Genomic DNA, 57,671 nt, shown 5'->3' with positions numbered 1-57,671 from the left:
GCTCAAGTCATGACCGATATGTTCTTCTGGCGGTCATCGCTGCAATATGCTGCGGCACAGCAGAAGTATGCCCCGGTGTGGATGTATCGATTTGATTGGGTCATGCCGGAACATCCCCTGTTGAAAAGAGCAATTCACAGCATCGAAATGTTCTTTGTGTTCAATACACTGCATGTCCTTAAATTCATGAATGCGGAGCCCGACGAAGCTGCGTCGGCACTTGCTCTAAAGGTACAGGATGCATGGATTTCCTTTGCCAAAAATGGAAAACCTGAGGTTGCAGGTGTGAACTGGCCTGAATATGAGCAGGATCGTGCGACACTGATCTTCAACCATGAGATTGAAGTTGTGCATGATCCTGAAGCATCCAAGCGAGAGCTATTGGGTCTGTAGTTCAAAAAGAAGGCGACTCCATTATGTATAAGTGGAAGTCGCCTTTTTCTGATGCTAGTTTACGGAAGCTTAGCGCTTAGCAGACATGTTAACTATTTACGAGAGGCCCGCGTGCGGGATACCTCATCGAAGTAGAAGGAACGTTTTCCACGGGAGAACAGCACAATGAAGACATGAATGAAGAGCACGGCATAGACCAACATATAGACACCGAATGTTCCAAGGGAAAGCAATATTTGATAAGGCTGGAGCATAACATCCTGATTACTGGTGAAGGCATAATCATTGACCCAGCGGATGATTGTAACCACGAACCAAGGCGTGTAAAGTGCGAGCAGTCTTTTAAATAACGATTCGATGGTCGGTGAGCCGCTCTGGCGATTCACATATCGGAAGCGCAGAATAGCTGAGCCTGGTGTTGTTCCGCTCCGTACCCATGGAATGAAGAACAGTACGATGACCATCGCGATGGATGTATTCAGTGCTTCTTGAATGACATCGGACGGGGTGAAGATGGACAACACATTGGTAATCAGCACGACTACCGCACCGTCGATAAGCAATGCAAGCAGTTGTGGTACGGGATACACGCGATTTTGCTCCACGATCTGCTCACTTTTCGCCTGGATACTTGCTTGGGATGGAAACAAAGCGAGTAGAATGGGAGCTGTGACAAATCCAAGCACTGTTCCTGAAGTGTTCAATAACAGATCATCTACATCAAACAAGCGATAGGGACAGTTGTAATATCCGTAGAATCCAGTAATTTGAGTGATCTCGAAGAATAAGGAAAGCCCAAATCCACCCAGTAGAGCATATTTCCAGAACGATCTCTTTTGAAAAAAATAACGGATATATACACCCAGCGGCATGAGAAGCAGGACGTTAAATAGAACTTGCAGAAAGGCTCTGCCCTGAATCATGCTGAGATAGCTGGAAGGCTGAGACCATACAACGGGTGTTTCCTTCATGATGTCTTTGACAAAAGTGAATGGAATCAGATTGTAATAGATCGTGTCAGCAGCTTGCTGTGAACAGGTATCTCGCGTAGTTGGAAACGGAAGAATGACGAGGCAATAGGCAGCCAGAATATAAAAGATAAAGGAAAAGCTGACGCCAAACCGCGACCAGCTAAAGAAGCCGTCTTTACGATAACCATAGATCAACCACGGCACCAGCAAAAACATGGCCGCGACGACAAATATAGCAAATGCCGCTTGCACCGGAAAAACATATGAAGACATGAGTAGGCACTCCTTTGATATCAAAAAATATAGTAAATTTCATCTAAATTCATGTATTTGTAGTGTGTATCTAATAGTTACATCATAAGTAGTTACCCTTAAAGTCAGGGAGGCATAAACCTTAAATTTGGTTTAAATCCATTCATGCAGTGAGCAAGCGTATGGAACATACCGCCGAATTCCCGTATACTTGCGGGAAAGCCAATCGTAGAATGGAGAGTTTAATACATATGTCTAATTTGCCTAACTGCCCGAAATGTAATTCTGAGTACACGTACGAGGATGGTAACCTGCTGGTTTGCCCGGAGTGTGCGTATGAATGGTCTATGGAAGCAGACAATGAGAACGCAGAGGATACGAAGGTAATCCGTGATGCAAACGGAAATGTGCTAAGTGATGGTGATACCGTTACGGTCATTAAAGATCTGAAGGTAAAAGGTAGCTCACTTGTGGTCAAACAGGGTACGAAAGTGAAGAATATCCGCCTGATTGATGGGGATCATGATATTGATTGCAAGATTGACAGTTTGGGTGCGATGAAGCTGAAATCCGAATTTGTGAAAAAGATATAAGATAAGATTGAGAAACGTTCAGTTCCGTATCCAAGGGAATTGAACGTTTTTTGTTTGACAGGAAATATTTAGTAGATATATACTGGTTGGAATTTAATTTTTTAACATGCTTGGGTGGTCTACATATAAGAAAAGGCAGGTGCCAAAGCGATGAAGAGAGATCATATTATTGAATATTATTCCGGGTTTGATGAGTGGGGGAGACTGGAGCGGGAACCGATTGAATTCATCATTAACATGCATTACATCAGAGCGTATCTTCCTGCCAACGGTCATATTTTGGATAATGGCGCTGGGCCGGGGAAATATGCCATGGAGCTGGCAAAGATGGGGTACCAAGTCACTTTATCCGATCTGACACCATCCTCCGTGGATACTGCACGGCAAAAGGCTCAGGAGTTCGGTTTAATGCAGCAATTCAATGGATTCCATGTTCTCGATGCGACTTCGCTCTCCGGTATTGCCGATGAGACGTATGATGCGTCCCTCATGCTGGGGCCTTTGTATCACCTGCAGACAGATGAGGAGCGTGTGGCTGCTGTGCAGGAGTTGTATCGTGTGACCAAGCCGGGGGGCATGGTGTATATAGCGATGCAGAGCCGGATGCGCATGAGTATCAATTCGTTACAATCTCCACAGCATTGGAAGCCAAATGACCATATGGGTGCAATCCGTTCTTTTGTGGAAAAGGGTATATTCGATCATCAGGATCAAGGACGATTTACGGGAGCATACTATTTCAATATTCAGGACGTTACGCCCTTCATGGAACAGCACAACTTCGAAACTGTCGATTTGATTGGTTCATCGAGCCTTAGAGCGATGCTCACGGACGATCAACAGCAATACTGGCAAGAACGTGCCGAGTATGATGAACTCATGCAATATATGATTGAGGCGGCCAAAGATCCTTCCATATTGGGAATCTCGTCGCACCTGCTGTACATTGGGAGAAAGAAATAATCATAAAAGAGCCCTCTGGAAACAGAGGGTACTTGTGTTTTTCATTAAAATAGTTCAATATTAAGATACATAACAAAAGGTGATCTACTTACAATAGGTTAGATGGACAACGGATCGCTTCATACCAGGGAGGAACAGACAATGGAAATCGGAATTAGTACATTTGTGGAGACGAATCCGGATGTAAAAACGGGAGAGCTTATCAGTCATGCGCAGCGCATTCGCGATGTCGTTGAAGAGATTGTTTTGGCAGATCAGGTGGGTCTGGATGTATACGGCGTGGGGGAACATCATCGTGCTGACTACGCCGCTTCATCACCAGCTGTCATTCTGGCGGCCGCAGCTTCACAGACCAAGAATATTCGCCTTACGAGCGCTGTAACGGTGCTGTCATCGCAGGATCCGGTACGGGTATTTCAAGATTTTGCGACACTGGACGGCATTTCGAATGGGCGTGCAGAGATTATGGCAGGGCGGGGATCATTTATCGAATCGTTTCCACTATTTGGCTATGACCTGAACGATTATGATGAACTATTCGACGAGAAACTGGATTTGCTGCTCAAACTGCGTGATTCCGAAAAAGTAACCTGGGAAGGCAAACATCGCCCTTCCTTTAACAATCTGGGCATCTATCCACGCCCGGTACAGGAAAAACTTCCGGTATGGATTGGTAGTGGCGGTAATCAGGAGTCCGTTGTTCGTGCAGGATTGCTCGGTTTGCCACTGGTACTTGCCATTATCGGTGGCCGTCCGGTACAATTCGCACCATTGGTGGAACTGTACAAGAAAGCAGCTGCACATGCGGGACATGATGCTTCCAAGCTGACCGTTGCTTCTCACTCTCACGGCTTCATTGCCGATACAACAGACGAAGCCGTGGAGAAATTCTTCCCGCCAGCTCAAGCGGTTATGAACATACTCGGCCGTGAACGTGGCTGGGGACACTATAGCCGTGCGACATTTGATGCGGCGCGCAGCCTTGAAGGTGCTTTGTACGTGGGTGATGTGGAGACGGTAGCTCAGAAAATTATTTACCTGCGCAAAGAAGTCGGTATTACCCGCTTCATGTTACACACCCCCCTCGGCACCATGCCGCACAACGAGGTGATGAGAGCAATTGAGCTGCTTGGTAAAGAGGTCGCTCCAATCGTACGCAAGGAAATTGCACGTTGGGAAGCCGAGAACCAAGAGAAACTTTAATCGGCTGTGAGTCGATATGGTTATAGAGTAAACAAAGAAAAGGAGCATGTCCTAGGCGCATTATGCCAATGGATCTGCTCCTTTTCCGTTTAACTTCTAAAAGCTTTTAAAGTGTACAGATTTCATGCTTATTCATTTGCAGATGTACTCAAAAGGGAGTGTATGACCATCGATACCGTATGATCATAGAGGGTTCTGGCAGCTTCTTCGCTCTCAATATGGCCTCCCAGGTACAGATGAATAACACCGTGTAAGGGTGCCCAGATCATTCGTACCGCAAGCAGGGGATCTTGTACCTGAATCATTCCCTGTTCAATGGCTATCTCCACCAGGGCAGATACTTGCTTCAATGCAGTCGCTGTTCCCTGCAATGTCTCTCCATCCGGTTTGAATTCGGAAAAAGAACCTCCAAACATCAGCTGATAGAAGCTGGATTGTGAAATGCCGAAGTCCCAGTAGACGTAGGCCAGATCACGGAAATATTGTTCGAACGACGCTTGTCGGGGTATAGCTTCAAAATACTGGGCCATGAGGGAACATCCCTCTAAATATAGATGTTTGGCTAACCCTTCTTTTTTGCCGAACAGGTTATATATGATCTTGGTGGAGCACTCCATGCGTTCAGCTACACGGCGTACCGTGACGGCCTCTGGTCCATGCTCTTGCAGTAAAGCAGCAGCAGCATGCACAATATTTTGCCGCAGATTATCCGAGTGCTGGAGTCTGGCTTGCTGAAAGGTCGTTACGGTATGTGCAGATTCCGTGGAACCTGAATTATGATCCTTCATTGATTTCATCCTCGTAACCGTATTGTTGTTCAACAGAAACTACGTTTCCGTTTCTTAAGGTCATTCTACTGTTTTACGCGGGCTAACGTCAATTTAAACCGAATTTAGAAAAGAAGCACCATGTTCTAAATTCAAATTTAACAATTATGATTTGACAGGATCGTGGATTGTGGTTACGATGGTTTTATACAGAAACAACGTTTCTTGGTGAAAACGTGAATTCCGATTATAATTAGAGGATGGATGAAAAATGAAAAAGGATCAACATCAATGGGTACTTATTACAGGTGCTTCTTCAGGTATCGGGGAGATTTTTGCACTCGAAATGGCTTCCAAGGGTAAAAATATCGTGCTTGTGGCCAGAACGGAGTCCAAACTGAATCAATTGGCAGAACGAATAGAGCGTACATATCAAGTGAGGGCTGAGGTAATCGTATCGGATCTCTCCGAGGCAGAGGCACCACGGAACGTATATGAGGAGTGCCAGAATCGGGGCATACAGATCGATATATTGATTAACAATGCTGGCTTTGCTACTCATGGGTTATTTGAACAAGTGGATGGTTCCAGGCAGCAGGATGAGATTATGTTGAACGTGTTGGCCGTGACCAATATGACACATCTTTTCCTGCCAGGCATGTTGCAGAAGAAGCATGGTGCTGTCATTAATGTGTCTTCGACTGCCGCCTTTCAACCTGATCCGTATATGGCTGTGTATGGAGCAACGAAGGCATATGTACTTTCTTTTACAGAGGCGTTATATGAAGAAAACAGGAAGCGTGGCGTTCAGTTCTTGGCTCTATGTCCGGGTTCAACCGAGACTTCGTTCTTTGATGTAGTGGGCGCTGAAGAAGCCTCCGTGGGCAAACGTGATACACCTGAGCATGTCGTGGCCGTGGCCATGAGGGCGCTGGAGTCAGGCAAACCTTATGCTGTGCCTGGGGCCCAAAACTATTGGACAGCGCAGCTCTCCCGCCTCATGCCACGCAAGTCCATGTTGCGAATCGTAGGAAGTATGCTAAGGCCACGTTCCAAGGGTGGTAAAGCAGAGAAAGTGCAAGCCTGAATAACTTATATGGGATGAGGGCTTTAGGCCAAAATGCCTTTGGCCCGAGCTTCCTTCATCCAGTCTGGAAATTCAGTAAGTAGACGATCATACAATTTTTCATCACTGATCTTGGAGATGTCGTCCAGTGCAAAAAAGTCAGCATTATCGATGAAACGTCCAGTCATGTCATCGAGATTCTCCAAAATACCGTAATTGGCTTGTCCCAGGCCAACGAATTGCCAGAACAGATTTTTGGTTGAACTTTCGGTTATAAGCCGCATGATTTTCCCTTTTTGACTGACCCCACCATCGCTAAAAAAGATAATATACGTTGGGATCTTCACATTGGGTTCTTCGATCGTGTATTTGCGAATGACATCTTGCATCACAGGAGGTTCATTGTTGGTGCCGCCTTTGCTTCCCAGCGTGTATGTGCGTTCAATATAATTCTCGAAGTCCCTGGCGGTGACGCTAGGGGCACGCAAGAAGTCTTTGGCAAAGAACCAGACGTCCAACTCTCCGTTATCATCAAATGCTGATGCAATCGCCAGTATACGCTCGAAGGCTTCTTGCACGATGCCTTTGCGATACAGATGGTACATGGAGCCTGATGCATCGAATACGACGGCAACACGTGCCTGTATAGGTTCAATATTTTTCTTTTGCAGAGACAGGGTTACTTTACGCTTGAGGAGATCGATCTTGGTTAGGTTCAACGGTGCATGATTTGTGGTCGGTGCAGCAACAGGTGCCGGGGCTTCAGGAGAGGTCGCTGCAACTTCAGCACGTGCCGTGAGAATGACCTGTTCAGCTTCCGAGGTGTCGTTACTCTCAATCTCAACACCAAATGACTCTGCCAGCGGCTGCAACCCACCAAAGAAACCTCGTCCAATTGCACGAACTTTGAATCCGTCACGATACTTATAGACTTCAATGAAAATAAGTGCTGTTTCCGCAGTGACCTGCGTGATCTCATAGGTAATCTGCTGGGAGCCAGCTTGTACAACTGCCTGACATGTCTGAACATCGGCGAATGTCCCTCCCGCATCCAGAGTAGCCGTAAACACACATTTTTCTACAGGAGCCTGCCGTAATTGATTCGTATCCAGTACAAAAGAGGATTGCAGTTCCTCTGCCTGTTGCAGAAGTACACTGTGGTGCGGATTAGCCTTCTGATTATAAAATACAAAATAGTCGTCAGATGGGACTTTCCCCTCTTCGTTCACCATAAAGCAGCTAACATCCAAGGGAGAAGGGGTTGATGTACACTGAATGGTTACCTGAATTTGCTCGCATTCATTGATGCTGATATTTTGTCCTGAGTTTAATTGAATGAACGAATCGGTCATGACCGGATGCCTCTCTTCTCCAATATAATGGTTGAAAATGAACAGTAACAAGATAGATTCTGAGACAAATGTTTCCATAAGTCAATCATTTACCCGATGCTCCTCCTTCGAATATTTGCGTCCTCCTTTGTGATTCGTATATCGTCTGCCTCTGTATAGCCCATCTGGAGAAATTTGCGAGCCATATCCATACCAACGAAATCTCCCTTTTTCTTATACTCCAAAAATAGCTCATAGATCTTCTCCGATGACTCTGTCGCAATCTCGGGTGTTTTGAACCGCCAGTGTGGCAAAATCTCGCCTTTGTAAGGCTCTACCATGAGAACACCCTGCTCTCCCCGGCCTACGGTGTACAGCTCGGGATGTTTGCGCAGATCTAGCTCTTCATAAATTGAGGCTGAAATCAAATTTTTTCATCCGTTTGGTTCCTCCTTGAGATGATATGTGTTGCCGTCAACAATTGGTAATCTGTACTATCGTTTACCCGGTCTTATTGAAGATGGAAATAAGTGATTAAGCGTTGTTGACATATAATATGTCTCCTGTATAATGACATATTATATGTCAAGTTGATAAAATAAATTTTTGAAGGAAGTGTTGTACATGAATCAAGTTTCATTGCCCTCGATGACGGTATTGCAGTACTTGGCTCATATTCACCAGTTATCGTACACTCAGGTGTGCAAGGAGGTAGGACTCACTCCACAGCAATTTAATGACTGGGTCAAGAAACGACGGCCAATTCCCAAGGATAGATTGCAACAACTGGCTGATTATTTTCATGTGGAACATGAGGTACTGATTGATGGACAACATTATTTGCGTGATCTCACACCTGAAAATACAGTGAATATACAAATCCTTTTTATTGAACAGAAGTTGGAGAGGGAAGGGGAAGAAGAGAAGCAAGAAGCCTACAGGCTGAAGCTTGTACAGTTAATGCATGAAAAACACAAGCAGGTTTTGATTGCAAGGTTTGCAGCGATCATTGAACTGGGAGATGAGGAAACGCTCAAACAATCTGAAGAGTGGCTTAGTAAAGCTGAGTTCATGGCAAGTGCATCTGCACAATTCTCTCATCAGGAGGGGGAATAATGAGCACAGCATTCGCAGCGAAATTTCAAGAGAACTTTTGGGTCTGCAAAAATCAGGATGTGATCTATGATGGAGCATATCTGTTCACAAATCAGCGTGGTCTGCACAAAACTGCCTTGATCATGCCTCCATCTCTTCCCGCATCATGGACTTCTATCTATGGGAGTCTAACCGTTTCTCAGGTAGGGAAGGAGAATCCCAATGGAGGAATGAATGAAGCAGGGCTTGTGATTGAACAGACCACGTTATGGTCGACCCAGTATCCAGCTGAGGGTGGCCTTCCAGTTGTAAGCGAGCTTCAGTGGATGCAATATCTTTTGGATACATGCAGTACTGTAGATGAAGCATTGGAGGCAGCGGGGAAAATCGGAATAAGTCAGAGCACTTCCCAGTTGCACTATCTGATTGCAGATCGTACCGGAAATTATGTAATTGTGGAGTTTCTGCAGGGTCAAATGTGTGTGCATTCCGCGCCTTTGGAGGCGCCAGTAATTACGAATACCACCTATAGTGATGCAATACGTGAACTGGAATCAGGGCAGGGTGTATGGTCACAATGGGATGATTATGAGAAAAATTCAATGGATCGGTTTTCATGTGTTGCTGACATGTACACTCATTCCGGGACATGTCTTGATAATCCAGACGCATTCTTCAAGGTATTAGCCTCTGCCAAACGCGAAGATACGGTATTTTCCTTGATCTATGATCTGCAGCGAATGGAAGTACATGTAACAACGTCAAAGTATGAAAAACCTGTTGTTATTCGTATGATTGACTTCGTCTTTGAACCGTCTTCGATTGCACAGGTGGCAAATTTGCAGTCTCGGTCAGGGGAGCGAGAAGAACTCCTGTTTGAAGATTATTCAGCGAACATAAATAAGGAAGCGGTTCGATCCTTTTTTCGTGATCCTCTACTGACTAGTGTGTTCAATTGGGTTATTCCTGATGAGTTAATTCACTATATGGCACACTACCCCGATTCTTTTACATCAAGCACGGTTAATGGGGAACAACAGAACGAATTACACAGGAGGGATAACGGTATGGGAATGTCCGGCAGATATCTTGTGGTTACGAAGGAGCTCATTGAATCCATCAAGTCAGGCGAGGTTAGTGTGCATGATTGTGCAGTTGATCTGGATATCGATAAAGCATGGCAGATGCTGCAGTTCACCCTGAACGGTAACCTGGTACAGGGGGAACCACCCCTCGGTTATGTGGTACCTCTCGCAGGTGAGCAGTACTTGGGAAACTATTCGGACATGGATCTGTTCTTGCTTAGTCATGAGCAGGTGCTGGAAGCCTACATGGCGTTGGAGCAGCTCACACCGGAAGAATTAAAGCAGCGGTATAGTCTGGACCAGATGATCGCTGAAGGCGTCTACCCTGTCATGGAAGATTGGGATGCGGAAGAGACATTTCAGGAGATCGTTCAGACCGTGGATGATATTCAGGCCTTGTTTCAGGCAACGGCTGCAAGCGGAAACGGGATCGTCTTTTATGTTTTCTAAATGAGCACTGAAATTATGATGGAAAATGGTTGGCCGACGCTGAGACAGGTTTAAACTGCGCATATTCGGGTTATTGATAGACACAAGGCTCAGGCCTTGAGTGACATGACAATCCGGTAGAAGAGAGGGAATGCGATATGACACAGGAACAGAACGAAGAGAACAAAGCGATTCAAGAGGACGAGCCGGATCAATTCGAGACCCTCGTAACTGCGGAAGATGAAGAAACTGATAAGAAACTCGCAGAAGATCAGGAGCAAGACTAATTCCCAGCGTTGCATAATGAAGCAGGACGTATTATCGAAATTTACGAATGCTGAAATATAGATAGACCAGAGGTCGGACATGTTCCGGCCATTTGGTTTATTTTTTGCGTATCCATTTACAATAATTCCCTGTACCTTCATAATGAGAATGAACCATATTTTCTAAGGAGGAGATCATATCACGAATCGAAAGTTAGTCCAATGGATGGCAGTGCCACTCGTATTATTAATGGTTGTTCTTACAGGATGTCAGGCTGTGGGTGGAGTAGATGTTGGCAAAGCCATGGCTAATGGCGCGAGTATCAAGTCCGGTGAATCCAGACAATCCATGAATATAAACATAGAACCGGCTACGGAATTTGCCACAGAGAAAGACCTTGAAATGATTGAACTCATTAATTCCATATCCCTGGATATTGATCAAGCCAAAATGAAAGATGCTAACACCGCATCAGTGAAAGGCACATTCAGCATGGAGGGAACAAAGCTACCTTTCCACCTGTCCATGAATGAGTCCCAATTGGTCATTGATCTGGACGGAGCCCAGAAACCTCTGTACATATCTTTGGATACGTTCCAGGATGCAGAAGCTCTTCCGATGGTAGATACGAAGGCTCTGGAGAAGCAACTCGAGGAACTTTCCCCGAAACTGTTCTCTTTTGTCTTGAAGCATCTGTCCAATCCGAAGAACATTTCCGTGACTCCGGTGCAGGAATCCGTAAATGGCGAAGCGCTTAGTCTCTCCAAGCTGCACATGGAGATTAGTGGTGAAGAGATGCTTGCCATGGTCAAACCATTCCTGACGAGTATTTCGAAGGATGAGCAAGGACTGAAAGATCTGATTGGAGATCTGTATGATGTGTTCTACCCTGTACTTGAAGCCGTTAATGAGGTAGAAGGTGGGGGAGACGACACGCTGAATTCAATCGTTCCTGAATCGAAAGATGAAGCTGTTGCATCACTGTATGCCATGATCAAAGTGGGACTGGACAGTATGCTGGTCAATTATGATCAGGAACTGAACAACCTGTTGAATGAGACCCCTGAATTCAAAACGGTATTTGGTACAGAAACCAAACTGAAATTGGACTTCTATCTGGACAGCAAGCTGGATGTTCGCAAGCAAAACTTTGAACTAAAAGTGGCGCTGCCTGCTTCCGAAGATCTGCCGCTGAAATCCGTAACCGTAAGTGGAGACAGTGAACAGTGGAATATCGGTGGGACAGTTGCAGTCGATGAAGTGGATGTATCGGGCGGCGTTATGGATCTGATGAAGGATAATATTACGCCTGGTCAGATGCTGCGCAATTTCGATTCCAATTCACTGGCATATCAATTGCTGAAAGATGAAGCGGGGATCACGAGTAAAAGTGTAGTGCTCTTCCCGGATGATGAATACGCTGGGGCGATCACCGTTAAGAATACAACATTTGTTCCGCTTCGCTATGTATCCGAAGAATTGGATGCTGAAGTGAAATGGACCAAAGGCTCGAACCAAATCGTTGTCATTGATGACATCACTGGTGATGAGATTGTCCTGACTGTAGGTTCCAAGAAGGCAACGGTTGCTGGTAAAGAAGTGACCTTGGTGGAATCCGCCTATGTAGGCAAGGACGGCAAGACATATGTGCCGCTGCGCTTTGTGGCTGAATCCCTTGGGGCTACTGTAGATAAAGAACAAGAAACAGGCTGGATTTACATTGACCGTCCTTAAGTGAGAGTCATAAGTAAGCCTTAGTATGAGAGGGGATTTCAGAATATGCCAGATTTCTCGTAATGATCGTGAAAAGAACACCGCAAAAATTCCGTTAGACCATGAACGGGATACGTGTGTCCTTTTGACCCATTACGAGGAGCTTCGGCGTTTCTGAAATGAGGAAACGGATCGAGGAGTACCTCTATTGGAGGTGCTCCTCTTTGTTGTGTCATCCTAAATAAATCCCCAGAGGTGTTTTATATGAAAAGTCAATTATTCATCCATTCAAACTCGATTACGTTGCGTCCATTTACGCTGGAAGATCAGGCTGCCGTGCATGCATTAATCCAACAACCCGAAATCACGGATATCCTGCCGGATTGGAAAATGACCGAGGAGCAGTTGCACGAATTTTTACAATTTGTCGTAAGCAGTTACGAGCAGTTCAACCCGGAAGATGTACGCATCCTACTTGCCGTTGTACACAATGAAGATCAGCGCATCATCGGTTGGTGCGGGGTGTTTCCGAATGACATGCTGGATCATGGAGACCGGGAAGTGGCCTACGCCATCTCCCGGGATTATCGGAATAAAGGATACGTCACAGACGCGGTTCAAGCCCTAACATCATATTTATTTGAGCATACCTTGCTGAATCGAATCGTGGGCATTGTGAAACCGTTCAACCAGCCGTCATGCAAAGTTCTGGAGCATACGGGTTTTCGTTATGTCTCTCGTAGAAAGCTAGTGGACCAGGAGAACTACGATTATTTTGAACTGCTCAAAATAAAGTCCGAACCAGTGCAACCGAAGCAGGTACATTCTGCAATTCGTATACGACGAGCACAGCAGGAAGATGCTGTTGTACTTACAGAGATGTGCAGTCGCGCTTTTGATCATGCCATAAAAGTCTGGTCGGACGGTGAGAAGGAAATCGATAGCAATCTATGCCCACCTGGTTATTCTTCTATCCGAATGCATCGTTTCCTGATTCGTGAATGGGACTATTATATTGTGGAGTCAGACGGATGTGCCATTGGAGGGGTGAGTGTTAACGTGCTTGGACGAAAACATGCCAGGATCGATAAGATCTATATTGATCCCGTATGCCAAGGACGTGGTGTGGGATCTCAAGTCATGAAACTTATTGAGACTGAATTTCCGCAGATTGAAAATTGGAAGCTGGAGACCTCAGGTCTGCAGCTGGATAATCATCATTTTTACGAAAAAATGGGATATATTCGTGTCTATGCATCTGAGGAAGAGTTTGGATATGAGAAGAACATGTCAGTTGATTCTTTTGATCCAATATGTGATGAGACATTATCCAAGGACTCGGGTGAGTCAGTGGTTGAGTTTGTTCAAGCTAATCTTGACTCAGTTCGGTACAGTACCAGTAATCTGACCAATAGTCGGATCACCGACTGTAACCTGAGTGGAAGCAAATTCACCAATCTAAATATGACCAATATATTGCTAGCCGATTTACGGCTAACCGACAGCAAGATTGAATTCTGTGCTTTGGATGGCGTTCAATTCCAGGATACACATCTTGGATCTGACCGTGTACCCATGCAGTGGGCGCATTGTGATCTTGGAGGAAGTCGTTTTATCGATTGTGATCTATCTGGGGTTCAGTTGGAGCAGTGTCAAGTGGCTGGGATGAAGATCAACGGAGTAGAGGTAGAGAAACTGTTTGCGGCTTATGAAGCTATGAAATCCTGAGAATGAATGGCAGAACAAATATAGAAGCATACTAATCCGGTTGAGATGCTGATTGTAACAGATCCGAGTTTGATTAGAGCAAATGAAGAAACGGGTGCTTCGTGTGGAGGATGTCAAAAATAGCATAGGGAGGTCTATGAATAATGATGACTGAACGATTTGCAGGTAAAGTGGTCCTGATTACAGGCGGTGGCTCCGGCCTCGGCCGGTCGGCAGCTGTAGAAGTTGCACGTGAAGGGGCCAAGCTTGCCCTGGTTGACGTGAACATGAAGGCGCTGGAAGAGACCAAGCGTGTGATCTCAGAAGAGATACAGCATGCCGAGTTTCTGTTAATTGAAGGTGACGTAGCCGACGAAGAAGCCGTGAAGAAGTATGTTAGTGATACGGTCAATGAGTTTGGACGTATCGATGCATTTTTCAACAATGCAGGCATTGAGGGCAAGCAAAACTTGATCGAGAACTATGATACGGAAATGTTCAATAAAGTCATCGACATCAACCTGAAGGGTGTATTTTACGGGTTGAAGCACGTCTTGCCTGTGATGAAAAAACAGGGCGAAGGCTACATTGTGAACACGTCCTCTGTTGGTGGCATCCGTGCCGTGCCGAATCAGATTGCCTATGGAGCGAGTAAACATGCCGTAGCCGGTATGACCAAAGATGCGGCGATTGAATACGCCGAGCACGGGATCAGCATTAATGCAATTGCCCCCGGAGCCATTCTGACAGATATGGTCATCGGTTCGTTCAAACAGATCAACCCCAATGATTGGGAGTCAGCATCCAAAGAGTTCGTGAAGGAAAACCCGGCCAAGCGCTTGGGTGAACCGAAGGAAGTAGGGCGCCTCGTTGCCTTCCTGCTGTCTGGAGAATCACCCTTCATCAATGGAGCCATTATTCCAATTGATGGTGCACAATCAGCCAAATATTGATCCCATAATCAAACCGCGTATCCATGCGACATAGACATATACCGAAGAACGCCCGTTCCGCCAATGTGCGGAGTGGGGCGTTCTTTTTGATGTGAAATTTGGGATAGCGTATCTTTGGCGGGTTAAGTGTGCTGTAGAATCTGCGGCTTTTTGCTGAATCCTGTACTCCCGGCTGTAAAGCCCATCTGGCGATAGAATTCATGTGCAGCTTCACGTTCCGGACGATTGCCACTGTTCAGAGACAGGGAGTCCACATTATGCGTGGCGGCCCATTGCTCGGCTTCAAGAACGAGCTGGCGGCCGATGCCTGAGCCCCTGAACTGGTCGTGTACAACCAATGCCATGATACGGCAGTGTCTTCCGTTCTTTTCATACAGATAAGATGTCTGTAATCCAATCAGTCCAACTACGCGACCGTGTGCTTCAGCAACCACTGTGGTGAAGTTAGCGTCTTCAGCAATGTGGGTATAGCGCTCCTCCATCTCGGCATAAGTGGTTGGATAACCGAGTTGATCCATCAGAATGACCATATCTTGCAGATCCGTAGTAGAGCTATGTCTAATGGTTACATCCAGACTCATAGTCGTATCTCCTCCTTGGGTCTTTCTTTCAACGAAAGTTCAATAATGGTATCCAGCAGATCTGCAAAAGAAATGCCTGCAGCAGCTGCACTTTTGGGCAGCAGACTGTTACGGGTAAGACCCGGCAGCGTGTTAACTTCAAGCACATAAGGCAAGCCTTCGCGAATCATCATATCCACGCGCGCGTAGACGCTGCATTTCAGCACCTGATAGCAGGCAAGTGCCGCGGCTTCCACACGGTGGTGAAGGTCCACAGGCAACTGCACGACCTGCTCATCGGCTCCGTGGTCATCATATTTGGAAGAATAATCGAAAAACTCGGCGTTCGAACGAATGGAGACCACCGGCAGCATTTTTCCATCCAGAATGGCACAGGTGATCTCCTCACCTTCGATATACTGTTCAATCATGACCGTATCATCCCAGACGAGGGCAGCCTCCACAGCAGCGGGCAGGGCGTCAGCCTCCTTCACTACTTGGGTACCGATGCTGGAACCGCCTGAATTGGGTTTGACCACCACAGGGTACGTTAATTGTTGAACAGCAATAGAGGACAGTTCCTCGATATGACTCACCCGCAGCCACTCTCCGGTAAGCACACCTGCATGCTGCATGAGCTGTTTGGACATGTCTTTATCCATGCATACACTGCTCGCAAGCACGCCACAGCCTGTGTAGGGAATACCCAATGATTCCAGTGTGCCTTGAACCGTACCGTCTTCGCCGTACTTGCCATGCAGAGCAAGCAGTGCCACATCGATCCCGGCCGATTTGTCGATCAGATCCCGCTTGGTATTTAGCTCAATGGGCACAACCTCGTATCTATCTTTGTCCAGATGGTTGATCATCTCCTTTCCGGTGAGCAGGGAAATAGCCCGCTCTGAAGATGTACCGCCCATAATCACGCCAACTTTCATGTGAAATCCTCCTTCTTATCTCATTTGAGCTGCTGTCTCGCCAATGATCCGAATGCCCTTGCGTATATTCTCATCGCTGACTCTGGAGAAACCCAGACGCATCGTGTTTACGCCCTGACCGGGTTCCAGATAAAAGGTATCCCCAGGTGTGAACGTTACACCTTTCACCTTACAAGCCGCGAGCAGTTCACGAGTTCTGTATTCAGACGGGAACTGCACGAACAGGTGCAGGCCACCCTCACCGGAGATCCGGCACATCGGCAGATGCTGCTTCAGGCAGCGCACAACCAGTTCATATTTGCGCTTATACTCTGTACGAGCCCGCTTCAGATATTTCTCGAAATTACCGTTGCTCAGATATTGATACAGTAGCGATTGATCCAGCGTTGATGTGTGGATGCTGCGTGCCCGCTTCATACTCTCCAGATAATCGATCAGCGCCGCATCCGCAATAACCCAACCAACCCGCAGTCCTGGGAACAACACCTTGGAGAAGCTGCCTAAATACACGAGCCCATTGCCTTTACCCATACTGGCAATCAGGGGAGAGACATGCGAACCGGAATAGCGTAATTCTTCGTTGAACCCGTCCTCAATGATCGGTACCTGGTATTGGTTCATCAACCGGATAATCTCCGCCCGTTTCGCAGGGGACGTCACAATCCCGGTTGGATTGTGATAAGAGGGAACCAGATAGGCCAGATCATATGGACTCGCCTCAAGCTCATGTTCCAGTTGCTTCAAGTCCAGGCCATCCGGTTCCATATTCACACCAGTCAGGTGAAACTGGTGCAACTTTAGATTCTTGATCGCCGTGTGGTGCGTTGGATTCTCGCAGAGGGCTTTGCCGCTTTTTTTGCGTAACGCCCCAAGAACCAGATCGAAGCCTTCCGTGAATCCGTTGGTGATCAGAATGTCCTTGCCACGGAGGTCGACACCTTTGTTCTCCATATATCGTAATAAATAGTTCATGAGTGGTCTGTATCCTTGCGCATATCCGTAATTCAGCAGTACTTCGCCTTCAAGTGACATACGATCCAGAAAAGCCCGTTTCACGTTGTGCAGATCGAACAGCTTCTCATCCGGTGCTATGCTGGTGAACGAGATCTCGCCGCGCTCTGCTCCGGAGCCATGCTTCATCAGATCGTACTGCTCTGCCTGAATGGCATACTCGCTTACTTCCGTCGTCCAGTCCAGTTGCCAGCTTGCTGTAGCCTCAGGTGTTTCGATGGAGGCACTGACGTAATTGCCCTTGCCTTTGACTGCATAGATCAGTCCCTCATCTTCAAGCTCGGCGTATGCGAGCAGAACCGTGCTGCGACTAACCTTCATGAGTGTACTGAGTTCACGGGTCGAGGGCAGCTTTTGTTTGGCTTGCAGGCCACCTTTGAGCATTAATCGCTTCATATAATCTTTGACTTGTATATATACAGGGCGGTCCTCCGTCAGTTGCAGATCGGAATACATCCCATCACTCCCTCTACTGGTATCTTGCCATATTATAAACCCAGCAGAAAGAACCACGATACCTCTGTTTCCCTGCGGGAGTGGTTGGTTGTTCGCGTAAACGCAAAAAAGCCCAGGCAATATGCCTGAGCCGGGTGGTGAAACTTGATCCATTTTCTATAGTACTGCTGCTATAATTTCTACAGTTGCATTGCATGACTAGTCTCTCTAGGATCGATAGCTATCTGACCTTCTACGTGTGTCTATATAACTTCTGTACGGCTATAATTGCAGGCTTTCTAGGTGATACTTAAAATCTACAGTGAAATCATGAATCTAGTTCTTTCTACGTTTGCTTGCTGCAAGGGTCGAATAGAGGGTAAATCCACAATCTATAAGCTAAGGTTCTTGCTAACTGTACTCTTGTCGTGATCACATAACAGAATTCAGCATGAAAAAGATATTCAATCATAGGGTACAATAGACGGAGGTAGATATAAAGACGTATGTCTCAGTGCCCAATTTCTTCCTCATACCCCTATAGTACCACTTTGAATCAGGGAAGTTAACCTTTTTTTTGAAATATTTGTCGTAATAGTGAAAATTGCGTGAATAGTACTTCTTATAGAATGAAATGGTGTCCCTTTATAATATGTGATAAGATCTAAACCTATAGATAATGAGGAAGTGAGCCTATTGATTAATATTACCGTGCCAACACCAGATGTAACCATCACGAAGCAGGCTGATCCACAGCTTAGCCACATTTATGGATTCACTGATTTTCACCTGATTACCCGGGAACTAGGCGGGATTTTCATGTTTTACAATGCCGCTGGAGAGTTGTTATTTGTCGGGAAAGCACGAAAATTAAGACCCCGTATCAAAAAGCATTTTGAAGACACTGTATCACCAATCAAGAATCACCGCGAGGAAGTAACGAAGATTGAAGTATGCCTGGTTGAAGATCCGGTAGATCGTGAAATTTACGAAACATATATCATTAACACGATGCGAGCGAAATACAATGTAGACAAAGTGTTGTACAAATAAGAAACTTCATCTGGGACATATGTGTGTTATGCCAATGAGAAGGATGTGATCGCAGGATTGCATCCCGTTTCGCTTGGCACAAATGTAGAAATACCAGAGCTCAAGTTAAGTATTATAGAACGTAGAATCACAGATATATCAAATACATATGAAGAGGTGATTGTGTTGATCGGTCGTAGCGGTAACCCCACACTTAAAGACAGCACGTTTGAAAACAAAGGATATGGAGAAGATCGCTATCAAAATTACATGACGATCAACGGCACGGTGAACAAAGCATTTATTACTTTGGTGATCCTGCTGGGCAGTGCGTTTGCAACATGGATGATGTTCTTTAACGGACAACAAGTGATGCCGCTCGCTTATGGCGGACTGATCGTTGGTTTCATTCTGGCACTTGTGATTTCGTTCAAACCTGTATCGGCGCCTTATCTGGTACCCGTCTATGCCGTGGCAGAAGGGCTATTCCTGGGAGCACTCTCCGCAACCTATGAGTCACTGTATAACGGAATTACCTTGCAGGCGGCTCTGTTGACCATGGCTGTATTCATTGCCCTGCTGGTGGCATACAAAACCAGATTGATTAAAGCTACAGAGAACTTCAAGCTGGGTGTCGTGGCTGCAACAGGCGGGATCATGATCATGTATCTGCTGAGCTTTGTACTGGGTTTCTTCGGAATTACGATTCCTTATCTGCATGATAACAGCTTGATCGGCATTGGTATTTCAGTGGTTATCGTCATTGTGGCTGCCCTCAATCTGGTCCTTGACTTTGACTTCATCGAAGGTGGCGCTGAACGTGGTGCTCCCAAGTACATGGAGTGGTATGGCGCATTTGGCTTGATGGTGACGCTGGTATGGCTGTACATTGAGATGATCCGTCTGCTTAGCAAATTACGGAGCCGGAATTAATCTTATCGTTAAAGTTTGAACTTCATGAAAGCTAACGCGTGTTACTCACGTCGTTGGCTTTTTTTGTTATATGTGGATGCAGTCTAGAGGCAACTTTCTGAACAGTAGGAGAGGAAATGATAAGGCACGAGGTGTGTACATATTACCATATTTGGATTGACGGTCTGGAAATGGTTATGGTATTTTATTGATAATGATTATCATTTTCGTTTAAAAGTTACCAAGTCGTTTTCATTCTTTAGCTACATATCAAACCGATCAAGCAGATCGAAAGGAGTGGCCTCATGTTACTGGAAAATGATTCGCAGATTGCTGTGCACCAGCCTCTTACCGGCCGCAGTCCCAAGACGGATCTTGCGAAGGTTAAAACATACATGGATACACATTACGATCAACCTCTATCGATTGCAGACCTTGCCTCCGAGGCGGGTATTAGTCCGAAATATTTCGTGGATTTGTTCAAGAAAACGTACGGACAGAGCGCAATGGAATATCTTACTGATCTGCGCATTAATCGAGCCAAGCGATACCTGAAGGAATCCAGATACAAGCTTCGCGATATTGCTCTGAGAGTGGGATACAGTGACGAGTACTATTTTAGCCGTAAATTCAAAAAGGAAGTTGGCGTATCTCCTTCGGATTATGCGAAAAACGCCAGAAAACGGATTGCCACCTGCTCCTCCAGTGTGATTGGACAGCTTCTGGCGCTCAATGTCATCCCCGTCGCTGCACCCATCGATCCCAAATGGACCGCCTATTATTATAATGCACATCGTACAGAGATTCAGTCTCACCTGAAATTGACGGACCCGTACACGAGCTGGCGATTTGAGGCCAATGTGGAACGGTTGGTTCATATTCGCCCTGATGCCATCGTAGGTACAGATCAGATTAGTGAACAGGATCAGGCCCAATTGGCCGAGATTGCGCCTTGCTGTTTTGTCCCCAAGCATCATTCGGATTGGCGGACACAGCTGCGCATGATTGGATCATTTCTGGAGCGGGAGGAACAGGCGGAGCAATGGATACACATGTACAACCAGCGAGCGGAGAAGGCGCGCGAATCGGTACAGCGGGAAGTGGGCCGGGAGAGAGTGATCGTCGTGCGGATCTACGGGCAGAGTCTGTACCTCTATAGCAATCCGGGTATTGAAGAAGTGTTGTATGGAGCACTGCAACTAGAGACCTTCTCTGATCTTAGTGCCAATAATCCGTTAACGTTGGAGCAGCTAGCCGCAATGAACCCTGATCGAATTCTCGTAATGGTGTGTTCCGAAGCAGCTTCACGGGCGTATTGGCTTAGCTTGCAGCATTCGGTTACATGGCGTCAGCTCAAGGCCATTCGTCAGTACCAGGTCCATCTGATCACAGGTGACCCTTGGTTTGATTATTCGGCTGTAGGCGTGATGCGCATGCTGGATGAAGCGCTACTGATCTTCACGGGATATTGTCCAAACATCTATCTGGATAACGTCCATGGTGATTCCCAGGCGACGTGACATATAATCCTTGTATCTAAATGAGAATGTTTATCAAGGGGGATATCACATGTTTCACTATATCAAAAACACCGGACAACGTTCCGTTGGTAGCAAATCCCGCAGTGCCCGGCTCTCAGCCCTGATCCTACTGCTGTTAATTACAGGGTTGTTGTCTGCCTGTGGCGCAGCGTCCGAGAATGCAGGATCCGCTCAGGGGGAGCAACCCGCAAAGGAAACTTCAACCCCGGCTTCAGCCGAGACGGTTGTGCAGGAAGAGCAAGCGGAAGAGACGACGGGTGAACGCACCGTAAAAGATGACTTGGGACATGATGTAATTATTCCAGCCAGTACAGAGCGAGTGTTTGCACCATATCTGGAAGATTCACTGCTAACCCTTGGTGTTAAGCCAGTAGCTCAATGGGCGAGTGGTACGAAAGGGCATGTCTATCTACAGGATCAACTCAGTGATGTGCCTACACTTGATTTCTCCAGTGGATTGCCTTCGCCAGAAGCACTGATGTCGTATAATCCTGACTTTATTATTTTGCACACGGCCCAATACGCCGAGAATGGGGTATACGAGAGTTATTCGAAGATCGCACCGACCTACGTATTCACGAATGCATCGGGTGACGTAGAGAAGTCTTTGCAGGTCATCGGTGATCTTCTGGGCAAAACGGCTGAAGCCGAAAAAGCCATTGAGACTTACCATGCCAAGGTTGAGTCAGCCAAAGCTGAACTGGCAAAAGTGGCCGAAGGCAAAAAAGCAGCCATTATCCGTTTTGCCCCACGTGGCATTAGCATGATGGGTGGCAATTACTTCAGCGGTTACGTCGTATATGAACAACTGGGACTCGGTAAGCCTGCATTGGTCGAGTCGGAGAACAGCGCCATTGTATCGACAGAGGTATTACCCGAGATTGATGCCGACTTTATTTTCACCGTGGAACAGGGGCCAGGCAGCATGAAGGAAATGACCGAAACGAACGTATGGAACAGTATGCCTGCGGTGAAAGCGGGGCATGTGTACGCTGTCGAGCCAGCTCCTTGGCTGGGTGGTGGACTGATCGCATACGGTCATGTTATCGATGATACGTTAAAGGCGTTAACGCAATAATCTGAATAGTATAGCTCCCTTTGGGGTGCCCGGAATCGGATGGTTAGTCCAGCGTTCCGTACGCCGTGAGGGAGTTTTTTTGTGATTGAAACGTGAACATTATATGACATAAATATGGAAATATGGAGATAATCAAAATGATTTCTGGATATCGTCCATGGGACAGCCGGATTCACTCTTTTATAATTGGTAATGAGAATCAATCTCAAGTGCAGATCAATATATTTAATTAACCATAACCATAACCAATATAAGTTGAGTTTATGAACTACACAGAAACGGAGAAGTCAGAAAAAACCTGGAGATAACAGCGATCGAAAGGTTATTCTGACGGCGTAGTGTATGAGTAGTTCAGTATTCAAACTTATATAAGCAGAACAACGAGGAGGACCCATCCGTAATGACGTTTCAGCCTAATCCAACCGCTCCTGGGAACCTTGAGCATATCGCACGCAGTACCGTTCAGATCCCGCATGCCGAACAATGGACCATGAAATCACGTTCAGGTCATCATGACTATCAGATCATGGTATTCAAGCCTGCCGAACCTCCGCCCCCGTCCGGTTACCCGGTGATCTACCTGCTGGATGCCAATTCCGTATTCGGCACGATGGTGGAAGCTGTTCGTGTGCAGGGACGGAGACCGGAGAAGACAGGTGCACTTCCGGCGATTGTCGTAGGCATTGGATACCCGATTGCGGGTCCCTTTTCCCCTCATCGATACTATGATTTTACTCCAAAAGCCACGACGGAATATACCGCAAAATCCGATGGCACACCTCTGCCCGAACAAGGAGGAGCGGATGAATTCCTGCGGTTTATTGAAGAAGAATTGAAACCGGAGATGGAGCAGCAGTTTCGGATTGATCGGGACAGACAGGCTATATTTGGTCATTCGCTTGGGGGTTTGTTCGTGCTCCATGCGTTGTTCACGAAGCCGGAGGCTTTTCGATATTATATTGCGGGTAGTCCCTCGCTGCACTGGAATCAGAAGGTCATGCAGGCGGAGGAACAGGAATTCATTGCAAGGTTGGATCAGCAACGGGTGAACGTCAAGGTGTGGATTGGCATGGGTGAACAGGAGAAGACACATCCAGCACGCAACAATGACAAGGCAGCGAGTCTTACGGAACGTTTATCCGCATTGAAGCAGTCGGGGCTGGATATCGCCTACACCGAGTTCGAAGAAGAGAACCATGTCTCGGTATTGCCTTTTTTGATTAGTCGCACGATGCGTTTTGCCTGTAGTCCGGAGTCGTAGAAGACCCGGAATGAGGGACGTTTTTGCAGAATCAAACCGACATCGCTCTAACAGGGGAGAACGCGATCCGTTCCAGCTGAGTCTTCCCAGATCAAGACACGCACGAGGTGGCATTTATCCACTGAAATTCTCGGGAGAGGTTGCGGACCCTTCCACATCGTCACTGGAGCGGGTATTGTAGCGGGTTCTACAGCAGAAGCAGAGCTGGCAGAGACTGCTGCCAAGTCCAGAACAATGCTGCTGCCGATCAGATTCGTTAGAGCCTGAACTCAACCGAAACCCCAAGATAAAACGAATAAGCCCCAGCCTCATACTACAATAGCTCCGTATACAGATCCTCCAAGGTTATGATTTCGGGCTGGCTCGGCAGCTCTCCCCCAGCCGAACAGGCTGCCAGCATATGCCCATCGTCCAGTCGCTGACTGTGGAAGCGATATTCCACGGCCTGCTCGCAATGCCACCCTTCCCGCTCATCGGGAAGGATGGCGAAGGAATCCAGTGGAATGGACAGGCCCATACCGACTGCCTTGATATAGCTTTCCTTCAGCGTCCATAGACGGTAGAAGGTCTCCTGCTGCATTCCAGCAGGCTTCGCAGCGAGGAACTGGCTTTCGGATCTAGAGAAGAAGCGCTCTGCAATCTGCATGTCAATGGGTGCTATTTTCTCCACATCCACGCCCAGTTCAACTGTACTGCCAGAGATCAGAGCAATCCAATCCCCAGAATGGGAAACGTTGAATTGCACATTGCAATGGTGATTGAGCGAAGGTTTGCCGTAGGAGTTACGGGTAAAAGAAAGCTCATCAGGTCTCAAGCCGGTTAACTTGCTTAGAGTCACACGAGTCAATATCTCCCCCAGCACGGAGCGATACGCGTCAGCCTGACGCACAAAACGCGAAGCCTGAGCACATCGCTCGGCAGAGACTTGCGACAGAAAGTGGTTCCAGTACGCCTCGGGCAATACTTCTGGAACTTGGAGCACACGAATAGTTATCATCATTTATCACCTGAGGACATAATTCGGCATGGATCAATAACTTTCCTTTATATGGAACGATCCTCAGTGGATCTCTCTAATGATTCTCCAATCAAGCAGGCTATCCGCGCTACATTTTACGGTTTCAAGCTATACATCTTCACGCTTCTTGCGCTCGCTTCCATTCCGTATGGGCAGTCTGTACGCGATCCCACATGTCTTGGCATTCCAGTTCACTGTAATTCACCAATGGCTCATGGAATAGTTCAGTTAACACTTCACGCCACTCTGTGTAGGTCTGAATCTCCTTTTTCCGAATCCCTTTCATATCATGTGTTCGGAGCATACATCCACGTAGTTCATGACTACAGTTCTCATCCCGCTGACGAAGCAAAAATACATTATGCCAAGGTGATTCGGCCGCTCGACTGTAGAATTCATGCTTCGGAATGAACTCTTCCAGGCTGGTGACTGCTTCAGGAGCATAGTCCACGCCTTCGCTTGGTCCGTTTGGTTCATATTCGAGGCGCCACCCGCCAGCAACAACAGATGATGGCATCAATTGATACGTGAATGGTGCCGAACCATAGGTTCCATAACGAAGTGGCAGAGGTTCGAAGGGCATTCCGCCCAGGCCTACATCCACAATCCAGCACTCAACTGTCGGGTCAGCATCCGGCAAAAGGACAGATAGACCGAGATGGAACGAATTCACTCGTGGTTGTTCTCCATGGGGCTGTACTCCGCCGCGATGCCAATCAACCTTGTAACCCAGAGAGTGGAGAAGAACACTAAATGCACCATTTAGATGAAAGCAGTATCCGCTGCGTCGCTGTAATATAAGTTGGATCGACTCTTGAAGACTGATTCCAGCAGGACGACCTGCAAAAATATCGACCGTTTGCCAGGATAGATGTTGCACATGTGCTCGTTGCAGTTCAAATAAGAATTCCAGTGTGGGTTTCTTTATGTCATCAATGCCGATCCGTTTCAGATAGGCCTGTATTTCAGCTGTATTCAATGGTTCACTCATCCAGATCACCTCATGTTATATAGTGGGCTGCAGGCAGATTTATAAACTTCTGCTGCCCTGAGTTCATTGTAAAAGTGAACGTGCGAAATAAACATAATCAGTTGAGTAGATTGTAACGGTACAATTAATGAGTACAGTCTAAAAAATGATCTCAAGAGATTAACATCGTTTTGATGCAATCAAAATACAATATATGGATGGGCTATTTCTTTTTCTTGGGTATGCTAACCCTTTGGAGTGGATATAGGTTAGAATATAGATAGATAGCAGGATTAGGAGATGGAAAAATGGCTAATGATGAAGTGATTTTGACACAGGAAGGCTTGGAAAAGCTGGAGGACGAACTGAGGGAATTGAAGACGGTGAAGCGCAAAGAATTGGCTGAGCGTTTGAAACTCGCGATCAGTTACGGTGACCTGAAGGAAAATAGTGAGTATCATTCAGCCAAAGATGATCAGGCCTTTATGGAGACTCGGATTTTGATTCTGGAGAAGATGCTGACAAAAGCAAGAGTCATCACTTCAGATAATATAGACTCCAACAAAGTGAGCATTGGATCGACGGTGTTTCTTAATGATATTGAGTTCGCCGAGAAGATTGAATATAAAGTGGTTGGCCCTGCCGAGGCTGACGTTGCGGATAATAAAATTTCGTACGAGAGCCCGCTGGGCAAAGAATTGATGGGCAAAGAAGTCGGCAGCGTCATTCATGTAAATGCTCCGATGGGCGTTATCAAATATGAGCTGCTTCAGATTAAAGTGTAATACGGGAACGAGGTGCTTCGCAGTCAGAACGTGGCTGAGGGGACACCTTTTTTTATTATATTGAGCTTGAATGCTTGGGCGATTTACTTCATTTTAACTTCATAGGGTTGGGCGGACGGACTTTGTCACATAATGTTTCTAGGGAACGTACGAGATGAAGATTTCCCTGTGTATTAATATGTAAAAAAATAACATTTCGACAAATTTTGAATTTCGAATGACCTGACAAGGTGAGTAGTATATAATTACGGGAAAACTTTAAAGTGATGGAGTAGATACGATGAATTTTAGTAAGCCTAATCTCGATCAAGACAACGCTGGCAAAGGTGAACGCTTCTCGCGTGCTGGATTCATTCTGGCAGCCATTGGCAGCTCGGTAGGACTGGGTAACATGTGGAAGTTCCCGTATATTACGGGCGAGAACGGAGGAGCTGCGTTTTTCCTGCTCTTCATCGTCTGTTTGCTGTTGATCGGTCTGCCCGTGTTGCTGGCGGAACTTGCGATTGGCCGTAGCGGCAGAGGAAGCGCCGCAACTGCTTTTATCAAAGCAGGCGGACATAAAGGCTGGCTCGCAGCCGGTTTGCTGCAAGTACTGACGCCTTTTATCATCCTTTCTTTTTATGTCATTATTGCAGGCTGGACCTTGCAATATGCGATTACGTCCTTCAGTGGAACATTGTTTAACAATCCAGATTATGCGGGACAATTCAATTCCTTCGTAGGCGGTTATATGCCGATCGTGTGGCAACTGGTCGCGGTACTTGTCGTAGGCTGGATTGTAGCCAAAGGGGTATCCAACGGGATTGAGAAATTTAACAAAGTGTTAATTCCCGCCATGCTGGTGCTGCTCATTATCTTGATGATACGGGCCGTAACATTGCCTGGTGCAGGTGCGGGGGTTTCCTTTTTCCTGAATCCTGATTTCTCGCAACTTACAACGGAATCAGCACTGGTGGCGCTCGGACATGCCTTCTTCTCCCTGTCACTCGGAATGGGTATTCTAATAACCTATGGTTCGTATGTGGACAAAAATCAATCGCTCGGAGCGGCTACCATCGCTGTTGGTGCGGGTGACCTGCTCTATGCGTTCATTGCCGGCCTGATCATCTTCCCAACGACATTCTCATTTGGTATCGCACCGGATCAGGGACCGTCACTCATCTTTATAGCGCTTCCGGCAGCCTTCTCGGCGATGCCACTTGGCTTCCTGTTTGGCGGACTGTTCTTCATCCTTCTGGCTATTGCCGCATTGACTTCGGGAGTATCCTTGCTGGAAGTTCCGGTGAAATATTTCATGGAACGTCTGTCCTGGAGCCGGAATCGTGCGGTATGGGTGATATCACTCGCAGTCTTCATCGTGGGACTTCCTTCGGTATTGTCGCTCGGCTTGCTGCCTGAATGGACCATTGGATCGAAGAGTGTATTCGACTGGATGGACTTTGTAGCGTCCAACATCCTGCTGCCTGTTGGTGGATTGCTTGTGACGATTTTTGCCGGATACTTCTGGAAAACGGCTGCGGAAGCTTCCGGCCTGCGTTCCGGATGGTTCCGGGTGTGGTTGTTCATGCTTCGTTACGTGGCACCGATCCTGGTTCTGTTGGTTCTTCTGCACACATCCGGTATCATTCACTTCTAATTGAAGACCAGATAGGCATAAATGTTGTCTGTTGTGCAGATTTGCCATAGATAAAACCTCTTGGAAGAAATGCTAAAGCCCTTGTTTTCCCGCTTCAAATTTGGGACAATACGGAGTAGAGGTTTTTTGGGTAGGACCGATAAGCCATAGCTTTTTTTGCGAAAAGAGGATTATACAATGAACAAATCATCCATATATGGATTAACATTAGAGCAATTACGTTCCTGGCTACCGGAGCATGGGCAGAAGAAATCCCGTGCATCCCGGATCTGGGAATGGTTATATCAAGAGCGTGTACATGATTTTCCTGCGATGACCGATGTACGTCAGGAGTGTCTGGATGTGCTCTCTGAACATTTCACAATGAATTCGCTGAGTGAACATGTGAAGCAGGAATCGGCAGATGGTACCGTGAAATTTTTGCTTCGGATGCAGGACGGCAACCTGATCGAGACGGTATTGATGCGGCAAAAATACGGACTTACTGTATGTGTGACCACACAAGTCGGCTGTAATATTGGCTGTAGCTTCTGTGCGAGCGGCCTGATCAAGAAAAGTCGTGACCTGACTGCTGGAGAGATTGTGGAACAGATCATGCACGTACAGCGACATCTGGATGCAGCGGGTCAAGACGAGCGGGTAACAAATGTGGTTGTGATGGGTATTGGCGAACCATTCGATAACTTCCAGCACATGAGTGATTTCATCGAAGTCATCAAAGATCGCAAAGGATTGGCGCTGGCAGCCAAACGGATTACAGTATCCACAAGTGGCCTTCCGGACAAGATCAAGGAATTTGCAGACAGCAGTCTGCAGGTTAATCTGGCCATCTCTCTGCATGCACCAAATAATGAACTGCGCACACACATCATGAAGATCAACCGGGCTTTCCCGATTGAGGAATTGATGGATGCGGTGGATTATTATCTGGCTACAACGAACAAACGCATCATGTTTGAGTACATCCTGTTGCGTGATGTTAACGATAAGCGTCAGCATGCTGCGGAACTGGCTGAGCTGTTGTCCAGCCGCAAGAGTATGGTCAGTGTGAATCTGATTCCTTACAACCCGGTGGATGAGCACAGTCAGTATCAACGGAGTACAGAAGAATCGATTCTGGGCTTCTATGATACACTCAAAAAGAACAACATCAACTCAACTGTACGTATGGAACACGGTACCGATATTGATGCCGCCTGCGGACAGTTGCGTAGTAAACAAATGAAGAACAACGCTGCTGAATCCGAGCCAGACCGTCTGGCAATGGGATAAGAATAAGACACAGCACGGAGCTGGTAGATAAGTCAGGATGCGTGGTTGCTATGATCCGTGCCCTTACGTATCATAACCGTTCGATCACGAATGCTTGTCTGAATATAAAGACGCCTCTGTACATCACTGAGAAGTGATGACAGAGGCGTTTTTGGAATGTCATTATTTCAGTTTTTTGATCATCAGCAGATGGGGGATGCCGTCTTCCATAAATACTTCCGACGCCGGTGCATATCCGAGACGTTCGTAGAACCCGGAAGCCTGCACCTGTGCGTGCAGCTTGGCTTTCTCAAGTCCTTCGGCAATAGCCATCTGCTCCAGCTTGTCGATCAGTATACGACCCAGGCCATGTTTGCGGTAATCGAGCATGACGCAGATCCGTTCCAATTTGGCGACCTGTTCCACAACGCGCAGCCTGGAGGAAGCAGCAGGTACACCGTCTACGTAGAGTAGAATGTGGCGTGCCTCCGCGTCTAATGTATCATAAGCGTCGAATTCATCCGCTGCGGGCACGCCTTGTTCTTCGACGAAAATAGCTGTGCGAATGGCAAAGCAGGCATCGAGCAATTCCTGATTATTAACTTCAACAATCGTTGTATTCATGAATGTTTCTCCTTTGGGTGATCGTAATGTTATCCTAACGTGATAAACTGGTACATAACAGGAAAGTAAACGAGTCTCTTTCTTTTACATGATTCAAGCGATTTGGTTAAAATTGAAACCAATTCAACTGTAGTTATACCATCAATTATGTTGCGAATGCAACAATTTTATAGGGGCGTGAATGTGTTGACTGAAAAGAAAGAAGTGCTGCGTGAAATTGGTATGATCGCCCGTTGTCTGGATTCAATCAGTAACGTGGAGTTTCAGCATTTGAACCTCTCCCGGGGACAGTATCTATATCTGTATCGAATCTGTGAGAATCCGGGGATTATCCCGAATCAGCTCGCTGAACTGATCAAAGTAGATCGCACGACTGCGGCAAGGGCTATTAGCAAACTCGAATCGGATGGATTCATTATTAAACAGCCAGCAATGGGTAATAGGAAGAATAAAGTGTTATATCCCACCGAAGCTGGGCTTGAGGCATGGGAATTTATTCGTAAAGAGGGCGTGCATTCAGATCAGGTAACGCTGGACGGTCTGACGGAGGAAGAGATCGAGACAGCGATTCACCTTCTCAGGCGCATGCGTCATAACATTGAAGTGGACTGGAAATTTGTTAAAAAGGGTGGACGACGGCCCTACATGGATCACCTGGAATAGACAACAGCCTTTTTGGTATAGCCAGGTACATCCACATTCTGTATACTCTTACAAGCTGTAAGTATGAAGCATGCTTATCCGAAATGGAGGGTCACGGAATGCAGGGCAGAGGATCAGACTTTTACGATAATGAGGCGAATTTCGAAAAGTACATGGAACGTCGCAAGTGGCAGGAGAACGCCAATGATACATTGGAGAAGCCGGTAATGCTGGAGTTGATCGGAGACGTTGCTGGCAAAAATATTCTGGACCTCGGTTGTGGAGATGCAAGGTTCGCGGCAGAATTGCTGAGTATGGATCATCCAGGTACAACGTATACGGGGATTGAAGGTTCTGTGAATATGATTCAGGCAGCCAACGAGTCGGTAAACGGATTGAATGCCCGGATTGAGCAAGCGTTCATGGAGGATTGGACCTACCCGGCCAGAGTGTATGATCTGGTTATATCGAGACTGGCTATTCACTATATTGAGGATGTGGACAGCCTGTTCCGCAACATATACGATACGTTGAAAGAGAATGGTACATTTGTATTTTCAGTAGAACATCCTGTGATCACGTCTACGCTGCAACCTTCCGGTACTCGAACGGATTGGGTAGTTGATCAATATTTTGTGGAAGGATATCGTGAGCAGCAGTGGCTTGGCGGTTCTGTGAAAAAGATGCATCGATCCATTGAATCGTACTATATGGCGTTGCAACGTGTAGGGTTCCATGTGGAGCATTTGCGCGAGTCAGCACCACAGCGTGCTCATTTTGTAAACGAGGAAACCTATCTGCGCAGAAAGCGCATTCCGCTGTTTCTGTTTTTAGGTGCCCGGAAGTAGATCGTGATAAAGCGTATAGATAAATAGATGAAACCGTAAAGTTATACTCATAAAGTAGAAAGTTCTACACAGAAAACGGTGGATAACACTAGATATAGGAGTAAAAGGCGCAAAATCTATCCACATGTGGATAAGATATTGCGCTTTTACTGTTATGTTTCGATACCTTTGATACGTTTACTGTGTATAACCCTCGATTATGAATCCCCTGCAGCTCTGACATAGACACGTTCTCCATGCCGATCGACTTCAACAGGTGCCTCGAAGAAGTTGCTCAGCACTTCCGTGTTCATCAGATCACCTGTTAATCCGCTACTGACGACTTCGCCCCGGCGCAGCAAGAGGCTGTGACTGAATACGGGCAATATTTCCTCCGTGTGATGGGTGACATAGATGAGTGAAGGGGTATCCGGACGCTGGGACAATTCACGGATGCTCTCCAGCAGTCGCTCTCGTGAGAACAGATCCAGTCCATTACAAGGCTCGTCCAGAATAAGTACGCGCGGATTGGCCATTAGTGCTCGGGCAATGAGAAGTTTCTGTTTCTCACCTTGAGAACAGGTGCGATATTCGCGATCCCACAGGTGCTGACAGCCCAGCGTTTGCATCAATTCTTGTGCCTGATCCAGATCATCATCTGACAGCTTGTCATACAGGCCAATGGTGGCGTGTTTACCGCTGATCACCACATACTGTGTGCGGTCTGTACCGTGCAATTTCTCTTGCAGAGATGAACTGACCCAGCCGATGGATTTGCGAAGCTGCCTCAGATCCACATCACCATATTCATGGCCTAACACGGATATCTTGCCTTCGGTCGGCCAGAGATATCCGGTGATCATGTTCAGGAGTGTTGTTTTGCCAGAGCCATTCAGGCCAAGCAACGCCCAGTGTTCACCGTCATTGACCTGCCAATTGACATCGTTCAGCAGGGTGTGAGGGCCCCTTTTCCAAGTGACATGTTGTACATCAATAATCATGCGTTATTCCTTCCTTCTGTTATCCTCAATTGTCCTAGGTGTATTGTAGTCACAAAACCAAAGAGGTTTCAACGGTCATCACGCTGTCCTTGGTCGATCCCTGCGCAGAAATACAGCACACACACCAAGCAGTGGCAAAAACGAACATAACTTGATAACAAATGCAATGCTGGTCACGTCAATTAAAGAACCTAGCACAACCGAGCCAAGTCCAGCCATGCCGAATGACAGGCCGAAAAACAACCCGGATACGGTTCCAATATGACGAGGAAGCAATTCCTGTGCATAGACAATGATCACGCTGAAGCCAGACATCAGGATTAGTCCGATCATGCCGCACAATACCATGGACAAGACGGGTCCAGCGTAAGGTAGCAACAGTGAAGACGGTGCAGTACCTGCAATGGAGAACCAGATCATCGGTTTACGTCCATAGCGGTCAGCGAGCGGGCCGCCGAGCAAGGTTCCGACCATGCCTGCAAATTGCAGAATAAACAGACAGATCTGTGCCTGGGAGAGAGGCAAGTGATATGCATCGGCGTAATAAAAGGCGTAGTACCCGGTCATGCCAGCAATATATACGAATTTGGAGAACAGCAGCAGGATGAGAATTCCCATTGTAAAAGCGATGAATCCCCGGCTTACAGGCCGAGCTGCTGGCTCTGCGCCGCTTGATTGTAGAGGCTGCTGCTGATGAATACGAGTTTCGGCAAGCTTGTCTCTGTACCAGCGACTGACCAAAGACTGAATGAAGATACCGATCAGGGCAAAGCCCATCAGCCATAGAAAACTAAGCTGCCCATGTGGCAGCAAGATGAAGGCGACCAGTAGTGGAGCAATGGCCTGCCCCGTGTTGCCTCCCACCTGGAAGATCGACTGTGCCATTCCACGTCCACGTCCGGCTGCCATATGGGCCACGCGTGAGGATTCGGGATGGAGGATGGATGAGCCTATACCAATCAGTGCTGCCGAAACAAGCAGCATCCATAACTCGGAAGACAAGGCTAAGCCGAGAATACCGATCAGGGAGAATAACATGCCTCCGGGAAGCAGAAGGGGCATTGGTTTGCGATCCGACATATAACCCACCAGTGGCTGAAGAACGGATGCGGTAATATTCAGGGCGAAGGCAATCCAGCCCATCTGGGCGAAACTGAGCTGCATCGTTTGCTGGAATAGCGGAAAAGCAGACGGAACAACCGTCTGCATCGCATCATTCAGCAGATGGGCGAAGCTGACTCCGGCGAGTGCCCAATTGGCGGAGGAGTTGATTTGCATTTTGCTTAAAGTGGCCTGAGCCATGTGAGATCACCTCGATTTATTTTTTTCAATGATAAGAGATATGGTCGGGTATTGTCTTTGTGAAAAGTGCTTGGAAAGTGAGCACGATTTGCTATAATGTCAGCAGGTGAGGAAACGATGGAATTAAACATGACGCTAAATGGGTTGGAATTATGGAAAGCTACCGGAGGATTCGCGAATGAGCCGCATGTACATGACGACTGGTACCAGCTAACGCTGCCGGTCAGAGGTCAATGTCATCTGGTACAGGAACGGCATGCATACCCGCTAAAAGCAGGCATAGGAATTATTGCTCATCCCCAGACCGAACATTATTTTGAAATAGGGTCAGATTCGGCGGTCATTGTGATCAAGTTCCGTAAACCGCCATTAGGCAGTTTCGAAGGTGCAGAGTCAAGTGGGGACCGAGCTGAGTTTCGGCCTACCCAGACCTTTGATCCGGCGGAGATCAGCAGTCTGTTTCGAGGCTGGAATTCCATTTTGTTAGATGACATGCCAGATTTGCTGCAAGTACAGGAAGCAGAGCTGGCGGTCGAGACGTATCTAAGACGCATGTTGATGGGGCAGGAAAATGGAAAAGGGATTGTAGATAACGGTACAGTTATTGACCCTCATCTTCGCCGAGTGTTGGAGTACATTCACAGTGCCTACACGAGCCCGATGGATATTGATTCAATGGCGATGGTTGCACATCAGAGCCGGTATCATTTCATGCGTTCTTTCAAGGCTCTTACGGGATCAACACCATATCAATATCTGCTGAGTTTGCGTGTAGAAGAGGCATCCAGGAGGCTTCGCCTTACGATTGATTCAGTGACCACAATCAGTTATGAGCTGGGATTTTCCAGCGTCAGTCAGTTTTACAGGGCCTTTCAGCGAGTGTATGGTATGACCCCGATGGAATATCGGAATCAGGTGTAGATTTCAATAGCCAGTCTCGCGTATGCGAGACTGCATTCAGAACATTCCAGCAGGACACTGATTTTTGTTGTTGCCAAACGATGGAGACTTTGCTAAGATGGGAAAAAGTTAATGTAAGCGTATACATTTAGGTTAAAATTACAACGTTGTAATTATGGTTAACCATTAGAACAGTTGAAGCATTTTTTAGCAAGATTGATGAAAAAAATAGCAATTTATCAATGGTAATAGAATTGTTATATGGATAATTATAATCTGTATATCAATTATGAAGAATATTCTCGTCTTAAAATTCAAACGTTGTAATTATGAAATGAAGGGAAGTGATTTAAGGTGAAGAGACGTATGTCCACGTTGTTCAGCTTGATCAGACGGGATAAGTATTTGCTGCTGATGTTCTCGCCTATCTTTCTGTATTACCTCATTTTTATGTACCTTCCGATGCCTGGCGTGTTACTCGCATTTCGTAATTTCTTGCCTGGGCAAGGCATGTTCAGTGGGGAATGGGTAGGCCTGCGCTGGTTTGAACAGTTCGTGAATTCCATCTATTTTTGGCGACTGCTGCGCAATACGTTTTTGCTTGCCTTTCTGCCGCTCCTGTTTGGCTTCTCCATCCCCATTCTGTTCGCGGTCTGCATCGTAGAGATCAAGAACCGGACATTCAAGCGATTTGCCCAGACCGTTACGTATCTTCCCCACTTCATCTCCACCGTCGTTGTAGCCGGCATGATTATCAACTTCCTGTCACCAACAGACGGTATCGTGAACACGCTAATCGCCAAGCTCGGCATGGACAAAGTGAACTTCATGATGGAGGCTGGCTGGTTCCGGACCATCTTCACCAGTTCAGACATCTGGCAGAGCTTCGGCTTCAGCTCCATCATCTACATTGCAGCCATTATGGGCATTGATCCCGAGATGTACGATTCCGGCAAAATTGACGGGGTCAACAAGTTTCAGGAGCTCTGGCACCTGACCCTTCCCAGCATCAAACCAACGATCGTCATTCTCCTGCTTCTATCGCTTGGCGGAATTATGAGCGTAGGCTTCGAGAAAGTATATCTGCTCTACAACGGAGCTACCTACGAAACTGCCGATGTATTGTCTACCTACGTCTACCGGATGGGGATTGAGGGACAGAACTATGGCTTCGCCACAGCAGTGGGTTTGTTCAACTCCATTATCACCTTTGTGCTTGTCTTTGCAGCCAATTCCATGACCCGACGCATGACCAAGATGTCACTCTGGTAACACCATAATCGAACCCAAAGGAGATCCTGTATGCAAAAATCGAGTAGTGATCGGTTGTTCTACGGATGTGTCTACCTGCTGACCATACTGGCGGTTGTGATTACATTGTATCCCTTCCTGTATGTAATCAGTATTTCATTCAGCTCGGTGGATGCCATCGACAAACAAAAAGTCGTGCTGTGGCCCGTCGGGTTCACCCTGTCAGGTTACCAAATGGTTCTGCAATACAAGGAGTTGTGGGTTTCATTCTACAACACCGTCTGGTACACCGTGGTTGGCACACTGTTGAACATCGTGGCAACATGCCTCGCTGCCTTCCCGTTATCGAGACAGCAATTTTTTCTGCGTAGAAAACTGAATTTTTTTATCGCCTTCACCATGTATTTCTCGGGGGGACTCATTCCGGTCTACATGCTCATTACATCACTTGGGCTATACAATACCCGCTGGGTTATGGTGCTGCCTGTACTGGTCATTACGTTTAACGTCATGATCTGCCGATCGGCTTTTGAAGGCATTCCGAATGAGATCTTCGAGAGTGCGAGTATAGATGGAGCCAACGAGCTGACGATGCTGTATCGTCTGGCGGTTCCGATCATCAAGCCAACACTGGCTGTCCTTACCCTGTACTATGCGGTATTCCACTGGAACAACTTCTTCTCGGCCCTATTATATCTGGGCAAGCAGGATATGCAGCCCTTACAGATGTTCCTGCGAAGGGTGTTGATCATGGCATCCCCTGAAGTGATGCAAAAGATGGGAGGTACGATGACTTCGGGTGCACTGGCGGTCTCCTCCCTTCAGGTTCGTTATGTATCCATTGTGGTCAGCATTCTGCCTATTGTTACAATTTACCCGTTTATCCAACGGTACTTCGTTAAGGGAATCACCCTCGGAGCCGTGAAAGGATAGCCTTTTTACCCGAGCATCAGGATTGACCAAGGTTGTTCAGGACTGTTCATACCTAAGGAGGAATGATGGATGAGATTCAAAGGGGCAGGAAGAAAAAGTGTAATGGCAGCGATACTGGCAATCAGCCTTGCGGGTTGTAGCGGTGGAACAGGGGCAGGGACTGATGCGGGAAGTACTCCAACCAGCTCGGAACCTGCATTTAATTACACCGGTGCAGGACCAGTAACGGATCAGCCGGATGCCAAATTATCGGTTCTTGGAACCAACGCATGGACGACCAATGTGGATCTGTCTACCGCCGCAATTGTGAAGAAAATCGAGAGCAATGCCGGTGTTGAGGTCGATTGGGATCTGATTCCACCACAGAATTACGCGGATGCTGTGAATCCGAGGCTGGCTGCGGGTACGGGATTGCCGGATATCGTCTACTTGCCGGATCAGGATCAGCTCATGAAATACATCAACAGTGGTTTGTTTATCCCGATTAACGAACTGGTGGATAAGTACGGCGTGAATCTCAAAAAAATATATGAAAAGTCCCCTTCGGTTAAAGCCAGTTTAACGACGCCAGATGGTAAAATGTATTATATCCCGCAGCAGACGCTCACCCGAAACTATATGCCTGTGTTTATGATCAATCAGCGCTGGCTGAAGAAGTTGGGATTGAACGAACCGACCACACTGGATGAGTTCACAGCGATGCTGCGCAAATTCAAGACGGATGACCCGAATGGCAACGGGCAGGCTGATGAGATTCCGCTGTCCATGGAATCCAAATTTGTGTCGATGGCATTTGGTCCTGTTTTTGGTCTGGATCTGTCCAATCAGTTCTATGCGGACGATCAGGGCAAGGTGCATTTCAGCTATTATGAGCCTGCCTACAAGGAATATCTGGCTTACTTGAACGGCTTGTACAAGGAAGGTCTGCTTGGCGTGGATTATGCCAGCACCACAAGTGATCAGGTGACCTCGCGCATTTCTCAGGATGTGACGGGAGCGACGTTTAATTTTAGCTGGTACATGTCGATGGTCTATAGCCCGCTCTTCAAGGATTATGATCCGGCAGAGCCCATCTTCAAAGGCATTCTGCCACTGAAAGGACCGCATGGGGATCAGTTCTATGTAGGACGTACACCGGTAAGTGGTATCTTTGGCATTACGCGTGATAGCAAAAATCCGGAGCTTGCTTTCCGTTTCCTGGACTATGCCGTAAGTGAGGAAGCACAGACGTATTATACATGGGGCATCAAGGACGATACGTATACGGAAGAGAATGGCGTGAAGACATTTACGGACAAAGGCAAAGACAATGAATACATTCAGAAGCTCGGGATCGGACCTGTCAATCTGCCTAACATTCAATCCACCGACTCTGCCGATTCAGTCGTAGCCGAATGGCATGCCAAGCTCGACAAGGAGCTGGAGCCGTACATCCGTGAACCGTTCCCGTTTGTCTACGCGCTGCCGGATGAGGCAAGTGTAGAGAGCATGGCGATGCCTGACATCACGACATATGTGGAAGAGATGAACTTCAAATTCATTAGCGGAGATGCCAGTCTGGATCAGTTCGACAGTTATATTGAAACATTGAAAAAGATGAATATTGAGCAGGTTATTGCTGGCAGACAGGCACAGTATGATCGGTATAAAGCTGCACAGCAATAAGTTTCCCAAGGTATGAAGGGTGTTGATTGATTTTGATAACCATTAAAGACATTGCCAAATTGGCGGGGGTGAGCTATAGCACGGTATCCAAGGCCCTTAACGATGATCCTCGAATCAAACCTGCGACGAAACAGAAGGTGCTCGCCGTTGCGGAGAAACACCAGTATCGGAAAAATATGTTGGCTCGGCAGCTCTCCACGGGCAGAAGCAATATCATCGGTTTTGTGCTGGATGAGCTGAGTAATCCGCTGTTCTCGAACATATCAGGTAATCTGCACGCGGAGCTGAAGAAACGGGGATACCAGATGATTCTGGTCGTCGCCGATGACGGGGTAGATGTCTTCAGCCAGCTGCGTGTGGACGGGTGTATCCTGTGGGACTATGCCTTGGACAATCGGGATGTATTCTGGAAAAAGTTCGCGACACTCAACATGCCATGTTTCGTGCTGGGTACAGATGAGACGCCCAACTCTCCATACATTAAGATTGATCGCAAAGAGGGCATATTCAAAGCAGTTGAGCACCTGCAATCATTGGGTCATACCCGAATCGGTTTTATCGGTAACTCGCAGAATATCAAACTGGAAGGATACAGGGAAGCGATGCAGCGCACAGGCTTAATGTTCAACGAAGACCATGTACTGCCAGCACATTCCTCTTGGGAAGATGGATATTTTGCCATACGTAATCATACATTTGGCCCGGAGTCACCCACGGCTTTTATCGGATTGAACAACCTGGTGACCCGGGGAGCGCTACGGGCCTTGCTCGAAGCGGGTTACAGTGTCCCACGGGATATCTCATTGATCGGTTACGATGATCTGCCAGATATGCAATATGCCGAGGTCGCACTGACAACGATTGGACCACCGCTGGATGAACTGGCTGCGCAGGCCGCAGAGCTGATTGTATCGTTGATCCGTGATGAACAGGTGGACTATCCGGTGGTAATTCAGCCGAAGTTGAATCATCGCAATTCAACGGCAATATGCCAGTAACCAAGAACAAGAATGATTAGACGCACATGTGCACGTTAAGGATGGTACAACATTCAAGGAGGGGTCCGTTATGCAGGTACAGACGCAATTATCCTGGTCTGAGCGAATAGCAGAGACGATTATCCAGCAATGTGACGGGGACGGCTATCATGCGTTTCCTTCTGAACGATGGGCTTATGTTCAGGGTATGACACTAATGGCAATGGCGCGCACGGGTAAACAGTACGGCAAGGACGAGTACATTGCTTTTATGAAGAGACATATGGATATGTATGTGCAGCAAGATGGTTCCATTGCGACGTATTCACTTGAAGAATACAACCTGGATCAGATCAATCAGGGCAAAAACCTGTTTGGATTGATGGATACTACCGGAGATCAGCGATACACGGAAGCAGCACATCTACTGGCGGCGCAACTCGCAGGGCAGCCCCGAACATTCGAAGGCGGCTTTTGGCACAAAAAGATCTATCCATTCCAGATGTGGCTGGATGGGTTGTATATGTCGTCTCCTTTTCTGGCTCAGTATGCGAAGCAGTTCAATCGCCCGGAATTATGGGATGAGGTAGCTCATCAGATCTTGCTGATTGAACGCAAAACACGAGATCCACGCACCGGGCTGCTATACCATGGCTGGGATGAATCCAAAGAACAGGTCTGGGCCAATGCATTGACCGGATGCTCCGCACACTTCTGGAGTCGTGCGATGGGCTGGTATGCGATGGCTATTGTAGACAGTGTGGAGCATTTCCCTGTGCATCATCCGAAGCGTGGAACGATTATTGGTATCTTCGAACGGATGTGTCATGCATTGGTTCGCGTGCAGGAGCAGAAGAGTGGGCTGTGGTTCCAAGTACTCGATCAGGGTTTCCGCAAGGGCAATTATCTGGAAGCTTCCGGCTCAAGCATGTTCGTGTATGCACTTGCGAAGGGTGTACGGTTGCGTTATCTGGAGCCACATTTCAGAGAGGCAGCGGAGAAAGGCTGGAACGGACTGACCTCCAGATTGGTGAATGAAACGGCCGACGGGGTGAAACTCAATGGTATCTGCCACGGGGCAGGACTCAGTCTGGACAGGGATGGCTCTTACAGCTACTATGTAGGCGAAGCAATTGTAAGCGATTCCTTTATGGGCCTGGCTCCGTTATTGCTGGCTGCGCTGGAAATGGAGCGATTGTCATGAGTAAGCAGGTGTCACCGTATTCGGATCAGGATCAAAAGACACGATATTATATCGTTGCTTCGGATGGGACAGGTGATTATGCTACCATACAAGCCGCCATTGATGCCGTTCCGGATCATGCATCCGGGTGCTTCGAGATCCGAATTAAGTCAGGTGTATATTATGAGAAACTGCATATTGAGAAGCCCATGATACACCTGGTAGGCGAGGGAGCGAAGCAGACCGTCATCACGTATGATGATCATGCACTCAAGAAGTTTCCGGATGGATCACAGTATCACACATTTCATTCGTATACTGCCTTCATCGGAGCTGACGACTTTACAGCCGAGCGACTTTCATTTGTTAATTCTGCTGGGCCAGGTAAGGTGGTAGGTCAGGCGTTGGCTATTTATGTGGATGGAGATCGGGCTGCATTCCGTGATTGTCGCTTTATCGGCCATCAGGATACGATCTTTACCGGGCCATTGCCGGAGCAGCCACTGGATCGCAGCTACTTTGGCGGGCCACGAGATGGTGCCGAGCGGCGAAAGCTGCGTCAATATTATGAGGACTGTTACATTGAGGGCGACATCGATTTTATTTTCGGCTCGGCTACGGCTGTGTTCAAGGGTTGTGAGATCTTTGCGAAGAACCGTTTGTCTGATGTGGCGGCTGCGAACGGAGAAGTGAACGGCTGGATTACCGCAGCTTCTACACCTGAGGATGTACGTTATGGATATGTATTTATCGATTGTGATCTGACCAGCAACGCACCTCCCCAGTCGGTATACCTTGGTAGACCCTGGCGTAATCATGCCAAAGTCTGTTTCTTGAACTGTTGGATTGGTGCTCATGTGAAGCAGGAGGGCTGGCATAACTGGAACAAAACCGATGCGGAAGCGACGGTTGCGTACGCCGAATATCACAGTGCCGGACCTGGGGCTGGAAATGCGATGGTACGGGTCCCATGGGCGAAAACACTCAGTGAACAGGAAGCGGCCGAATACGCGATACCTCTTATTCTATCCGGAGTGGACGGGTGGCAACCTTTCGGTGGGGAGAAGGGCTAATCAGTGGCAAGTCAACTTTCTACTGTGCGAAATAAAAGGTAAAGGCTCTCTACCAAGGCTCTTAAAGACTTGGTAGAGAGCCTTTTTTGTGCGGTATCTCACATTTTTCGCCCCCCATAGAAGTAATTTATCCCTTATCTGATTTGCATTTTACTGATTAAATACAGGGTGAGGATCTGTAAATTCCCTGTAAAATTTGGATGGTGCCTGTTAAAAAGAGAACGAGAGGGAAGGTCCAATTTGGTAAGGGAAGGGGTGATGAGGCACTTAGCGTCAGACGGTTTGATGAGGCTCGAATCGATCGCGGATTACATGTGAGTGAACCAGTGAAGCTTTGTCTGCAAGGTGAGAATAACCTAGTACAGGAGGGATTTTGCTTGAATAAAGCTGTTCGATTCCGCCCGGTCATTACATTCGCTTTGGCATTTCTTCTGATTATTTCGTGGTTTGCACCAAGAGCTGACGCCGCTGTCCTGTGGCAGGCAGGCACCGCATACAAGAAAGGAGATCTCGTAACATATAAAAATAAAGATTATGAGTGTATTCAGCCCCATACGGCGTTGACTGGTTGGGAGCCTTCCAATGTTCCTGCGTTGTGGAAATACGTCGGTGAAAATACCGGCGGAGGGGGAGAGACTCCGGGTCCTGATACGGCACCCCCTTCTGTGCCGACTGGTCTGACCTCATCCTCCATCACGGACACCTCAGTCAATCTGGCTTGGAATGCATCCACGGATAACGTGGGCGTAACCGGATATGAGGTGTATCGAAACGGTGTTCCCGTGACAAGCACCTCAGGTGCAACGGCTGTCGTAACGGGACTGACAGCTGGCACGACTTATGCTTTTGCGGTAAAAGCAAAAGATGCCGCAGGCAATACATCTGCTGCGAGCACATCCCTCAGTGTAACGACTTCCAACGGATCTTCTCATCCTGGGCCAACCGGCAGCAAATGGCTGATCGGCTACTGGCACAACTTCGACAATGGTTCTACCAATATCAGACTTCGTAACGTATCAACAGCCTATGACGTCATTAATGTCTCCTTTGCCGAACCAATTTCACATGGCAGTGGAACGCTTGCTTTTACTCCGTATAATGCGACGGTAGCCGAATTCAAATCCGATATTGCCTACCTTCAAAGCCAAGGAAAAAAAGTGCTGCTTTCCATGGGGGGAGCCAATGGCACCATTGAACTCACCGATGCGACCAAGAGACAGCAGTTTGAAGAATCGTTAAAATCAATTATTTCCACCTATGGTTTCAATGGTCTGGATATCGATCTGGAAGGAAGCTCCCTGTCTCTTAATGCAGGGGATACCGATTTCCGTAGTCCGACGACACCGAAGATCGTTAATCTCATCAATGGCGTAAAAGCGGTTAAATCCCATTTTGGCGCAAATTTCATCCTGACGGCAGCACCGGAGACGGCCTATGTACAGGGCGGATATCTGAGCTATGGCGGCCCTTGGGGAGCATACCTGCCAGTCATCCATGCCTTGCGTAATGACCTGACCCTGCTTCATGTACAGCACTATAATACAGGCTCCATGGTGGGGTTGGATGGGCGCTCCTACGCCCAAGGAACAGCTGATTTCCATGTGGCCATGGCTGAAATGCTGCTTCAAGGCTTTAATGTAGGCGGAAGCACAGGTCCATTCTTTAGTCCCTTGCGACCGGATCAGATGGCAATCGGTGTACCGGCTTCCCAGCAGGCTGCCGGAGGCGGTTATACGACGCCAGCTGAGCTGCAAAAGGCACTGAATTATTTGATCAAAGGCGTGTCATACGGTGGCTCCTATACCCTTCGCCAACCTGCTGGTTATGCAGGCCTTAAGGGGATTATGACCTGGTCGATTAACTGGGATGCGTATACGAACAACCAGTTCTCAAATGCACATCGTTCATTCCTGAATGGTTTTAGCACGCAAACAACAAAGGAGGTTGTGTACTAAATGCCAAATGTAAATAAACACACGGTTTTGAAGAAAACCGCAACGTTTTTCCTGGGTCTGTCCCTGCTCTTATCTGTTATTATCCCTTCGTTTACACTCCAACCTGCTACGGCAGATGCAGCAGATACTTATAAAATTGTTGGTTATTACCCGTCCTGGGCCGCGTATGGAAGAAACTATAATGTAACCGATATCGATCCGAACAAAGTGACGCATATCAACTATGCTTTTGCTGATATTTGCTGGAACGGCATTCATGGAAATCCGGATCCTTCGGGGCCAAATCCTGTGACCTGGACCTGTCAGAATGAAAAAAGTCAGACGATCAATGTGCCCAACGGAACGATCGTCCTTGGCGATCCTTGGATCGATACGGGTAAGACATTTGCAGGAGATACGTGGGATCAACCCATTGCAGGCAATATCAATCAGCTGAACAAGTTGAAACAGATTAATCCTAATCTGAAGACAATCATCTCCGTGGGAGGATGGACGTGGTCCAACCGCTTCTCCGATGTAGCTGCGACTGCTGCAACCCGAGAGGTATTTGCGAACTCTGCCGTGGACTTTCTGCGGAAGTACAATTTTGACGGGGTGGATCTGGACTGGGAGTACCCGGTATCTGGCGGGCTCGATGGTAACAGCAAACGTCCTGAAGATAAGCAGAATTACACCCTGCTTTTAAGCAAAATCCGTGAAAAGCTGGATGCAGCAGGGGCTGTGGACGGCAAGAAGTATCTGCTTACGATTGCCAGCGGTGCATCTGCGACCTACGCTGCGAATACAGAGCTTGCAAAAATTGCTGCCATCGTCGACTGGATTAACATCATGACATACGATTTTAACGGGGCTTGGCAAAAGATCAGCGCACATAATGCACCATTGAACTATGATCCTGCGGCTTCAGCTGCGGGCGTACCGGATGCCAATACATTTAATGTAGCTGCCGGAGCACAAGGGCATCTGAATGCAGGTGTGCCTGCTGCTAAACTTGTGCTTGGTGTTCCATTCTATGGACGTGGCTGGGATGGATGCGCACAGGCAAATAACGGCCAGTATCAGATGTGCACGGGTGGTTCTTCCGTTGGAACATGGGAAGCAGGCTCCTTTGATTTCTACGATCTGGAGGCCAATTACATCAATAAAAACGGATATACGCGTTACTGGAATGACACGGCCAAAGTGCCATATCTCTATAATGCGTCCAACAAGCGCTTTATCAGTTATGACGATGCGGAGTCTGTTGGATATAAAACGGCTTATATCAAGAGCAAAGGACTCGGTGGAGCGATGTTCTGGGAGCTGAGTGGTGACCGTAACAAAACGCTCCAAAACAAGCTGCAATCGGATCTGTCTAATGGGGGCACCTTGCCACCAGTAGATACGACAGCACCGAGCGTACCCGGAAATGTCCGTTCGACAGGCGTGACGGCAAACTCGGTGTCGCTGGCCTGGAATGCTTCAACAGATAATGTAGGTGTGACCGGTTATAACGTCTATAACGGTGCTAATCTTGCGACCTCCGTCAACGGAACGACCGCAACGATCAGCGGACTTACAGCGGGTACATCATACAGCTTTACGGTAAAAGCAAAAGATGCGGCAGGTAATCTGTCTGGAGCCAGTAATGCTGTAACCGTAAGCACAACGGCTCAGCCGGTAGGAGATACGCAGGCTCCAACTACACCAACGAACCTCGTTTCGACGGGGCAGACATCCTCCAGCATTACACTTAGCTGGACGGCATCGACAGACAATGTAGGTGTAACGGGTTATGATATGTACAACGGGACGGTACTGGCAACAACGGTGACCGGAACGACGGCAACGATCAGCGGGCTTGCAGCGGATACCTCGTACACATTTACGGTGAAAGCAAAGGATGTGGCGGGCAATCTGTCTGCTGCGAGTAGTGCTGTGACTGTAAAAACGGCAACAGGAACGACAAACCCGGGAGTTTCCGCTTGGCAGGCGAACAAAGCCTACACTACAGGAGAGGTGGTCACGTATAGCGGCAAGACGTACAAATGCTTGCAAGCCCACACATCCTTACCTGGGTGGGAGCCATCCAACGTTCCTGCATTGTGGCAGGTTCAATAGTTAAGATATGGATTACACCATTTTTAATTGAAGCGTGCAGTATAAAAAAATAGAAGACCAAAAACCACCGGCTCTCTGAAGTGACCCCGTAAAGTTAGACAGATTATATCTTTAGGCAACTTGTTGGGCATGAATCCGGTACCGTACCGGACTCATGCCTTTTAGTTTTGCCTTAATGCGTTTGTTGTTGTAATAATCGATGTATTTGGATAGCTCTTGTTTAAAATGTGAGACACTTTCAAATTCCTTTAAATATAATAATTCGGATTTCATGATGCCAAAGAAATTCTCCATGACGGCGTTATCGTAGCAGTTACCTTTACGGGACATACTTTGCGTGATGCCACGTTCTTCAAGGGCATGACGATACGGTCTCATCTGGTAGTGCCAACCTTGATCCGAATGAATGAGGGGTTTATCTTTATTTGTTAAACTGCAAAATGCTTGATCTAACATCGTGGAAACAAGCGAGTAGACCGGTCTTGAACCAATCGTATATGTAATGATTTCTCCGTTATACAGATCAAGTATGGGAGATAAATATAGTTTTTCTCCGAACAATTTAAACTCTGTAATGTCCGTAACCCACTTCTCGTTTGGCCTTTCAGCGTAGAAATTGCGTTCTAATAGGTTCGGTGCAATCTTGCCAATAGTCCCTTTATACGAACGATATTTCTTCATACGTACCAAACACTTTAATCCCAATACTTTCATCAAACGCTGTACCTTTTTATGATTCACATGGTGTCCACGATTGATTAACTCGTCGCGAATACGACGATAACCATAGCGTCCCTCATGCTCCTTATAAATCGCTTGTATCATGTCTTTTAGCTCTAAATCCTTGTCTACCGTACCAAACGCTTTTACCACGTAATAATACGTGCTACGAGGGATATCTGCTAGCTGTAGAAGTGCTTTCACCGAAAATTCGTTCCTTAGTTCATAGACTACTTGAGCTTTGTCTTGTTTGGTGATTTTTCCTTGTTTCGAACTAAGGCATTCAACTTTTTTAAATAAGCATTCTCCATTTTCAAACGCTCTACCTCTGCTTGTAAAGCCTCTACAGATCCTTCTACTAGCGTTTGATTCTTCTGTGCTTTAGATCCTTTTTTCATGGATGAGCGCCCCTTTTTCTTTGGTTGAAGGGCGTCTATCCCTTGTAATTCCAAGCTTTTTTGCCAACTTAAAAGGGTACTATGGCTAGGAATATTAAATATAGCAGCCGTTTCTCTAACAGACGTCCCAAATTCGTTCATATAATGAAGTACGTCTAGTTTAATCTGCGCAGGATATGATGTATAGCCCTTTTTAAAAGCTTTTTCACCATGATGCTCATATTGTCTAATCCAGTTTAAAAAGACAGAATGGTGAAGCCCGATTGACTTTGCAATGCTTTTCAAGCTTTCTGATCCCTTTTTATAACGCATAACGGCTTGTATTTTTTCATCTGAACTGAATCTAGTCATGAAAAAACTGCACCTCCAATTGGTAGTTGTGTCTAACAATTGGGGTGCAGTTCACTCTTGATCCGGTGGTTTTCGCTGTGTTATGTCAAAGCAGCCTCCCAAAAGGCTATCTATTAGAAATCGAAGTTATCTGGATCAGGTCCAACGCGTACATCTTCGTTCAGGGCACTGATCTGATCCATCTCTTCATTTGAAAGTTTAAAGTCGAAGATGGAGGAGTTCTCGATAATCCGCTGTTCCTTAGTGGACTTCGGAATAGTAATGACCCCATTTTGCAGATCCCAACGCAGGATTACTTGTGCAACCGATTTGCCTTTGGCTGAAGCAATTGCCGTGAGTACTGGGTTGTCCAACAGCTGGCCTTGCATCAGAGGCGACCAAGCTTCAAGCTGAATACCATTCTTTTCACAGAAAGCTTTAAGCTTAACCTGAGTCAGGCGAGGGTGGTATTCCACCTGATTGATCATCGGCTTCACTTTGGCATCCTGCATCAGGTCTTCGAGATGATGAATCTGGAAGTTGCTTACGCCAATAGCCTTAATGCGGCCGGCTGCGTACAGTTCCTCGATCGCTTTCCAGGCTGCTTTGTATTTGCCTGCTTTTGGCCAGTGAATCAGATACAGATCCAGATATTCCAGTCCCAGTTTGTTCAATGTGGTATCAAAAGCGGCAAGGGTATCTTCATATCCGAGGTCTGCATTCCAAACTTTGGATGTCACGAACAGTTCTTCGCGCTTCAGGTTGTTCTCTTGCAAAGCTTCGGCAATCGCTTGGCCCACACCGGCTTCGTTACCGTATATTGCAGCAGTATCGATGCTGCGGTAGCCATGTTTAATTGCATTTTTCACGGCTGCAATCAGCTCAGATCCTTCTTCTACCTTAAATACGCCAAGTCCGAACCAAGGCATATGAACACCATTGTGCAGCGTTACTTTGGATTGTAAATGTTGTGCGGTTTGTGTTGTTGTCATGAGAGTTCCTCCTTCAATTGTATAAAAATCAGTCATTTGAAGCTGAATTTCCGCTATTTCATCATACAAAATCAAATCATAGTAGATCAAATTGGGTTCAACGTATATAGTATAATAAAATACGATGTGAAACCGGTTTCCCTCATGAATTTGGAACCAATATCTCCAGGCCGAGCCCATTGGTTGGGATGCAACTTAGAACGAAGCCTTCTCCATTTCGGCGGGTACATGTTGATCCTTGCTTTCCAGCATTTTAGCCCATGCAGTCAGGATTACAGCTATGAGAACCATCAAGGCACCAACCCATGTCGTGTGAATTAATCCTATGGAGTCATTGATCACTCCACCCAGATATGCACCTATGGCAATGCCTGCATTAAACGCGGCGATGTTGAAGGCAGAGGCTACATCCTTGGCCTGTGGTGCATATCGTTCAGCCAAGGTTACTACATACATCTGAAGGCCAGGCACATTCATGAAGGCGAGCAGGCCCATTCCCATAATGGTGAGCAGTGCTGCCAACTTGAACGGGACGGTAAAGTACATGATGCCCAGAATGATGGTCTGAATGATGAACATGTAGAATAGGGCCTTGAGAGGGTTGCGGTTGGCTGCTCTACCACCGATGATATTGCCGACTGCAATGGCGATTCCGTATAACAACAGAATGAACGCTACTGTTTTCTCGGAATAGCCGCTAATATCATGCAACAACGGGGACAGATACGTAAAGACAACAAATGTTCCTCCGTATCCAACGGCAGTGATGGCGAAAGCTAACAGTAAGCGTCCACCTGTAACCAGCTTCAGCTGATCCCGAAATGCTGTTCGTGTTCCGCGTTTCAACGTGGATGGAACGAGTATCAAATTCCCAATCATCGCAACGATGCCAACCACAACAATCAGGATAAAAGCAGCACGCCAGCCCCAATGTTGACCGATGAGTGTACCCAGAGGTACGCCCGTTACTGTGGCTATTGTAAGCCCGGAGAACATAATGGCAATGGCACTTGCTCTGCGGTTGGCAGGTACCAGATCCGCAGCAATCGTGGAGCCGATGGACATGAATACTCCGTGTGCCAGAGCGGATACCACGCGTGCAATGAGTAACATGGTGATACCCGTCGATAGCGCAGCCATTGTGTTACCCGCAATGAATACAACCATGATGGCAAGCAGTAGCGTTTTGCGTGATACGGTAGACGTCAGTGAGGTCAGGACAGGAGCCCCAAAGGTAACGCCTAAGGCATATAAGGTAACGGTCAGTCCCGCTGTAGTTACGGAAATGCCCAGGTCATCTGCAATGAGGGGCAGTAGCCCAACGCTGATAAACTCAGTTGTACCGATAGCAAATGCACTAATGGCCAGCGCCAGCAGCGCCCACGTGCTTCGTTTTGAATCTTGTAACATTTCTTGCTCAACTCCCCAGAATGTAGATTTACGTACCGGCAAATGCTATTATGAGTTATTCGGTATAGATTGAATAGTACGTACTTTTTAGTACCCTACGTACTTTTTGGTGCCTATACAGCATGCATCGGATGTAATTCAATTCATCAGGGAGGAAACAAGTAATGGTTCGAAAAAAATATAACATCTCGGTTGAAGCAACCCTGGAGGTGATCGGTGGCAAGTGGAAATGCGTCATTCTATGTCATCTGACATATGGGAAAAAGCGAACCAGTGATCTTAAGCGTATTATGCCCGCTATTACACAGAAAATGTTAACACAGCAACTGAGAGAGCTTGAAAATGACGGAATCGTGAACCGAATCGTATATAATCAGGTCCCTCCCAAGGTAGAGTACGAATTGAGCGATTATGGGCGGAGTCTTGAACCGATTCTTAATGCGCTCTGTAATTGGGGAGATCAGCATATTGTGAAGGAGTACGGAGACAAATCGGCAGTGTTGGAAGATAACGGGCTGAATGATTTTAACTCGGACAATAGGGAGCTGGTGCAACCGTGAACTATGAAATTTTATATGATGTTGCTTTTGCGATGCTTAAAGTACATTTGCAGCGGGGAGAACGTTTCAAGGCCGAAAGCGGTGCGATGGTATCCATGACTCCGACGGTTGAACTGAAGGGTTCAGCAGAAGGTGGAATGTTTGCCGGGTTCGGTCGAATGCTGAGCGGGGAGAAGTTCTTCTTTCAGGAACTGACGGCTGCGGGCGGTACGGCAGAGATTCTACTCTCACCTTCAAGCATGGGCGATGTGGAAGCCGTTGAATTGGACGGTTCCTATTCACTCTATGTGCAGAAAGACGGATTTCTAGCTGGTACCGAAGGCATTCAGGTGAATACCAAAATGCAAAACCTGAAGAAAGGTCTCTTTTCGGGAGAAGGTTTCTTTATTATTGAGATCAGCGGGCGTGGAACTGTATTTCTGTCTTCCTATGGTGCAATTCATGCGATTAATCTGGCTGCAGGTGAAGAAATGATCGTGGATAATGCCCATCTGGTGGCATGGCCCCATTATGTAGATTATCGCATTGAGAAAGCTTCCCAGGGCTGGTTCTCCAGTGTTACTAGTGGAGAAGGATTGGTTTGTCGTTTCCGGGGAGAAGGAACCATTCTGATACAGAGCCGCAATCCGCAAGGTTTTGGACAGTGGGTGAAGCAATTTATCCCTACTCGTTAATTCATTTTGCAAAAGAACGCACAGAGTTGCAACGGATGTGTTTCCATCATCGTTTTAAGAATAACGGACTTGCTTGAATGTCTGATGGGTACATATTCTGCTGCATAAGTCACACATCATGGAGGTATGAAATGACAAGCTCACGGTATAAAAATGCGCAGGAAAGCCCAGGATATCTGCTCTGGCAGGTTACAGCGATGTGGCAAAAGGAAGTACGCAGAGTGCTGGAGCCCCTCGAACTGACACAACCCCAATTTGTATTGTTGCACGCCTGTCTATGGCTCAATGAACACGATGAGGAAGGCAAAGGCGTTACGCAAGTTCAGATTGCCCAATTTGCCAAAGTGGACGTTAACGTGACTTCTCAGGTGCTGCGTGCTCTTGAAAAGAGAGGGTTGATTACCCGTGCTCGTCATCAGACGGATACACGTGCCAATATTATTACAACGACGGAAGAAGGGACCCGTCTGGCTGTAGAGGGGATCCACTTGGTAGAGGAGTCTGACAAGGCATTCTTTGATATTGTGGGTGACCGCAAGGAAGAGTATTTGGAGATTATGCAGAAGTTCATTCGACATAAGACAGAGGGATAATCTTTAATATAATTTTTTTTGAAATTTATTAAACTACAGACTGTAGTGTAACTGGAAATTTTTCTAATTAATCATCTTATGATATATATGCCAGACACCAAATAAACCTCCCCACGCAAGCATAGGGAGGTTTATTTCAGTTGGTTCAATCGATTCGGTATGACGCAAACGGCTCACGGCGGCGGAAAGAGTCACTGATCCGATCCAGATCGGCCAACAGCTCAGTGGACAGTGACATGTCCAGGCTGGCGAGATTGTGTTCCAGCTGTTCAGTGCGTGTAGCGCCAACAATCACTGTGGAGACAGCCGGGCGTGTCAGTAGCCATGCGAGCGACAGCACGCTCGGGGAGCACCCGTATGATGCAGCTTTTTCGCTCACTTGTTCACTCAACTCGAGATTATGCTCCAGCAGAAAACGGTTGAAGGACGGATCGGTATCCGCTCTGGAACCAGAAGGCACAATTGCCTGTCCGTTATATTTACCGGTGAGAATGCCACCTGCCAGTGGGAAATACGGGATAATGCCTACACCCTGATCCAGACACATCGGTATCAATTCCAGCTCAGGTGTACGGTCAGCCAGAGAGTAGCTGGTTTGGGTGGAGATGTAGCGTACATAACCTTTCTGTTCACTGATCCCCAGAGCTTTCATCAGCTCCCAGGCTGCATAATTGGAGGCTCCGATGTAACGGACTTTACCGGAAGTGACCATATCGTCCAGTGTGCGCAGTGTCTCATCCAGTGGTGTATACGGATCAAAGGTATGGATCTGATACAGATCCACATAATCCGTTTGCAGCCGCTGCAAGCTATCTTCCAGCTCTTGTTGCAAATGGTAGCGGGAGGATCCCCGCCCATGAGGACCATCATGTCGGGGTAATCCGGCTTTGGTAGCAAGCACCGCGTTTTCCCGTCGACCTGCGAGGGCCTGTCCAATGATACGTTCCGATTCTGTACCTGCATAGATATTGGCGGTATCGATAAAGTTGATGCCCTGATCCATCGCTGCATGAATAATGCGGGTAGAAGCTGCTTCATCCGCGCGTTTGCCAAACGCATTGGTGCCGAGCCCCAGTGCCGACACACGCAGACCACTATTGCCCAAACGTCGATATTCCATCATTCATCGCTCCTTCTGTAACCGTTCTTGTAATGCAGATTATAACGTAATCTATTGAAAACGTGTTATTAATATAGTTAAATGATTCTAAGAACCCGTTATTAAAGGAGATATGATGGAAAACAGTGCTGCACATTTAACAAGGCGGAAGCCGAAGAAGCCGAAGAAGAGATGGAAGAAGTCGTTGATAATCACCCTGAGTGTGCTGCTGGTGTTGGGAGGACTCGGATTTATCTATCAGAAGCAACTCGTCGTGTTTGCATTTAACCTGTTTGCTTCGGATAGCGTAAAGGAAACACTCGATGAATCCTTCAAGCCGGTTGGTGATCAGGATGCACCCGTTGTGGAACATACCGATCCATTCTCGCTGTTGTTGCTAGGGATTGACCAACGGGATAACGAACCAAGCCGTTCGGATACCATGATCTATTCTGTTGTGCGTCCAGAAGACAATAAAGTGCTGCTGCTGTCTATTCCGCGTGATTCCTATACCGAGATTGTCGGTCGGGATGTGAAGTCGAAGATCAATTCAGCTTATGCCCATGGTGAAGCCAAGATGGCGATGGATACGGTGGAGAATCTGCTGGGGAACAAAGTGGATTTCTATGCCGCGATTAATTTTAACGGACTCAAGGATATTGTCGATGCGGTGGGCGGCGTTGAACTGCCGATCAAAAAGAACATTGAGAACAAATCAAAAGCGCATGAGAAGCTGTTTGTTGAAGCCAACAAACCAATCTATAGCGGCGAAGAAGCGCTTGGTTATGTCCGTTACCGGGAAGATTCCGATTTCAATCGGACGATGCGTCACCGGATTTTCTTAAGTGCCTTCATGAATCGTGCGCTGGAGGTCAAAAATCTGACCAAGATCCCGGATGTAATCCAGATTGCCGGATCGAATTTTACAACCAACATGACCTCGGACTTTATCGTGAAATTTGCCGAGTCCTTATATATGAAAGATAGTGCACCAACGATCAGCAATTATATGCTGAAGGGTGAGGGTGCGACGCGCGGTGGCACATGGTACTATGATCTGTCGGACGACGATTTGCAATATGTGCGTGGCATGATCGCCAGTTGGCTGGACCCGGATGCGACCGAGATTATAGAACCGGAATCAGCCGACCAATCGGAGACGAATGATGCGGCATAAACCTCGATTCTTGAAGTGTGCACTCCGCCAACTCCAAAATGGATCAGAGATTGTGCCAGATTTACCTGTAATGCCAAGGTGTATGTATATGAATATAAGTCGGGAGAAGCGGTTGCTTCCCGGCTTTTTTGGGTTTGGGATCCTTTGGATGAAATATTGCACGGATATATCTAATGTTTAAATCTCTTTTTATGACATATATATAGTAAAATATAGGGAAAAGATTAAACATCAACCAACGGAGGAAGCTCATGAAGGAGTTTAAGGATCGGCTTCAACAGGTTCAGGAGCAGCAGAAGCAACTGGCGAAGGAGTATCACGCCTTGCTCCAGGAGTACCAGTCCGATGACCTGATCGTTCAGAATGAACAGTTGCAGGAACAGTACGAGGCCCACAAGCTCAAGCTGCAACAGCTCGAACTTCGCTCGCGCAAGATGGAAGAAGAGAATTCACGTCTTCGCATGGCGTTATCCGAACAGATGCTGGATGAGAAGCTGAATCTGATCCGGGTATCCCGGGAGAAGATGGAGACCTATTTTCAAGGGAAAACAGCAGTACATAATGATCGAATTGCATTCCATGAACATCGAACCAAATCCAATCTGAACGCGCTGTACAATCAGGCCGCACAGGAGTTGCAAGAGGATTCCCACGAGGTGAAGGAGAGGATTGCTTACCTTGCGGCAGAGGTGAATGAGCGCATTCAATCGCACAAACGAGCTGTACAGGAGAGAGAAGAGGCTCTGCGTGGGCACATGGAGCGTGGATATGAGCAGATGGCGGAGGAGGGATTAAGCGAAGAGACCATTCAGCGCCGGATCAAGCAGAATCGCATGGAGATGAAGATTGGACTCAGTTGGATCAACAAGGTAGCCATCCTGCTCCTCATTCTGGGCGTTGGAGCAGCGTTCCAATATTCGTACTCGACCTGGTTCAATGACGAGATGAAGAGTGGAGCCTTTTTCCTGCTCGGTGCACTGATGCTAGCGGGAGGAGAGTGGCTGTTCCGTCGCAAAAGGCAGACGTTCGCGATGGGGCTGCTCGGCGGCGGGATCTCTGTGTTGTTCGGATCCGTCTTCTATAGTTACTTTTTACTGCATATTATCGGGTTATATACGGGACTGGGCTTGTCTGTATTGGTATCGGCAATCTCCGTATTGTTGTCCCTAAGGTACCAGTCGAAGACCATCTGTTCACTGGGTCTCGTAGGCGGATATCTTCCGCTATTCTCCTACATGTTCTCGTTCGGGCTTGAAGGCCCGGCTGTCTATGTAGCCATGATCTATCTGTTGCTCTTAAACGGCATTATTGTATTCATCTCATTCGGCAAACGGTGGCCGGTGGTGCACTATATCAGTTTTCTGTTCAACACACCGTCCATGCTTATCCTCTTATGGCTGTCGCCAAGTGAAAAGATTGGCATGCTGTATTCCATTGTGACGTTTGCATTATATCTGGGCATTACGCTGGCATATCCTTTCAAACACCGAATGAAGTTAACCTGGTGGGATTTCGCACTACTCGCCATGAATACGAGCATCAGCTGTCTGATGTTATACGTACTGTTTGATGTGGCGGATTGGAATGATGCTCAGGGCTTGCTGGCGTTGATCTTCTGCTTGGTGTATCTGGGCCTCGCAAGATTCGTTCAGCGCAATATGGCTCAGGAGAAACAGACGATTCTACTCTTTTATGTCACTTCCCTGACGTTCGCCATTCTGATTATTCCGTTCCAGTTCGGGGCCAAGTGGTTATCAATGGGTTGGTTAATTGAAGGCGTTCTGCTGGTCACGCTCGGACATCTGAAACGGCTCAAATCGGTGGAACGTGCCGGATGGGGCATCGTGCTTCTATGTCTAATCACTTTCGTGTACTATGACCTGCTGGCGCTATTCTTCATCGGGGAACGTTCTTACTTTATGTTAAAATACACCAGCATCACGCTGGGAACCTTACTTATTACACTGTATTATGCCTGGAATCGTAACCGTTCGGCACCCAAGGAGAAGTATCATTACAGCCAACTGGAGCTGAGTTGTCTGAACGGATTCAAGTATGTAGCACTTGCGAATCTGTGGTTATACGTCCTGTATGAGTCAAATGAATTGTATACCAGAGCTGTCGATGGGACGTTCCTGTTATACATATTCTACAAGTTGCTGATGTTCGCAGCGCTCACCATTGCATTGGCCTATGGACTGAGCAAAGTAAAGTTGTTACGTGATCGCTTCGTGCAAGTGTACACCACCTTCCTTCATGCCGTTGGCTGCTGTATTGCACTGGTCGTAACCTTAACTATGCCAGCGCTTCAGCCGGAAGTTCAACAGCATACAGCGGCAGAGATTGTAGGATTGCTGGTGCTAATTATTTTCAATGTAGGGGTGTTCTTTGCAGGAAGGGATCTGCTGATTGCAGGCATCCGAGGGCAGTTCAAGAGCATTGAATGGTACCCGGTTATCGCAGGGGTATATCTGCTGGGTGTCATCACTGTATTCCTGACGATTCAGTTCCAGTGGGGCGATGTGGGGCTGATGTTCAGCCTGATCTATCTGCTGCTGGCGATTCTCTATATTGCGTATGGATTCCGTAGAAAATATGTCATGATTCGGCGTCTGGGTCTGGGACTAACGTTGTTCGCTACGGGTAAGATGGTATTCTACGATGTGGGTATGCTGACCTCGGGCAGCAAAATCTTTGCCTATTTCAGTTTCGGCATACTATTGCTGGGGATCTCTTACCTGTATCAGAAGGTATCCAACCGGATGGAGGAAATACAGTCCAGAGAGACAGCGAAGCCTGACGACGAGCCGACTGTACCAGAGGAAGACCAAGATTGATTTGGATTTTGAACGACTGTAGTGACCTTTGCGATCATATGGGGAGGGATTCTTGAAATGGGATTCGACCTGAATATCATGCTTTGGCAACTGTTATGGCTTGCTGGCCCTGTAGCTCTTGTCGTGTATGCGTGGAGGAAATTCGGTGCGAGAAAGAAGCATCGTTGACGTGAGTGCGGATGATGGGAGAGTCCACTGTCCACTTTACTTCACTTTGGGAAATGAGTCGTTATCTCTGTTGTTATGCAGTTCATAGACGATCTTTCGTGTAATATAGAATCTTTGGATTGAAATGAGGCTCTGGGCTGCTGTTACCAGAAAATTGGGGGCCTTATTGATGTGAGTCTGTGCCATAGCCTAATATGACATTCGTGAAACGTTTTGCGCAGAGATCACGTTATAATAGAGTAGACTTAGGGTTGGATCTTCATTTGTAACCATGAGGTTTCGGCAGCTGATGTGCCTTTCAGTGATTCTCCGCCATCATCACTCATACGGGAGAGCACGGTTAATGTCATGGACAGGGCGAAGGCGAGTAGCACGTATATAAAAATGTTTTTTTTGTTCATTAGAAGGTACCTCTCTTGTTGAATGAGCTAAAGTAGACTTCCGGCCGTCATGAGAAAAAAAGCACAACGTCTGGTATAGTAGAGTGAGTAGAACCGAACATAAATTGTTCCTGTATACCACTATATTGAACTATAGTGGTGCAAACAATGGAACAAATCTGATGATCTTATCATTATTGTTACAAAATGTTTATAGAGATCGATTGATCATTGAAGGTGGGAGAATAACATGCGGGAGACGGCAAAAATCGTCATTCGTACGCCAGGACAGGAAAGTGATGGCTCATTCGCTTATGTAAGCCAGGGTCGCTCCATTACCGTGGGGCGTTACACAGGCGGCAGCGAGTTGGACTTGTCTGTCTATAATCAGATGATATCGAAGCGGCATTGCCGCATTCATTATGATGCACAACAGCAGTTATGGATTGAGGATCTGGATAGCAAAAATGGAACCGAACTGAACGGGCAGCGCCTCGTTCCGTATGAGAAATATCCGTTTGGCGAGGGAGACAGCCTGACGTTGGTTAACGGACTGATCCAGCTTCGCACGGAAGGCGATCTTGGAGAGACCAGGGAGTATCGGGTGTCAGATCTGCTGGGTGAAGGCGTACGTTTACAGGATCACCTGCAAACGGTGCAGATTGGAGAAGTGGAAATTCCACT

The 57,671-nt window shown here is 47.2% G+C and carries 52 protein-coding genes and 1 pseudogene (2 of these 53 running past the window's edge); 36 read left to right on the top strand and 17 right to left on the bottom strand.

Annotation, left to right across the window (positions count from 1 at the left end):
* Positions 1-393 carry the final stretch of a carboxylesterase/lipase family protein gene (locus tag M1D71_RS28570; RefSeq protein WP_458124622.1) on the top strand. Its footprint begins 1,065 nt before the window's first position, so the window shows 393 of its 1,458 coding nt (coding positions 1,066-1,458); its start codon lies beyond the left edge, outside the window; its stop codon occupies positions 391-393.
* A 92-nt stretch (positions 394-485) separates the two neighbouring features.
* On the opposite strand, the gene M1D71_RS28565 is transcribed toward M1D71_RS28570, so the two are convergent.
* Positions 486-1,637: a VanZ family protein gene (locus tag M1D71_RS28565; RefSeq protein WP_458124621.1), complete on the bottom strand. Its 1,152-nt coding sequence runs from the start codon at positions 1,635-1,637 to the stop codon at positions 486-488.
* 230 nt (positions 1,638-1,867) lie between these two features.
* On the opposite strand from M1D71_RS28565, the gene M1D71_RS28560 reads away from it, so the two are divergent.
* From M1D71_RS28560 to M1D71_RS28550, 3 genes are all read left to right on the top strand, one after another.
* Complete coding sequence (locus M1D71_RS28560) at positions 1,868-2,209, top strand: zinc ribbon domain-containing protein YjdM (protein ID WP_458124620.1); 342 nt, start codon at positions 1,868-1,870, stop codon at positions 2,207-2,209.
* Positions 2,210-2,359: 150 nt separating this feature from the next.
* A complete protein-coding gene (locus tag M1D71_RS28555) occupies positions 2,360-3,172 on the top strand; it encodes a class I SAM-dependent methyltransferase (RefSeq protein ID WP_458124619.1) in 813 nt (270 codons plus the stop codon).
* Positions 3,173-3,313: 141 nt separating this feature from the next.
* The gene (locus M1D71_RS28550) at positions 3,314-4,375 is read left to right on the top strand and encodes an LLM class flavin-dependent oxidoreductase (RefSeq protein WP_458124618.1); all 1,062 of its coding nucleotides are present in this window, start codon (positions 3,314-3,316) and stop codon (positions 4,373-4,375) included.
* A gap of 128 nt (positions 4,376-4,503) precedes the next feature.
* On the opposite strand, the gene M1D71_RS28545 is transcribed toward M1D71_RS28550, so the two are convergent.
* Positions 4,504-5,163 carry a TetR/AcrR family transcriptional regulator gene (locus tag M1D71_RS28545; RefSeq protein WP_458124617.1) on the bottom strand — a complete coding sequence of 220 codons (660 nt, stop codon included), beginning with the start codon at positions 5,161-5,163 and terminating at the stop codon, positions 4,504-4,506.
* Positions 5,164-5,413: 250 nt separating this feature from the next.
* On the opposite strand from M1D71_RS28545, the gene M1D71_RS28540 reads away from it, so the two are divergent.
* On the top strand, positions 5,414-6,229 hold the full coding sequence (locus M1D71_RS28540; RefSeq protein ID WP_458124616.1) for an SDR family NAD(P)-dependent oxidoreductase: 816 nt from the start codon (positions 5,414-5,416) through the stop codon (positions 6,227-6,229).
* Positions 6,230-6,252: 23 nt separating this feature from the next.
* On the opposite strand, the gene M1D71_RS28535 is transcribed toward M1D71_RS28540, so the two are convergent.
* Both M1D71_RS28535 and M1D71_RS28530 read right to left on the bottom strand, forming a co-directional pair.
* Complete coding sequence (locus M1D71_RS28535) at positions 6,253-7,560, bottom strand: VWA domain-containing protein (RefSeq protein WP_458124615.1); 1,308 nt, start codon at positions 7,558-7,560, stop codon at positions 6,253-6,255.
* Positions 7,561-7,662: 102 nt separating this feature from the next.
* Positions 7,663-7,977: pseudogene (locus M1D71_RS28530) on the bottom strand (DUF4385 domain-containing protein); the annotation flags it as partial.
* 186 nt (positions 7,978-8,163) lie between these two features.
* On the opposite strand from M1D71_RS28530, the gene M1D71_RS28525 reads away from it, so the two are divergent.
* The 6 genes from M1D71_RS28525 (at position 8,164) to M1D71_RS28500 (ending at position 14,788) form a co-directional block, all read left to right on the top strand.
* Positions 8,164-8,655 (top strand): helix-turn-helix domain-containing protein, encoded by a 492-nt coding sequence (locus M1D71_RS28525; protein WP_458124614.1) that lies wholly within the window; start codon positions 8,164-8,166, stop codon positions 8,653-8,655.
* Entirely contained in the window at positions 8,655-10,169 is a 1,515-nt protein-coding gene (locus M1D71_RS28520) for a DUF1877 family protein (RefSeq protein WP_458124613.1), read from the top strand. The genes M1D71_RS28525 and M1D71_RS28520 overlap by 1 nt, the downstream gene beginning before the upstream one ends.
* Positions 10,170-10,306: 137 nt before the next feature.
* The gene (locus M1D71_RS28515) at positions 10,307-10,435 is read left to right on the top strand and encodes a hypothetical protein (RefSeq protein WP_458124612.1); all 129 of its coding nucleotides are present in this window, start codon (positions 10,307-10,309) and stop codon (positions 10,433-10,435) included.
* 256 nt (positions 10,436-10,691) lie between these two features.
* A complete protein-coding gene (locus M1D71_RS28510) occupies positions 10,692-12,149 on the top strand; it encodes a copper amine oxidase N-terminal domain-containing protein (RefSeq protein WP_458124611.1) in 1,458 nt (485 codons plus the stop codon).
* Between the two features lie 243 nt (positions 12,150-12,392).
* Entirely contained in the window at positions 12,393-13,856 is a 1,464-nt protein-coding gene (locus M1D71_RS28505) for a GNAT family N-acetyltransferase (RefSeq protein ID WP_458124610.1), read from the top strand.
* A gap of 146 nt (positions 13,857-14,002) precedes the next feature.
* Positions 14,003-14,788, top strand: coding sequence for a glucose 1-dehydrogenase (locus tag M1D71_RS28500; protein ID WP_458127378.1), 786 nt, complete (start codon positions 14,003-14,005; stop codon positions 14,786-14,788).
* A 122-nt stretch (positions 14,789-14,910) separates the two neighbouring features.
* On the opposite strand, the gene M1D71_RS28495 is transcribed toward M1D71_RS28500, so the two are convergent.
* From M1D71_RS28495 to pdxR, 3 genes are read right to left on the bottom strand one after another with little or no spacing between them, the layout of a single operon-like run.
* Positions 14,911-15,369, bottom strand: coding sequence for a GNAT family N-acetyltransferase (locus tag M1D71_RS28495; protein ID WP_458124609.1), 459 nt, complete (start codon positions 15,367-15,369; stop codon positions 14,911-14,913).
* Positions 15,366-16,286: a D-alanine--D-alanine ligase gene (locus M1D71_RS28490; RefSeq protein ID WP_458124608.1), complete on the bottom strand. Its 921-nt coding sequence runs from the start codon at positions 16,284-16,286 to the stop codon at positions 15,366-15,368. The genes M1D71_RS28495 and M1D71_RS28490 overlap by 4 nt, the downstream gene beginning before the upstream one ends.
* Before the next feature lie 15 nt (positions 16,287-16,301).
* Complete coding sequence (gene pdxR, locus M1D71_RS28485) at positions 16,302-17,753, bottom strand: MocR-like pyridoxine biosynthesis transcription factor PdxR (RefSeq protein ID WP_458124607.1); 1,452 nt, start codon at positions 17,751-17,753, stop codon at positions 16,302-16,304.
* Positions 17,754-18,428: 675 nt separating this feature from the next.
* On the opposite strand from pdxR, the gene M1D71_RS28480 reads away from it, so the two are divergent.
* From M1D71_RS28480 to M1D71_RS28460, 5 genes are all read left to right on the top strand, one after another.
* Positions 18,429-18,785 (top strand): nucleotide excision repair endonuclease, encoded by a 357-nt coding sequence (locus M1D71_RS28480; protein WP_036612270.1) that lies wholly within the window; start codon positions 18,429-18,431, stop codon positions 18,783-18,785.
* A 165-nt stretch (positions 18,786-18,950) separates the two neighbouring features.
* Positions 18,951-19,697 carry a Bax inhibitor-1/YccA family protein gene (locus tag M1D71_RS28475; RefSeq protein WP_458124606.1) on the top strand — a complete coding sequence of 249 codons (747 nt, stop codon included), beginning with the start codon at positions 18,951-18,953 and terminating at the stop codon, positions 19,695-19,697.
* Positions 19,698-19,981: 284 nt separating this feature from the next.
* Positions 19,982-21,196, top strand: coding sequence for an AraC family transcriptional regulator (locus tag M1D71_RS28470; protein WP_458124605.1), 1,215 nt, complete (start codon positions 19,982-19,984; stop codon positions 21,194-21,196).
* Positions 21,197-21,245: 49 nt separating this feature from the next.
* Positions 21,246-22,295: an ABC transporter substrate-binding protein gene (locus M1D71_RS28465; RefSeq protein ID WP_458124604.1), complete on the top strand. Its 1,050-nt coding sequence runs from the start codon at positions 21,246-21,248 to the stop codon at positions 22,293-22,295.
* A gap of 400 nt (positions 22,296-22,695) precedes the next feature.
* Positions 22,696-23,556 (top strand): alpha/beta hydrolase, encoded by an 861-nt coding sequence (locus M1D71_RS28460; protein WP_458124603.1) that lies wholly within the window; start codon positions 22,696-22,698, stop codon positions 23,554-23,556.
* 313 nt (positions 23,557-23,869) lie between these two features.
* Here M1D71_RS28460 and M1D71_RS28455 read toward each other — a convergent pair whose 3' ends face one another.
* Positions 23,870-24,553, bottom strand: coding sequence for a 4'-phosphopantetheinyl transferase family protein (locus M1D71_RS28455; protein WP_458124602.1), 684 nt, complete (start codon positions 24,551-24,553; stop codon positions 23,870-23,872).
* Positions 24,554-24,692: 139 nt separating this feature from the next.
* Positions 24,693-25,565, bottom strand: coding sequence for an arylamine N-acetyltransferase family protein (locus M1D71_RS28450; RefSeq protein ID WP_458124601.1), 873 nt, complete (start codon positions 25,563-25,565; stop codon positions 24,693-24,695).
* Positions 25,566-25,852: 287 nt separating this feature from the next.
* Here M1D71_RS28450 and greA point away from each other — a divergent pair, with 287 nt between their 5' ends.
* The 3 genes from greA (at position 25,853) to rlmN (ending at position 29,237) form a co-directional block, all read left to right on the top strand.
* Positions 25,853-26,329: a transcription elongation factor GreA gene (gene greA / locus M1D71_RS28445; RefSeq protein ID WP_458124600.1), complete on the top strand. Its 477-nt coding sequence runs from the start codon at positions 25,853-25,855 to the stop codon at positions 26,327-26,329.
* Between the two features lie 280 nt (positions 26,330-26,609).
* Positions 26,610-27,965: a sodium-dependent transporter gene (locus M1D71_RS28440; protein WP_458124599.1), complete on the top strand. Its 1,356-nt coding sequence runs from the start codon at positions 26,610-26,612 to the stop codon at positions 27,963-27,965.
* 177 nt (positions 27,966-28,142) lie between these two features.
* Entirely contained in the window at positions 28,143-29,237 is a 1,095-nt protein-coding gene (rlmN, locus tag M1D71_RS28435) for a 23S rRNA (adenine(2503)-C(2))-methyltransferase RlmN (protein ID WP_458124598.1), read from the top strand.
* A 162-nt stretch (positions 29,238-29,399) separates the two neighbouring features.
* Here the strand turns inward: rlmN and M1D71_RS28430 are convergent, their stop codons facing one another.
* Positions 29,400-29,840: a GNAT family N-acetyltransferase gene (locus M1D71_RS28430; protein ID WP_458124597.1), complete on the bottom strand. Its 441-nt coding sequence runs from the start codon at positions 29,838-29,840 to the stop codon at positions 29,400-29,402.
* A 222-nt stretch (positions 29,841-30,062) separates the two neighbouring features.
* On the opposite strand from M1D71_RS28430, the gene M1D71_RS28425 reads away from it, so the two are divergent.
* Positions 30,063-30,503 carry a MarR family winged helix-turn-helix transcriptional regulator gene (locus M1D71_RS28425; protein ID WP_458127377.1) on the top strand — a complete coding sequence of 147 codons (441 nt, stop codon included), beginning with the start codon at positions 30,063-30,065 and terminating at the stop codon, positions 30,501-30,503.
* 98 nt (positions 30,504-30,601) lie between these two features.
* The gene (locus M1D71_RS28420) at positions 30,602-31,330 is read left to right on the top strand and encodes a class I SAM-dependent methyltransferase (protein WP_458124596.1); all 729 of its coding nucleotides are present in this window, start codon (positions 30,602-30,604) and stop codon (positions 31,328-31,330) included.
* A 197-nt stretch (positions 31,331-31,527) separates the two neighbouring features.
* On the opposite strand, the gene M1D71_RS28415 is transcribed toward M1D71_RS28420, so the two are convergent.
* Positions 31,528-32,310, bottom strand: coding sequence for an ABC transporter ATP-binding protein (locus tag M1D71_RS28415; protein ID WP_458124595.1), 783 nt, complete (start codon positions 32,308-32,310; stop codon positions 31,528-31,530).
* A 78-nt stretch (positions 32,311-32,388) separates the two neighbouring features.
* Entirely contained in the window at positions 32,389-33,612 is a 1,224-nt protein-coding gene (locus M1D71_RS28410) for an MFS transporter (RefSeq protein ID WP_458124594.1), read from the bottom strand.
* Between the two features lie 117 nt (positions 33,613-33,729).
* Between M1D71_RS28410 and M1D71_RS28405 the strand changes: the two genes are divergently transcribed.
* From M1D71_RS28405 to M1D71_RS28365, 9 genes are all read left to right on the top strand, one after another.
* Positions 33,730-34,533, top strand: coding sequence for a helix-turn-helix domain-containing protein (locus tag M1D71_RS28405; protein WP_458124593.1), 804 nt, complete (start codon positions 33,730-33,732; stop codon positions 34,531-34,533).
* Between the two features lie 345 nt (positions 34,534-34,878).
* Positions 34,879-35,784 (top strand): ABC transporter permease, encoded by a 906-nt coding sequence (locus tag M1D71_RS28400; RefSeq protein WP_458127376.1) that lies wholly within the window; start codon positions 34,879-34,881, stop codon positions 35,782-35,784.
* Between the two features lie 30 nt (positions 35,785-35,814).
* A complete protein-coding gene (locus tag M1D71_RS28395) occupies positions 35,815-36,696 on the top strand; it encodes a carbohydrate ABC transporter permease (RefSeq protein ID WP_062836682.1) in 882 nt (293 codons plus the stop codon).
* Between the two features lie 69 nt (positions 36,697-36,765).
* The gene (locus tag M1D71_RS28390; protein WP_458124592.1) at positions 36,766-38,361 is read left to right on the top strand and encodes an extracellular solute-binding protein; all 1,596 of its coding nucleotides are present in this window, start codon (positions 36,766-36,768) and stop codon (positions 38,359-38,361) included.
* A 32-nt stretch (positions 38,362-38,393) separates the two neighbouring features.
* A complete protein-coding gene (locus M1D71_RS28385; protein ID WP_458124591.1) occupies positions 38,394-39,359 on the top strand; it encodes a LacI family DNA-binding transcriptional regulator in 966 nt (321 codons plus the stop codon).
* A 70-nt stretch (positions 39,360-39,429) separates the two neighbouring features.
* Positions 39,430-40,542, top strand: coding sequence for a glycoside hydrolase family 88/105 protein (locus M1D71_RS28380; RefSeq protein ID WP_458124590.1), 1,113 nt, complete (start codon positions 39,430-39,432; stop codon positions 40,540-40,542).
* Positions 40,539-41,594, top strand: coding sequence for a pectinesterase family protein (locus M1D71_RS28375; RefSeq protein ID WP_458124589.1), 1,056 nt, complete (start codon positions 40,539-40,541; stop codon positions 41,592-41,594). Before M1D71_RS28380 ends, M1D71_RS28375 begins: the two co-directional genes overlap by 4 nt.
* Before the next feature lie 377 nt (positions 41,595-41,971).
* Positions 41,972-43,549, top strand: a complete 1,578-nt coding sequence (locus M1D71_RS28370) for a chitinase (RefSeq protein ID WP_458124588.1) — start codon at positions 41,972-41,974, stop codon at positions 43,547-43,549.
* Positions 43,550-45,649, top strand: a complete 2,100-nt coding sequence (locus M1D71_RS28365) for a glycosyl hydrolase family 18 protein (RefSeq protein WP_458124587.1) — start codon at positions 43,550-43,552, stop codon at positions 45,647-45,649.
* A gap of 111 nt (positions 45,650-45,760) precedes the next feature.
* Here the strand turns inward: M1D71_RS28365 and M1D71_RS28360 are convergent.
* The 3 genes from M1D71_RS28360 to M1D71_RS28350 all read right to left on the bottom strand — a co-directional run bounded on the left by M1D71_RS28360 (position 45,761) and on the right by M1D71_RS28350 (position 49,499).
* Positions 45,761-47,118 (bottom strand): IS3 family transposase gene (locus tag M1D71_RS28360; RefSeq protein ID WP_458124586.1). Its coding sequence is split into 2 segments (ribosomal slippage): positions 45,761-46,665 and positions 46,665-47,118, totalling 1,359 coding nucleotides; the frame shifts between segments, so codons are not numbered across the junction.
* A gap of 113 nt (positions 47,119-47,231) precedes the next feature.
* Positions 47,232-48,089, bottom strand: coding sequence for an aldo/keto reductase (locus tag M1D71_RS28355; RefSeq protein ID WP_458124585.1), 858 nt, complete (start codon positions 48,087-48,089; stop codon positions 47,232-47,234).
* A gap of 195 nt (positions 48,090-48,284) precedes the next feature.
* The gene (locus M1D71_RS28350) at positions 48,285-49,499 is read right to left on the bottom strand and encodes an MFS transporter (protein ID WP_458124584.1); all 1,215 of its coding nucleotides are present in this window, start codon (positions 49,497-49,499) and stop codon (positions 48,285-48,287) included.
* A 164-nt stretch (positions 49,500-49,663) separates the two neighbouring features.
* Here M1D71_RS28350 and M1D71_RS28345 point away from each other — a divergent pair, with 164 nt between their 5' ends.
* The 3 genes from M1D71_RS28345 to M1D71_RS28335 all read left to right on the top strand — a co-directional run bounded on the left by M1D71_RS28345 (position 49,664) and on the right by M1D71_RS28335 (position 51,326).
* Entirely contained in the window at positions 49,664-50,059 is a 396-nt protein-coding gene (locus tag M1D71_RS28345; RefSeq protein WP_458124583.1) for a winged helix-turn-helix transcriptional regulator, read from the top strand.
* On the top strand, positions 50,056-50,733 hold the full coding sequence (locus tag M1D71_RS28340; RefSeq protein ID WP_458124582.1) for a TIGR00266 family protein: 678 nt from the start codon (positions 50,056-50,058) through the stop codon (positions 50,731-50,733). Before M1D71_RS28345 ends, M1D71_RS28340 begins: the two co-directional genes overlap by 4 nt.
* 131 nt (positions 50,734-50,864) lie before the next feature.
* Positions 50,865-51,326, top strand: a complete 462-nt coding sequence (locus M1D71_RS28335; RefSeq protein ID WP_458124581.1) for a MarR family winged helix-turn-helix transcriptional regulator — start codon at positions 50,865-50,867, stop codon at positions 51,324-51,326.
* A 145-nt stretch (positions 51,327-51,471) separates the two neighbouring features.
* On the opposite strand, the gene M1D71_RS28330 is transcribed toward M1D71_RS28335, so the two are convergent.
* Positions 51,472-52,446 carry an aldo/keto reductase gene (locus M1D71_RS28330; RefSeq protein ID WP_458127375.1) on the bottom strand — a complete coding sequence of 325 codons (975 nt, stop codon included), beginning with the start codon at positions 52,444-52,446 and terminating at the stop codon, positions 51,472-51,474.
* Positions 52,447-52,561: 115 nt separating this feature from the next.
* On the opposite strand from M1D71_RS28330, the gene M1D71_RS28325 reads away from it, so the two are divergent.
* Together M1D71_RS28325 and M1D71_RS28320 are read left to right on the top strand one after the other, a co-directional pair.
* On the top strand, positions 52,562-53,602 hold the full coding sequence (locus tag M1D71_RS28325) for an LCP family protein (RefSeq protein ID WP_458127374.1): 1,041 nt from the start codon (positions 52,562-52,564) through the stop codon (positions 53,600-53,602).
* Positions 53,603-53,853: 251 nt separating this feature from the next.
* Complete coding sequence (locus M1D71_RS28320) at positions 53,854-56,439, top strand: DUF2339 domain-containing protein (RefSeq protein ID WP_458124580.1); 2,586 nt, start codon at positions 53,854-53,856, stop codon at positions 56,437-56,439.
* Between the two features lie 413 nt (positions 56,440-56,852).
* Here M1D71_RS28320 and M1D71_RS28315 read toward each other — a convergent pair whose 3' ends face one another.
* Positions 56,853-57,008 (bottom strand): hypothetical protein, encoded by a 156-nt coding sequence (locus M1D71_RS28315; RefSeq protein WP_211082719.1) that lies wholly within the window; start codon positions 57,006-57,008, stop codon positions 56,853-56,855.
* Between the two features lie 229 nt (positions 57,009-57,237).
* Here M1D71_RS28315 and M1D71_RS28310 point away from each other — a divergent pair, with 229 nt between their 5' ends.
* Positions 57,238-57,671, top strand: partial view of an FHA domain-containing protein gene (locus M1D71_RS28310; protein WP_145324818.1) — the 5' portion only. Its footprint extends 238 nt past the window's final position; only the first 434 of its 672 coding nucleotides appear in the window; it begins with the start codon at positions 57,238-57,240; its stop codon lies off the right edge, out of view.

The organism is Paenibacillus sp. Z3-2, assembly GCF_054161325.1.
Note: the sequence above shows the minus strand (reverse complement) of the source record. Positions and strands in the feature narration are given on the sequence as shown.

Coding starts and splice junctions, on each gene's coding strand:
- M1D71_RS28565 (WP_458124621.1), bottom strand. CDS start 1,637: ATGTCTTCATATGTTTTTCCGGTGCAAGCGGCATTTGCTATATTTGTC.
- M1D71_RS28560 (WP_458124620.1), top strand. CDS start 1,868: ATGTCTAATTTGCCTAACTGCCCGAAATGTAATTCTGAGTACACGTAC.
- M1D71_RS28555 (WP_458124619.1), top strand. CDS start 2,360: ATGAAGAGAGATCATATTATTGAATATTATTCCGGGTTTGATGAGTGG.
- M1D71_RS28550 (WP_458124618.1), top strand. CDS start 3,314: ATGGAAATCGGAATTAGTACATTTGTGGAGACGAATCCGGATGTAAAA.
- M1D71_RS28545 (WP_458124617.1), bottom strand. CDS start 5,163: ATGAAGGATCATAATTCAGGTTCCACGGAATCTGCACATACCGTAACG.
- M1D71_RS28540 (WP_458124616.1), top strand. CDS start 5,414: ATGAAAAAGGATCAACATCAATGGGTACTTATTACAGGTGCTTCTTCA.
- M1D71_RS28535 (WP_458124615.1), bottom strand. CDS start 7,560: ATGACCGATTCGTTCATTCAATTAAACTCAGGACAAAATATCAGCATC.
- M1D71_RS28525 (WP_458124614.1), top strand. CDS start 8,164: ATGAATCAAGTTTCATTGCCCTCGATGACGGTATTGCAGTACTTGGCT.
- M1D71_RS28520 (WP_458124613.1), top strand. CDS start 8,655: ATGAGCACAGCATTCGCAGCGAAATTTCAAGAGAACTTTTGGGTCTGC.
- M1D71_RS28515 (WP_458124612.1), top strand. CDS start 10,307: ATGACACAGGAACAGAACGAAGAGAACAAAGCGATTCAAGAGGACGAG.
- M1D71_RS28505 (WP_458124610.1), top strand. CDS start 12,393: ATGAAAAGTCAATTATTCATCCATTCAAACTCGATTACGTTGCGTCCA.
- M1D71_RS28500 (WP_458127378.1), top strand. CDS start 14,003: ATGACTGAACGATTTGCAGGTAAAGTGGTCCTGATTACAGGCGGTGGC.
- M1D71_RS28495 (WP_458124609.1), bottom strand. CDS start 15,369: ATGAGTCTGGATGTAACCATTAGACATAGCTCTACTACGGATCTGCAA.
- M1D71_RS28490 (WP_458124608.1), bottom strand. CDS start 16,286: ATGAAAGTTGGCGTGATTATGGGCGGTACATCTTCAGAGCGGGCTATT.
- pdxR (WP_458124607.1), bottom strand. CDS start 17,753: ATGTATTCCGATCTGCAACTGACGGAGGACCGCCCTGTATATATACAA.
- M1D71_RS28470 (WP_458124605.1), top strand. CDS start 19,982: ATGTTACTGGAAAATGATTCGCAGATTGCTGTGCACCAGCCTCTTACC.
- M1D71_RS28465 (WP_458124604.1), top strand. CDS start 21,246: ATGTTTCACTATATCAAAAACACCGGACAACGTTCCGTTGGTAGCAAA.
- M1D71_RS28460 (WP_458124603.1), top strand. CDS start 22,696: ATGACGTTTCAGCCTAATCCAACCGCTCCTGGGAACCTTGAGCATATC.
- M1D71_RS28455 (WP_458124602.1), bottom strand. CDS start 24,553: ATGATAACTATTCGTGTGCTCCAAGTTCCAGAAGTATTGCCCGAGGCG.
- M1D71_RS28450 (WP_458124601.1), bottom strand. CDS start 25,565: ATGAGTGAACCATTGAATACAGCTGAAATACAGGCCTATCTGAAACGG.
- greA (WP_458124600.1), top strand. CDS start 25,853: ATGGCTAATGATGAAGTGATTTTGACACAGGAAGGCTTGGAAAAGCTG.
- M1D71_RS28440 (WP_458124599.1), top strand. CDS start 26,610: ATGAATTTTAGTAAGCCTAATCTCGATCAAGACAACGCTGGCAAAGGT.
- rlmN (WP_458124598.1), top strand. CDS start 28,143: ATGAACAAATCATCCATATATGGATTAACATTAGAGCAATTACGTTCC.
- M1D71_RS28430 (WP_458124597.1), bottom strand. CDS start 29,840: ATGAATACAACGATTGTTGAAGTTAATAATCAGGAATTGCTCGATGCC.
- M1D71_RS28425 (WP_458127377.1), top strand. CDS start 30,063: ATGATCGCCCGTTGTCTGGATTCAATCAGTAACGTGGAGTTTCAGCAT.
- M1D71_RS28420 (WP_458124596.1), top strand. CDS start 30,602: ATGCAGGGCAGAGGATCAGACTTTTACGATAATGAGGCGAATTTCGAA.
- M1D71_RS28415 (WP_458124595.1), bottom strand. CDS start 32,310: ATGATTATTGATGTACAACATGTCACTTGGAAAAGGGGCCCTCACACC.
- M1D71_RS28410 (WP_458124594.1), bottom strand. CDS start 33,612: ATGGCTCAGGCCACTTTAAGCAAAATGCAAATCAACTCCTCCGCCAAT.
- M1D71_RS28405 (WP_458124593.1), top strand. CDS start 33,730: ATGGAATTAAACATGACGCTAAATGGGTTGGAATTATGGAAAGCTACC.
- M1D71_RS28400 (WP_458127376.1), top strand. CDS start 34,879: ATGTCCACGTTGTTCAGCTTGATCAGACGGGATAAGTATTTGCTGCTG.
- M1D71_RS28395 (WP_062836682.1), top strand. CDS start 35,815: ATGCAAAAATCGAGTAGTGATCGGTTGTTCTACGGATGTGTCTACCTG.
- M1D71_RS28390 (WP_458124592.1), top strand. CDS start 36,766: ATGAGATTCAAAGGGGCAGGAAGAAAAAGTGTAATGGCAGCGATACTG.
- M1D71_RS28380 (WP_458124590.1), top strand. CDS start 39,430: ATGCAGGTACAGACGCAATTATCCTGGTCTGAGCGAATAGCAGAGACG.
- M1D71_RS28375 (WP_458124589.1), top strand. CDS start 40,539: ATGAGTAAGCAGGTGTCACCGTATTCGGATCAGGATCAAAAGACACGA.
- M1D71_RS28365 (WP_458124587.1), top strand. CDS start 43,550: ATGCCAAATGTAAATAAACACACGGTTTTGAAGAAAACCGCAACGTTT.
- M1D71_RS28355 (WP_458124585.1), bottom strand. CDS start 48,089: ATGACAACAACACAAACCGCACAACATTTACAATCCAAAGTAACGCTG.
- M1D71_RS28350 (WP_458124584.1), bottom strand. CDS start 49,499: ATGTTACAAGATTCAAAACGAAGCACGTGGGCGCTGCTGGCGCTGGCC.
- M1D71_RS28345 (WP_458124583.1), top strand. CDS start 49,664: ATGGTTCGAAAAAAATATAACATCTCGGTTGAAGCAACCCTGGAGGTG.
- M1D71_RS28335 (WP_458124581.1), top strand. CDS start 50,865: ATGACAAGCTCACGGTATAAAAATGCGCAGGAAAGCCCAGGATATCTG.
- M1D71_RS28330 (WP_458127375.1), bottom strand. CDS start 52,446: ATGGAATATCGACGTTTGGGCAATAGTGGTCTGCGTGTGTCGGCACTG.
- M1D71_RS28325 (WP_458127374.1), top strand. CDS start 52,562: ATGGAAAACAGTGCTGCACATTTAACAAGGCGGAAGCCGAAGAAGCCG.
- M1D71_RS28320 (WP_458124580.1), top strand. CDS start 53,854: ATGAAGGAGTTTAAGGATCGGCTTCAACAGGTTCAGGAGCAGCAGAAG.
- M1D71_RS28315 (WP_211082719.1), bottom strand. CDS start 57,008: ATGAACAAAAAAAACATTTTTATATACGTGCTACTCGCCTTCGCCCTG.